We start from the raw sequence: 55,891 nt of genomic DNA on the forward strand, positions 1-55,891 counted from the left end.
CGCTTATCCATCACTCAGACAGAGGCGCGCAATACTGTTCAGGTTTATATCAACAAGAGTTGAAACGACATGGTATCCAGACATCGATGACAGACGGCTATGACTGCTACCAGAATGCCCTTGCTGAACGGGTCAACGGGATCTTAAAACAGGAATTTTTACTCTATCGCTGCAAGACCTTTAAGGAGCTGAAGGCCTTGGTGGCGGAGTCGGTGGAGCTCTACAATCGAATGAGGCCGCACTTGAGCCTGGGGATGCAAACGCCAGACGAAGCGCATAGAAAAGCCATCTCCGCACTGGAGATGGCTTAATCAAAAACCGTCAACGTATTTTAGGACGTGACAATGCACAGAAGCCGAATTGTGCAGCTAGTTCATCCTGCCTTCGATACGACTCACTGCACATCCTTATCAAAGCTGCCCAGCTTTGACAGTAGCTTGCCGTTCTCACCTACTATCATCGTCCGATGAGCTTCCGAAAACTCAGGCCACTGTAACCTGTCAATCTGATCGGAGATTACGTCTCGCCCCACTGAACGCGAGCGCTCACTATCCCTTTTAATCAGGATGCTTTCAGCAAGCTGAAAAACGACCATAGTGACCAGGGCGCCGTAGTTCCGCCCATAATCACACACTACCTTTCTGAAATCCCGGCGAATATTTGTTGCATCCCAAACAACATTTCTCTTTTTCGCCAGCGCAGTCTTCAAACGCTCCTTTGCTAGCTGTAACACTCGTCCCCGGTTCTTTTGGCTTTCCTGGCCGCCATTCAACTCTCGACGAATCTCGTCCAGTGAGATCACTTCAAAGTCCTTCAAATTAGCGGCAATCCAGCTGGATTTGCCGCTGCCACTAACCCCGCACATCACATAGAGGTGGCTATATGAGCTGGACGACTGATAAGTCTTGCTAACAGCCTCCTCAGCCATATGGATATCGTTGTCGATCAGGAGGCGAACGGCATAACTATCCAGATAAATCTGTTCAACCACAGTGGCCTTAACCTGAATGCTTCTAGTTGCAGTTGAGAAAGGGGCGCAGTCCTGCCAGACACCATATTCTTCGGCGAACATCTTGAACTGATCGAGTAAGTCCAATTGCGAGTCTAGATCACTACAGAGGCGTCCACGCATATCGGCGACTTCAAGCCAATACAGCAGCTCAATATCGGCATTCAATGCCAGGTTCAGATACTGACCATACCCCTGGTTTTTCACTACCAGTAGCTTGGGCATGTGATGGTAGCCCACCAAAGCCATAACTTTGTGAATAACATCATATTCCAGAGGCAGGGCGAGTAGCCGGATTGCTAAATAGCTAAGCCCCCGTTCCTCGTGACCAGAAGCGACCACCCTCTCGACTCCAGCAATCTCTTTGCTCCTTGTCGTTATCGGTTTGGCTATATCATGTAATAGCGCGGACAGGATCAGCGCTTGCCGATCCTGTCCCTGAATATGGTTTGCCTCTCGATTTAAAAGGCAGTAAAGCTCATTCAGCACCATATCCGTATGTATCGCCACATTTCCCTCTGCATGCCATTGGGAATCCTGCTCTGTCGACTCATACCTTTCAAGCAGCGGAAAATAGGTAGCCAGCTTATCTCTGCAGACAGAAAAACCGGGACTGCCATCCCGCTGTAACGATGATAACCAGCATTCAAGATTCTTCATCGCTCATCTCCTTCAAGCGATTCGGTACTACCGGCTTATGCATCCAATGCTCATCCGACAGGACATGGTTTTCACGTACCCACTTAGCTACGTTCTGCGAGAATTCACTGAAGGCAAAGCCGTCTGTATTTCTAACAACAAAGCCTTCCTGCTTTTCAGTATCAAGCACAATGGAGCGGACCAAATGTTCATCCCAGGGACCAACATATAGCTCTCGTGGGGTATCCAGTCCCAGCTGTGCAAACAGCAATTTACTCTCATCCCAACTCAAACAGTGGTTTTGCTCATCCCACACCGAAAATGCCAGAAAATAACTGGGTAAACTTTTATAGCCTATTGAATGCTGCGCATAGAGGTTTTCGCCACAGATACGCCAGCCTTCAGGTATCTGATAGCCAATTTGCGCCTGCAGAGACTTCACCCAGCTTCGCGATGGGTGGAAACGGCTGTCTATAGAGCGAGCATGCAGATAGTCCGAGTAGATAGTGGTATTTTCACCATCCATCTTCTCAGTAATAACGATATTTTTGCCTTCAAAGCACTTCAGGCTGATATGACGAACATCGTCAATAGTCGCACCGGGCGACCAGGGTAAATGAGGGGTACGAGGATATTTATATCTCATCACGTAACTCCAAAATCCTAATAAAAAAGAAAACTATCAGGCACAGCCAAGCAGTCTCGAATGTAAGGCATTGAGACTTGACCAAAGCTGTGAGGAGGTGGAATTACATGGCTCTATTCCGCTATTTGAATCTACGTGATTCGATTTAAGGTTGGCACTAAGGTGACAATCGTAATGAAATGATAGTTAATATCCAGCGTTTTTAAAACAATGGCCGCACTTTCTCGATTTCTAATACGATTAAGTTACTGCCCCATATCCACTACCGGAACAAAGTTAGCTTCAATTCGGTCAACGATCGCTGCAGCTGTTTGCGTTCAGGCGGAAGGATGACCGAGCACAACGTAGCCGCTTTTGCGGCTACAGCTCAGCCGGATTAGTTCTCATAGGGACAGCTAACTCATTTTTGACTGCAGGTAGTTCTGGATTCCCACCTTGTCGATCAGCCCCAGCTGTTTTTCCAGCCAGTAGGCGTGGTCTTCCTCGGTATCTTCCAGCAGTTTTTCCAGGATCTCACGGGTCTGGTAGTCCTGCTCTTTCTCACAGGTTTTGATCGCTTCCTTCAATGCCTTGTCGGTGGCGTATTCCAGCTGGCGGTCATTCTCCAGCATCTCCGGCACATCCTTGCCGACATTGATGTCCGGCCTGCGCGTCATATCGGGAGTGCCTTCAAGAAACAGGATACGCTCGATCAGCCGTGAGGCGTGACCGCGTTCATCGTCTGATTCATGGGAGATTCGCTCGTGCAGCTCTCCCAGCCCCCAGTCGTCATACATCCGTGAGTGGATAAAATATTGGTCCATCGCTGTCAGTTCACCGCCCAGCAATTCGTTGAGGACGCCGAGTACTTTTTTATTACCTTTCATGTTTGCCTCCTCAGCCTACATCTGGGACTGCAGATAGTTCTGGGTTCCAACCTTACGCAGCAGGTCCTGCTGGGTTTCAAGCCAATCCAGATATTCCTCTTCCTCTTCGAGGATATCCTCCAGCAGGTCACGGGAAACAAAGTCCTCGTGGGTCTCGCAAAAGGCGATCGCTTCGCGCAGCTGCGCCAGCTGTTCCATCTCCAGATCCAGGTCACACTGCAGCATCTCTTCGGTGTGTTCACCGATCCGCAGCCGATTGAGGTTCTGTAGATTTGGCAGGCCTTCCAGAAACAGAATACGTTCGATCAGGTCGTCGGCCTGTTTCATATCCTTGATCGATTTCTTGTACTCCTTCTCATTGAGATCATCCAGGCCCCAGTTCTTAAACATCCTGGCATGAAGAAAGTACTGATTGATGGAGGTGAGTTCGATGGTTAGGGCTTCGTTGAGGTACTTGATGACTTTTTTGTCGCCTTTCATGGGAGCCTCCATTGGCAACATTCAGGGTTATTATTGTTCTGCCCGCTGCAATTCTAGCCCTGATTAAAACAGGCTGACGGAGTCTAAATACTAACGACTCTTATTTGCCCCTGAGTAATTTTCCCATCTGTGTAATCCAGCCCTAATACGCTGATTTAAAAGACTTTACCCACGCAAAAGCAGACAGACTTTCTACATCAGTTTTAAAAAATATAAGTTATAGCAAAAGGTTCGTAACAGGCGTTACAGAACAGGGTTGCCCGGACCGTCTGCAGAGGGAGTCGGGGCATACTTGTGCCGTGCCGGAGGTCCGGGACACGCAACACAAAAAGGCGTGCCAGCGGGTCTGGCACTCCTTTTCAGGGGGAAAATGAATTATCTGGCGCTGAAACTCATGCCAGAAACTCAAGCCACCGGGGTGAGCTGCTGCAGCTCAAACCCGGTGATGCCATCCGCGGCACCGGCGTTAAAGTCCGCCACCGCCGCACCTTCCATATGCTGGCGCCACAGGGCATGACTGTGCCAGCTTTCAGTGAATATAAAGCGTTCCGGTTGCTGGTTATCCTGATGCAGCTGATAGAGGATGCAGCCCGGTTCCTGCCGGGTAGCGGCGACCAGTTCAGTCATGGCCTGTTTCATGGCCTCAATACGGGCCGGATCGACACTGATCCGGGCGACGATGGTTAACATGGTCCCCTCCTGTGAATAACTCTGCTCAATAGCCCTGCAGTACGACCTTACCGATCGCACGGCCGGTTTCGATCAGGCTGTGGGCCTGACGCAACGTTTCGGCATCGATACGGCCCAGCTCCTCACCGACGGTGGTGATCAGTTCACCGCTGTCGATCAGCTCAGCCACCCGGTTCAGCAGCTGGCGCTGCTGGTCCATATCGGCGGTGCCGAACATGGAGCGGGTGTACATAAACTCCCAGTGCAGCGAGATCGACTTCATCTTCAGCTGCATAATATCCAGCGCTTCAGCCGGATCATCGATCAGCGCCAGCTTACCCTGGGGAGCCAGCACATCGACGATGTTGGCAAAGTGCAGGTCGGTATGGTTGAGGCTGATCACATGGCTGACATCATCCAGTCCCTGTGCCTTCAGCTGCTCTGCGAAGCTCTGCCCTGCCGCATGGCTGATCACATGGTCGGCGCCCAGTTTCTTCACCCAGGCTTCGGTTTCCGGACGCGAGGCGGTGCCGATCACCGTGGCTCCGGTCAGTTTAGCTGCCAGCTGGGTCAGGATGGAACCGACACCGCCGGCAGCACCGATAATCAGGATACGCTTGTCGGCATCCGCTGCAGCATTCAGCTCGGCACTGAATCCAAGACGGTCAAACAGCAGTTCCCAGGCGGTGATGGCCGTCAGTGGCAGCGCGGCGGCCTGAGTCTCGCTCAGCGTCTGCGGCTGACGGCCGGTAATACGCTCATCCACCAGCTGATATTCGGCGTTGCTGCCGGGGCGGGTCAGGTCTCCGGCATACCAGACCTTATCGCCCGGCTTGTAGTGTTCGACCTGATCGCCGATGGCGACAACCTCGCCCACGGCATCCCAGCCCAGTACCTTGTACTGCCCCGCTTCAGGCTCAGCCCGCTGACGCACCTTGGTATCCACCGGATTGACCGAGATGGCGGCGACTTTCACCAGCAGGTCGCGTCCTGTGGTCTCAGGCATCGGCAACTCAATATCTTCCAGCGCCTGCGGATCGGTAATCGGAAGGGACTGACGGTAACCTACTGCTTTCATTTTATGACTCTCCTACGTTGCGAATAGGATTATCTTAGGCGAGCATTAATCAATGAAAAACCATGCAATCATTTAAGCTTTATCAAAGGATTTTTGATAATGAACACTGCTGATCTGGCACTTTTTGTCCGTACCGCCGACAGTGGCAGCATCTCCGCCTCGGCGCGCCAGCTGGATATATCCCCGGCGGCGGCCAGCGCGGCACTGAAGCGGCTGGAAAAGCAGCTGGGGGCCGCGCTGTTTATCCGCTCCACCCGCCAGTTGCGACTCAGCGCTGAGGGCGAACGCTTCCTGCATCACTGCCGTCAGGCACTGCAGGCACTGGACAGTGGCCGCGCAGCCCTGAGCGCCCATCAGGGCCAGATCGGCGGCGAGATGCGTCTGTCGGTCTCCTCCGATCTGGGTCGCAACCTGATCCTGCCCTGGCTGGATGAGTTGATGCAGCAGCATCCCCGGCTGTCGATCCTGCTCAGCATCGGTGACTCGCTGGCGGACTTCTATCTCGACCGGGTGGATGTGGCGATCCGCTACGGAGAGCCTGAAGACTCATCGCTGGTCGCCTTTAAGATCGCCGATGTGGAGCGGATACTCTGCGCCTCTCCGGACTATCTGCAACGACAGGGTTATCCACAGACACCGGAGGAGCTGCGTCAACATAACTGTCTGCTGTTCCGGCTGAATAACCAGGTCTACGACCGCTGGGTCTTCAGTGATGCCCACGGACGCTACGAGGTGGAGGTTAACAGTAACCGCATCTGTAACGACGGGGACGTGGTGCGGCGCTGGGCGGTGGCCGGTCGTGGTATTGCCTTCAAGTCCCAGCTCGATATGGCTGAGGACATCCGGGCCGGACGGGTGGTACCGCTGCTGCAGGGCTATCAGACCGATCAGACCAGCCTGTGGCTGATCTGTCCGGACCGCAATCAGGTTTCTCCCGGCGTGCTGCTGTTACGCGACCGGCTGCGTGAGAAGTGTGCCACTGTTCTCGCCGGACTGGCATAGCAGCCCTTAGCGGCTGCGCAGCAGGAATTCATCTGCCATCAGCTGATGATAGAGCCAGTTGGCAAAGTGGATCACTTTACTGTCCGAGCGGTGACTGGCCGACTGCACCAGATACCAGGCACCGATCTCCGGTACGGTCAGGTCGATAGGGATCACCAGCCGGTTATTCTCCAGGTCACCGCAGGCAAAAAACGACTGCACTATGGCGACGCCCTTGCCGGCGATCGCCGCTTCCAGCGTCAGCTGATGGTTATCGTGCTGGCTGCCAATCCGGACCTGCCCCTCATGCAGCCCCATGCCGCGGATCCACTCCGGCAGGTTGCGCGGCGATTCGGTGATATCGAGAAACGGCTGCTGCAACAGTTGCTGCAGCGATTCAGCCCGGCCATTCTCAAACAGATCCGGACTGCAGACCGGAATCAGGGTGCCCTTGAACAACGGTTGATAGACCAGCCCCGGCCGGGTCTGCTCGCTGTAGATAATACCGATATCCGCCACATGGGGTTCAAACGCCCAGTCCAGGTAGGAGCTGAACAGCTCGATATGGATACCCGGGTAACGCTGGCGGAAGTCACCGATACGCTGCACCAGCCAGCGCGAGGCGATTCCCAGGTAAGCCTGGACGATCAGGTCGCCCTGATCCGGTTCACCAAATATCGCCTGGGTACTGGTCTCTATCTGCTGTAATGCGGCGTGAATTTCGCCGAAATAACGCTGCCCGGCATCCGTCAGGGCGATGCTGCGGCCCAGCCGGTGAAACAATGCCTGGCCCAGCTCCTGCTCCAGTTTCTTGATCTGGTGGCTGACCGCCGAGTGGGTCACGTTCAGCTCCTGGGCCGCCTGCTGGAAACTGAGCAGGCGGGCGGTGGCCTCGAAAGCCCGCAGGGCATTCAGCGGGGGAAAGCGCCGTTTCATGATCTGTCATTCCCTGCTGCTTCCGGGCTTAGCTCGCCCAGCAACCAGTCTTTAAATACCCGCGACGCGGTGGACAGGGAGCGCCCGCCCTGATGACAGAGGTAATAGTTCCCCTCGGTTACGACCGAATCGACAAAGGGCGCCACCAGCTGCCTGGCCAGCACCCCGCCCTGTTGCATCAGGTCGTCGTACATCAGGCAGACGCCGAAGCCGTTGGCCGCCATGGTCACCGCGGTAGCATGGCTGTCCATATACTGCCGGGGCTGATCGGCCAGCTGGTGTAGTTTCATTTTTTTCAGCCAGCTGTCCCAGCCGGTAGGCGTACCGATCACATCCAGCAACGGCAATCCCTCCAGGTCTTCCGGGCGGCGGATACGGCGGGCCGTGGCCGCGGTGCAGTAGGGCCTGAGTTGCGGCGTCACCAGCGCATGCGACTCGAACCCCGGCCAGTCGCCACTGCCGTAGCGGATCTCCAGCTCGGCGGTCGAGATATCAAAGTCCGTCGCCCAGTTGGTGCCCAGCTGGCGGATCGAGATCTGTGGATAAATCGCGTTAAAACGCTGCAGGTGAGGCGCCAGCCAGAGCACGCTGAAGGCAGTATTGGCGTTCACTTCCACCACCGCCGCATTCAGCGGGCTGAAGATCTGGGCCGCACCGGCATTCAGCTGCGCCAGGGTGTCCTGCACCAGCGGCAGAAAGGCCCGGCCGGCATCGGTCAGCTGGATGGTGCGATTAGCACGTACAAATAATTGCTGGTCGAGATGATGCTCCAGCAGCTGTATCTGCTGGCTCACCGCCGACTGGCTCATACTCAGCTCCTGCGCCGCCAGGGTAAAGCTGAGGCAACGTCCGGCCGCCTCAAAGGTGCGCAGCCAGTTGAGCTGGATATTACTGGTGAGACCTCTCTCCATATTCATAAGCCTTACTTATCTTTTAGACGTTTTTTTATCGTTTGAGCGATCCTTATTAACTTCATACCATCGAAATACAAGGTTTTGCAAGGCGTCTGCTGCGGCGCTCTATACAGGAAAATAAAAATGAAAAACAAAACTGATGTATTGATCATTGGTGGCGGCATCGCAGGTGTCAGCACCCTCTACCATCTGACCAAGCTGGGTTGGAAGGACGTTATGCTGACTGAGAAACTGGAGCTGACCTCCGGCTCAACCTGGCATGCGGCGGGCAACCTGCCCCACTTCAGCAACAGCTACAACATTATGAAGCTGCAGCAGTACAGCATCGCGCTCTACGCCCGCCTGCAGGAAGAGACCGGTCATCCGGTGGACCATCATCCGACCGGAGCCGTACGCCTGGCACACACCCAGGAGCGCATGGATGAATTCCAGCGCGTTGCGGCCATGGGCGAGATGGCCGGGCTGGACCTGGAGATCATCGACAACGATCGCCTCAAGGAACTCTACCCGCATCTGGATACGACCGGCCTGATCGGTGGCCTGTGGGATCCGGACGATGGCCATATCGATCCTACCAGTGCCACCAATGCCATGGCCGCCGGTGCCCGTCAGGGCGGTGCCACCATCGTGCGTAATAACCCGGTAGAGAAGATCGAACAGCAGCCGGACGGCCGCTGGCAGGTCACCACTGCCAAGGGCGTGATTGATGCCGGCATTATCGTCAACGCCGCCGGCTTCCGGGCCAACGAAGTGGCGGCGATGGTTGGCCACCAGCTGCCCATCGCCTCGATGGAGCATCAGTTTGTCGTCACCGATAACGTACCGGAGCTGGAAGCGCGCGATACCATGCTGCCGATGCTGCGTGACCCCGACGTTTCCTACTACCTGCGCCAGGAGGGCAAGGGCCTGATCCTCGGTCCTTACGAGAAAGGCGGCATCCCCTGGGCGACCGATGGCGTACCGGCGGCCTTTGGTCAGGAACTGCTGCAGCCGGACCTCGACCGTATCGAAGAGATCATGTGCACCGCGATGGAGCAGGTCGACATTATCGGCCATGCCGGTATCAAGACCGTGGTGAATGGCCCGATCACCTATACCCCGGACGGCCACCCGCTGATCGGTCCGGTACATGGCTACGATAACTACTTCGTCTGCAGCGGCTTTAACTTCGGCATTGTGCAGGGCGGCGGTGCCGGTCACTTTATGGCGCAGTGGATTGTTAACGGCCATCCGGAACTGGACCTGTTCGAGCTGGACCCGCGTCGCTTCGGCGACTATGCCGATCACGATTACACCGTGGCCAAGGCCACCGAGGTCTATGCCAACGAGTACCAGCTGGGCTTCCCCAACGAATACGCCATGCGTCCGGCCAAGCGCGGTAACAAGCAGTCGCCGGTTTATCCACGTCATGCCGGTAAGGGTGCCGTCTTCGGGGCTTATTTTGGCTGGGAACGGCCAAGCTGGTTTGCGCCACAGGGATCAGACCCGCGCGAAGAACACAGCTTCCGCCGCAGCAACTGGTTTGATGCCGTAGCCGCCGAGTGCGAACTGGTGCGGGACAAGGTGGGTGTACTGGACCTGTCACCCTTCACCAAGTTTGAGATCAGCGGTGAGGGCGCCTATGACTATCTGGATGCTATTTCACCGAACCGCATTCCGGTCGAAGCCGGCGGTATCGCCCTGGCACACCCACTGACCGCTCAGGGCGGTGTCGCCTGGGAGTTCTCCGTCACCCGGCTCCAGGACGGCCGCTACTATATGATGGCACCGGCCGCGGCCGAGCTGATGGTCGAAGACTGGTTGCGCACCCGCCTGCCTGCCGATGGCTCTGTCAGCCTGACCAATATCACCCGTGACTACGGCACCCTGGTACTGGCCGGCCCCGATGCGCGTAAGGTACTGAGCCAGCTGACCGACAGCGATCTCAGCAACGCGGGCTTCCCCTGGTTCAGCGGTCAGGAGATCGAGATCGCCGGTGTGCCGGTCCGGGCACTGCGTATGAACTTCGTCGGCGAACTGGGCTGGGAGCTGCACCATCCGATCAAACACCAGCTGGCACTCTACGACGCCCTGATGGAAGTCGGCCAGGCATACGGTATCGGCGACTTCGGCCTGCGGGCGATGGACTCCATGCGACTGGAGAAGGCTTACCCGATCTGGGGCCATGACCTGACCACCGAATTCAGCGCGCTGGAAGCCAGCCTCGGCTACTTCGTCAAGCTGGATAAGGGTGAGTTTGAAGGCAAGGCCGCGTTGCAGGCGCAGAAAGCAGACGGCGTGCCGCACCAGCTGGTACTGCTGGAACTGGCGGATACCGAAGTGGATGCGTCGGTGGGCATGGAGCCGGTCTATGGCGATGGCGCACTCGTCGGCCAGATCAGCTCCGGCGGCTACGGCCACCGCACCGGTAAGAGCCTGGCGCTGGCCTATATCCGCAGCGACGCCCTGGACACTGCGCTCAGCGTTAAAGTCCTGGGTGAGGTTTATCCGGCGACGATCGCCCGCCACGGTGTCTATGACAACAAAGGCGCACGCCTGAAAGCGGATGACTGAGTCATTCTGATCCGGGTTCGCCCGGATCAACAGGGTTTACCTTCTTAGCCTGAGTATCTCCGACTTTTGGCTACCTGCCACGCCCGTCACTGTTGTGGGACAAGCCCTCGCAACAGGGGTGTGGTGGGATCTTTTAAACCGCAGTATTCAAAGTAGCGCTTAATACCCGGCCGGCGTCATCATCCAGATCACCACGGCATCCTCATCAGCCGAGGGATTGCGGGCAAAGTGTGGTTCGTCACCCGTAATCGAGAAGCTGTCGCCCTGCTGCAACAGGAAGGTCTTATCGCCAATGCTCAGTTCAAGCGTCCCCGACTGGACAAAACCACCCTCCTCCCCCTTGCGCTTACGCGACTCCTTGCCGGTTTCGGCACCGGGCGCAAAGGTGGTCATGATCATCTGTAACTGGCCGCTGAGGCGCGGCGACAACAGCTCCTCACTGATGCCGGTACCGGCGAAGTCGAGGCGGCGGCGGTTGTCGGCCCGCACCACATGGTTCAGTTCAGCCATCGGTGCCTGCTGGTCGGTATGGAAGAACCAGCTGATCTGCACCCCCAGTACTTCACTGATCGCCTGCAGCACCGGGATCGGCAGCGAGGAAACACCACGTTCGACCTGGCTGACATAACCCACCGATTTGCCGATCGCTTCTGCCATCGATACCAGCGTTATCCCCTTGGCCTTACGCAGGTCACGGATTTGGCGGCCGATACGCAGGTTTTCACTGTCGATACTTTCTTTCCGGGCCTTGCCCGTTGTGGCGCTGCTGCTCATGCGGATCGCTCTTTCAGTGACATTTTCGAGCGATCATAGCAAACTAAATCACTCTGATGAATTTATCCCTGTTTTTTTCATAACCGACCGATAGCCCGTTGGCTGCATCGGTCAGCCCTAACTGGCCCATTCCAGCCCCGCTGCCAGCCCCTACAATCGGGGTAATCAGGGGCACTGCGTCCGTCATCTCTCTTTGCAGCAGTTTTAGAAAAGGTAGCTCTATGTCTGATATTCAGGTCAACCAACCCGATATGATGGTCTCAGTGCGTGAAGTTTTCGGCATCGACACCAATCTGGAAGTCCCGGCGTTCAGCGAGCGCGATGACCATGTGCCTGAAATCGATCCGGCCTACCACTTTAACCCGGAAGTCACGCTGGCGATTCTGGCCGGCTTTACCCGCGACCGTCGCGTGATGGTGCAGGGCCTGCACGGCACCGGCAAATCCACCCATATCGAGCAGGTGGCGGCACGCCTTAACTGGCCCTGCCTGCGTATCAACCTGGATGGCCATATCAGCCGCCTCGATCTGGTCGGTAAGGACACGATTGTGCTGGAGGATGGCAAGCAGGTAACTCAGTTCCAGGAGGGGATCGTGCCCTGGGCCCTGAAGCGTCCGGTGGCGCTGATCTTCGATGAGTTCGATGCCGGCCGGCCCGATGTAATGTTCGTGATCCAGCGTATCCTCGAACGCGACGGCAAGTTTACCCTGCTGGACCAGAACGAGGTGATCCACCCTCACCCCCATTTCCGTCTGTTTGCCACCTCCAACACCGTCGGACTGGGCAACCTGAACGGCCTTTACCACGGCACCCAGATGATCAACCAGGCCCAGATGGACCGCTGGAATATCGTCGCCACCCTCAACTACCTGCCACGGGAAGACGAGATCAAGATCATCCAGGCCCGGGTCCCTTCCTTTGCCGATGCGCGGGGTCATGATGTGGTCGACTCGATGATCGCCCTGGCCGACCTGACCCGTCAGGGCTTTGCGGCCGGAGATCTGTCCACCCTGATGTCCCCCCGCACCGTAATCGCCTGGGCGGAAAATACCGAGATATTCCGTGACCCGGCCGTCGCCTTCCGCCTCTCCTACCTGAACAAGTGTGACGAAGCCGAACGTCCGCTGATCGCCGAGTACTACCAGCGCTGCTTCGATCAGGAGCTGGAAGAGTCCTATATGCGTCACGGGGAGGTCATGTCGGATGGCCAGAGCTGAGAAGCTACAACAGCAGGCGGAGGAACTCTGCGGCGCGCTGATCCGGGCGCTGTCCGGCGAAAAGCAGCTGCGCTACCGTGGCCGCAGCCTGGAACTGAACGGCCGTCCTTATGCCGTGCGTACGCCACACCTGCGCACCGATGTGGAAAAGGACGATTTCCGCTCCTTCCGCGGTGCTGCCGACGGTATAGCCCTGCGCCTGAAGCACAGCGATCCGGTGCTGCATCGCAGCCTGATGCCGGACGATGATATCGGTGCCATGATCTTCGAGATGCTGGAGCAGCTGCGGGTCGAGTCGCTGGTCAGCGCAGCCCATCCCGGCGCACGGCAGAATATGGTCCACCGCTTTCGTGCCTGGACCCAGGAGTTTCATCACTCCGGCACCACCGAATCCCATGTCGGCCTGCTGATCTACAGCATCGCCCAGATCTGCTGGTCACGTATGACCGGCCTGCCCGCCGACGAGTCCACCGAGGGGCTGGTCGAACCACAGCGGATGATGCTGGCGCCTCATATCGGCACTTACCTGGCGGGCATGCGCCGTAGCAAGACGGATCAGTCGGCCTACGCCGAAAACGCCCTGGGAATCGTGGCGGTGGTGGCGGAGATTATCGACAACCTCAACAATGCGCTGAAAAAGGACGGCGACGATGACCAGGAAGAGCTGAAACTGCCGGAAAACCTCGCCAGCTTCAGCCTGTTGCTGGAGCCGGAAGATGGCAGCGGCGAACAGGGCGGCAGCCATGGCTCACGGCTGCGCAGCGCCCGCGAACTGGCCGAGCAGCTGGAAAGCTATCAGGTGTTCAGCCGGGCCTGGGACCGCGAGGTCGCCTCCACCGCTCTGGTGCGCAAAGACCTGCTGCTCGAGCTGCGAGAACAGCTGGATAAGCGCATCGCCGGCCAGGGCATCAACATCCCGCGCCTGGCACGCGAACTGAGCCGGCTGCTGGCCGCGCCGCGGCTGGACGACTGGAACTTCGGCGAGGAAGAGGGCTACCTGGATGGCCGCCGCCTCAGCTCACTGGTGACCTCACCGGAGAACCGCAAGCTGTTCCGCCAGGAACGCTACCAGCCGCACAGTAACTGCCAGGTCACCTTCCTGCTGGATAACTCCGGTTCGATGCGCGAGCATATCGAATCGATCGCCATGATGGTGGATGTGTTTGCCCGGGCACTGGAACAGGCTGGCGCCAAATCTGAGGTGCTGGGCTTTACCACGGGTGCCTGGCAGGGCGGCCGCGCCTATAAGGAGTGGCAGCGTAAACGCCGGCCACAAAACCCCGGCCGACTGGCCGAACTGTGCCATATCGTTTACAAAGACGCTGACCTGCCCTGGCGTCAGTCGCGCCGTGGCATGGCTGCACTGCTGAAGCCCGACCTGTTCCGGGAGGGAATCGACGGTGAAGCCGTGCTCTGGGCAGCCAACCGCATGGCGGCACGCCCGGAACAGCGCAAGATCCTGATTGTGGTTTCAGATGGCTGTCCGATGGAGTCCGCGACCCACCAGACCAACTCGGAGGACTTTCTTGACAACCACCTGAAGCAGGTCGCCGCGATGCTGGAGCTACGCGGTGATATCGAGCTGTACGGACTGGGTGTCGGGCTCGATCTGGGCCTCTATTACCGCCATCATCTGGCGATGGACACCAGTGTCCCGCTGGACAATGCGATGTTTCGTGAAATCATGCAGATGATCAGGCGCCGGCACTGATCACTGCCGCTTTTAATACCTTAAACATCTTAAAAAGCACAGAATAAATAACCAAAAACGATTAAAAGAGATAGGTCCAGACTGGCACCAAAAAAGTGCATTCTCTGGTTCTATTCCCCCCATAGTCTGATCCATAATATGGCCGCCGAAAGCTGCCACCGCACTGTTTTTCCGGCCCTCAGGCGGAAACTCAGGGTATAGCGGGTAACCAATGAAAAGTCATTGGTTGCACCACACTGGTGCAAACCGTGGTACTAATAACTGCTGCCGGCGTCCTGTTGAACATCGACAGACATCGCAGGTAATAGCATCTTTATCAGAGACATGGTCTTAAGCTGATCCTCCGGCGACACTTGCCCCATCACACAAGTTCGCCGGGAGCCCCGACCACGACAATAATTACAATACTCTTCAGATGAGATTACTCGCTACACGGCCCTGAAGCTGTGGCTTTCTGGTTGCCTCATCCCGCCGCTACCAAAATGGCGGAGAGGACGCATCAACGACTGACTAACTTTGCTATGGGAAACTGACAAGACCATGTCTGACTATCCAACGCTTGACCAGATGGGCGTTAAGTCCGTCGAGAATGTTGTGAAATACAGCCTGCGCCAGGAAGGCGATACTGATGTGCTGAAAATTTACTACAAGCGCCCGAAAGGCAGCTTCCTGTCCCGCAGCAAGAAGTTTACCTTTGTGCGCCCTAACCGTGTGGTCTCGGCTTATTCCTCCACCAGCGAGCGCGATAACCCGAACAAACTCAGCCCGATGCTGCTGGATGCCCTGCGCGAGCTGAAGAAGCTGCTGTCTGAAACCGAAGAGCAGAATCCGGTTGATCCGAAAGAGAAGTTCCTGGCCGACCTGGATCATCTTGAGCGCGTTATGAATGCCAAGATTAATGAGATCCGCCAGCAGATTCAGGATCTGGAAAAATAAGATCCTCCCGGGCAGGTGCAAGCACCTGCCCACTGTTCAAACCACCAGCAACAAACGATCCAAAAACGACATATAAGACACAAAAGCGACATCCAATTCCGGATTTTTCGCTCCCCTCCCCCCAAGTCATAGCTTAGCTGTTAGGTTTATATGACTTTTCAAACCTGTAGCTAACCGCCTCAGAACGCAGTAGGGACGCGGCCTGCCAACCAGATAGAGTCAATGGAACGATACTGGTACTACCCACTCAACATAGCTGGCCCTAAAAATGGTCATAGCGTTCAGACGAAACTAGAAGCGTTGTCGAAGTGACCTGATCGACGGGTTAACAGAACCTATCTGAGACCCGGGACAGGTAAACCGGACTGCAGAGTCATTGTCCTAGACACCCACAAGAGGTATCAGGACGGGGCTTACAGACAGCTTATATTAGTCCATCGGAAGCATGGACATCCCAAACCAGGAGATACTTATGAAACATAAGAATAAGATCGTAAAAGTACTTTCCCTGACTGCTGGCCTGCTCTTTGCGAGCAGCCCATTTGCTGCAACCTGGAACGTTGCGGTTGGTGATGGCGGCGGCAGTGCCCAGGAAGCTTTAGGTCTTAAGTTTTCGGAATTGCTGGAACAGAAAACCGGTGGTAAGCATAAAGCCAAGCTATTCCTTAACGGACAGCTGGGTTCAGAGCAGGATACGGTAAACGATGCTGCACTGGGCACCCTGGACTTCTCCATCCTGGCCAGTAATAACCTCGCACCATTCTCTCCTACCGTTGGCATCCTCTCTCTCCCCTACATCTTCGAAAACCTGGAACAGGCAGAAAAAACCGTTAAGGGTTCTGTTGCCGAGGAACTGACCAAGAACACCATCCGCGATGCCGGCGTGCGTATTCTGGGCTGGACCTTCTCCGGGTTCCGTGTACTGAGTAACTCCAAGAAGCCAATCCAGAAACTGGATGACCTGCAGGGCGTCGTGGTTCGTGTGCCTAAAAACGAAATCATGATCGACACCTACAAGTCCTGGGGCAACAACCCGACCCCGATGGCCTGGTCTGAAACCTTTACCGCCCTGCAGCAGGGTGTGGTAGACGGTCAGGACACGCCGTACACCACCATCTACGCGATGAAGTTCGGTGAAGTACAGAAGTACATCACTGACCTGCACTACCTGTTCCTGCTGGAGCCGCTGATCATCTCTGAATCCTTGTTCCAGGACCAGAATGAAGCGACCCAGAAAGCGATCCTGGCTGCGGGTAACGAAGCGACCGAATACAGCCTGCAGTGGCTGAAAGAGAAAGAAGCCACCATCAAGAAGTCTCTGGTATCCGACTACGGCATGCAGATCGATGCCCTGCAGGATGAAGCTGAGTGGGCTAAACGCGCTCAGCAGGCAGTATGGCCGAAGTTCTACGAGTCTGTAGGCGGCAAAGCCAAAGTCAACGAACTGCTGCGCTCTCTGGGCCGTGATGAAGTCTGAAGACTGATTCCTTCCTGATAGCTACAGCCATCCAGATCAGCCACGGGCCTCGCCCGCTGGCTGATCTGTGTTCGCTGCGGGCTGATTTCCTTCTGCAACAGTTCTACCGGAGACCATGCAATGGGCAGAAAGATCTACAACTTCCTCGACAATATTGAAAGTTATATCTGTCGTACGCTGCTGGCCGCCTTTGTTACCCTGCTTTTCGCACAGATCGTTTCACGTCAGATTTTCGGCTACTCCTTTTCGTGGAGTGAAGAACTCTCTGTCTATATGTTCGTCTGGTTTGTGTTTTTCGGTGCAAGCTACGCTGCCAAACTGGCTGCTCACAACCGGGTTACCTTTCAGTACAAGATTATGCCGGGCAAGATGCCGCAAGTACTGGAAGCCCTCTCCGACCTGATCTGGGTTGGGTTTAACTGCTACTTTGTCTACCTGAGCTATGACTTCGTCTTCAACAAGATGAACCTGTTCTGGAAGTCACAGACCCTGGGTGTACCGATGAAGTACATCTACATGATTCTGCCGATCGCTTTCACCCTGATGACAATCCGTATCCTCCAGGTGAACTACTACAAGCTGATCAAAGGCATCGACATCCGCGACCCTGAATCCAAAGAACTGGATGAGCTGATCGACGTGGATAGTCACGATAACAAAAATAAAGAAGTCGCTTAATTCGGGAGCCACATCATGGCCGAATCCTCTATCGTCCTTATTCTTTTCGGGTCCTTCCTGGTACTGCTGGTGATGGGTGCCCCGGTGACCGTGTCCCTGGGGGTCGCGGCACTGGCCTCGTTCCTGTACCTCGATCAGAATCCGATTAAATTCGTGCAGATCGCCTTTACCTCGGTGGGTTCCTTCCCGCTGATGGCCCTGCCGGCCTTTATACTCGCCGGCGCGCTGATGGAGGCAGCCGGGATATCGAAACGACTGGTCCATCTGGCCGAAAGTTTTGCCGGCCCGGTAACCGGCGGTATGTCCGCTGCGGCCGTCCTGGCCTGCCTGTTCTTCGGTGCTATTTCCGGCTCAGGCCCGGCAACCACTGCTGCCGTAGGCATGCTGATGATCCCGGCAATGGTGAAGCGCGGCTACGATAAGGGATATGCCTCTGCCGTCACCGCTTCGGCCGGTGGCCTGGGGATCGTTATTCCCCCCTCCATCCCTATGGTTATTTTCGGTATTTCCGCCATCGGTATGCAGGTTCCGGCTGAGGCGATCGCCCGCCACGGCACCTTCCAGAGTGTCTCCATCACCAAACTGTTTATTGCCGGCTTTATTCCGGGCATGGTGCTGGCAGGCTCGCTGATGACGCTGAACTATATCCGTTGTAAACGTGCCGGCTACAAAGGCAGCGGTGAAGGCTGGTCGTTCAGCCAGATCATGCAGGCCTTTAAGCACGGTTTCTGGTCGGTAATGGCGCCACTGGTAATCCTCGGCGGTATCTACTCCGGTTTCTTTACCCCGACCGAGTCTGCAATTGTCGCGATCTTCTACACCCTGTTTGTCGGTATCTTTATTCATAAAGAGCTGAAGTGGAAAGATGTGGTGCACTCGCTGGAGACCACCACCTGGCTGTCGGGCCGCGTACTGCTGATCCTCTTTACCGCGACCGTCTTCGGACGCCTGCTGGTTGAAAACCAGATCCCGGCGATCGTGGCGGAATCCATGCTCAGCCTGACCGATAACGTCTACTTCATCTGGCTGCTGATTATCGGCTTCCTGCTGTTTGTCGGTATGTTTATGGAGACGCTGGCGGCGATCATGATCCTGACCCCGGTATTGCTGCCGGTCACCTACAACCTGGGTATCGATCCGATCCACTTCGGTATCGTCATGGTATGTAGTCTGTCGATCGGCTTCGCGACGCCACCGCTGGGGGAGAACCTGTTCGTTGCCTCGGGGATATCGGATACCTCACTGGAAGAGGTAACCGCCAAGGCGATCCCGTTCGCTCTGGTGTCAGCCATGGCGGTGATACTGATCGCCTTCGTGCCGGAGATCTCATTGTTCCTGCCCAACCTGCTGAGTTAGGCCCGATCCCGTGCAGCCCCGGCTGGGACTGCACGGGATCAGTCAGTTAGCGATCCAGCCAAAAGGACTATCCCATGCTTCCTGAAGTAAAAAAGATTCTTTACAGCACTGACCTGTCCCGCGGGGCCACCGCCGCTTTTGAGCATGCGGCCTACCTGGCGAAGAAAACCGGTGCCGAGATCCATATCATGCACGTGGTGGAAAAGCTCTCCAGCGACGCCAAGATCACCCTGAAGACCTATGTATTGGATGCCGGTAATCGCCGTGAGTTTCTCAACGAACGCGTGCACCATGCAGAGGATAAGTTGCAGCAGCGCCAGGAGGAATTCTGGTCGGCGCAGAGCGAGGAAGACCAGCAGGTACGTAACCAGATCAAGTCGATCAAGGTGATTGAGTCCTACCCGGCCGAAGCGATTCTGAAGACATCAACCGAGCTGGGCGTCGACCTGATTGTGATGGGAACTCATGAGAAGGGACTGGTGCACACTTTCCTCGGCAGCGTTGCTAAAAACGTGCTGGGGCGGTCCCGCATCCCGATGATGATCGTGCCGCTACCCGAAGCGAACTTCGACTAACCTCCGGGAAATCAGCGATAAAAAAGCCGGAGTCTGGTCTCAGACTCCGGCTTTTTTATCGCTGTCGGATTGCGGCTGACTGCAACTTAACCGGCAATGCCCACGAAATCGTACACCACCTCTTCAACGCGCGCTTCCGGCTGGTTGGCCGCGCTCATGGCAGGCACATTGCTGTCAGTGTCGATCGCTTTCATCATCGCAGCGGCCTGAATCTCAACCTGATTCTGATGCTGTTCTGTATCAACCTTACGCTGTGCCTGCATGGTAAACCCCTTGTGCCTGTTGCAGCTCCGTTAAATTGGAGCCAGTTTGTCTAAGCAAGTGAGGCCAGTATAGTGATACACCTTTAGCTTGTAATGTAATAAAAAATCAAAAGCTAATTCTTTTTTGAAATATAAAACAATATCAAAAGGTTAGCCGCGCTTTTACGGAAAATTTTTTTTAACAGGCTGTTCAGATTTTCTTAAACAGGCTATTCAGCGACCACAAAGGCCACCACATATTCCTGCTCATCACTGTAGGAGAGGTGTAACGAAGAGATATTCAGTTGCTGTGCCCGCTGCAGGGCGCCGCCGGAGATCTCCAGCATCGGCTTGCCCCACTCATCATGGCTGACAGTCAGGTGTTGCCAGCTGACTCCCCGGCCGATGCCGGTGCCCAGCGCCTTGACGGCGGCTTCCTTGGCGGCAAAGCGTTTGGCCAGAAACAGCGCTTTGCGGGTCTTGGTTTCGAACTGAGAGAGTTCCTGCGGCGTCAGGATACGCGCCGCCAGACGGGGAGAACGGGCCAGCGCCTTGCTGACCCGGCTGATCTGGATGATATCAGTGCCGATACCCTTGATCATTTATTGCTTAACCCTTGTTCCAGACCGCATCACGCAGCGGCTGAACCCGTGCCTGGGTTTCCATCATCAGCTCACGCATCTCGGAAACCGCCTGCTTCAGGCCGACAAAAACGGCGCGCGCAATCAGGCCATGACCGATATTCAGTTCATTCAGCTGCGGGATCTCGGCGATCTGCTCGACGTTGTGGTAATGCAGGCCATGACCGGCATTCACCACCAGGCCCTTATCGAAGGCGTAGGCGGCGGCACGCCTGATCCGTTCCAGCTCTTCCGCCTGTTCGGCAGCACTTTCCGCATCGGCATAGGCCCCGGTGTGCAGCTCGATCACCGGTGCTCCACAGCGGATGGTGGCATCAATCTGGGCCTCATCGGCATCGATAAACAGCGAGACTTCGACACCGGCAGCCGCCAGGCGGTCACAGGCTTCCTTGATACGGGCTTCCTGGCCAACCACATCCAGACCGCCTTCGGTGGTCAGTTCTTCACGCTTTTCCGGCACCAGGCAGCTGTGTCCCGGCTTGACCTTCTCGGCAATCGCGATCATCTCGTCGGTCACCGCCATCTCGAAGTTCATCCGCGTCTGCAGCGTTTCCGCCAGCAGGTAGATATCGCGGTCCTGAATATGACGGCGGTCTTCACGCAGATGCACGGTAATTCCATCGGCACCGGCTTCTTCGCAGAGTGCGGCGGCATGTACCGGATCAGGATAGCGGGTTCCGCGCGCCTGGCGCAGGGTCGCGATATGGTCGATATTTACGCCCAGTAACAAGCGGCTTGGTTCAATCACGTTGAGCTCCTGAATAACTCGGGCAGCATCCGCTGCTCACATCTTCTGAAACAGTTCGCGGCTGCGCAGGGGCTTATCCCCCAGCAGCTGCTCCAGTAAAAGCCGCATCAGACGTTTTGCTGCGCGTCTTGTTGATTCTTCGCTGTAGTCATCCCGGGCGATCGCCTGCAGGTGACGGCCATAAAAACAGCGCATCCGCCCCTCTGAGGGGGCCGCAGTCAGCATACGAAAGCCTGAAGCGGGATTCCACTGATAGATGCCGTCGTCGTCGGTCTCGGCCAGCGCCTGTGCATAACCCAGTTCATCCAGCAGATGATGTTCGAAGGTACGCAGGGCTCCCTCAACGTCACTGCCGCTCAGCAGTTCGTTCAGTACATACTGGTAAAAGACATACAGGCGGGGATGTTCATCGAACGGCTGCAGGGTACGTTCCAGCAATTCGTTGACGTAGAGGCCGCACATCAGCGAGCTGCCCTTGAGAAACAGCGCGGCCGCAACCGGTTCGGCCTGGCCCAGGGTTTTCAGCTCCTGCCGCCCGCGCCAGCTGATCTGCAGCGGCACAAAGGGCTGCAATACCGGACGCAGTCGGGAGTTAGGCCGACGGGCACCGTTAACAACGGCGCTGACCTTGCCATGCTCCAGGGTAAAGAAATCGACCAACAGGCTGGTATCGCGATAGGGGCGGCTATGCAGGACATAAGCCGCCTGGCCATCAACACGGTAGTCCATCAGTCGAAGTCGTTGTATCCCAGGCTGCGCAGGGCACGGTCATCATCAGCCCAGCCACGACGGACTTTTACCCACAGGTTAAGCATCACCTTACAGTCGAAGGTATCCTGCATATCGATACGGGCATCGCGGCCGATGGTCTTCATGCGGGCCCCCTTGTCACCGATCACGATCCGCTTCTGGCCCTCACGTTCGACCAGAATCAGGGCGTTGATATGCAGTACACCGCGCTCATCGTACTGGAACTGCTCCACTTCGACGGTGGTGCCGTAAGGGATCTCTTCGCCCAGGTTACGCATCAGCTTCTCACGTACCAGCTCAGCGGCCATAAAGCGGGAGCTGCGGTCGGTGATCTGATCTTCCGGATAATGGTGTGGTCCCTGAGGCATCAGGGAAGCGATCACCTCTTCCAGAGCATCCACATTGTGACCTTCCTGGGCGGACATCGGCATGATCTGCTCGAATGCCATATGGCCTGCCAGGGTCTCAAGATGCGGCAGCAGCTCTGCCTTGTCCTTCAGCTGGTCGACCTTGTTGACCACCAGAATCACCGGACATTTGGCGAACTTTACCTTATCCAGCACCATCTGGTCCTCTTCGGTCCAGGCAGTACGGTCGATAATGAAGACCACCAGATCCACATGACGCAGGGCTTCGGAAGCGGCCTTGTTCATGTAGCGGTTAAGCGCCTTCTTACCTTCATCTTTGTGCAGCCCGGGCGTGTCCACGTAGATAACCTGCAGGTCATCTTCGGTTTTAATGCCCATAATCTGATGACGCGTGGTCTGCGGCTTACGCGAGGTAATACTCAGCTTCTGGCCGAGGATACGGTTCATCAGGGTCGACTTACCCACATTCGGACGGCCAACAATCGCCACAAAACCACATTTCTGGTCGGGATTGGGGCTTTGCGGCGTTAACAGGTAGGACAGATCTTCAGCCATCAGGATTTCTCCACTTTAAGTGCGATCAGAGCCTGACGGGCTGCTTCCTGCTCCGCCTGACGGCGGCTGCTGCCATGGCCTTCGGTAGGTTGTTCCAGCAGTTCGACGGCACAGCGGATATGGAAGGTTTGCTCATGGGCTTCTCCTTCCACGCTGACCAGTTCGTACTGAGGCAGTGCCGCGCGACGGGACTGCAGGAACTCCTGCAACCGGGTTTTGGAATCTTTCAGGGTTTCGTTCAGATCGAGCCTCTGCAAACGCTCGGCATACCACTGCAGAATAAAGCCCCGCGCTACTTCCAGATCACTGTCCAGATAGATTGCGCCAATGATCGCCTCAACGGCATCGGCAAGGATCGAATCGCGACGGAAACCGCCGCTTTTCAGCTCGCCAGAACCCAGATAGAGATAATCACCGAGGTTAAGTTCGCGGGCGATTTCGGCAAGTGTTTCGCCTTTCACCATCCGCGCACGCAGCCGGCTTAGCTGCCCTTCTCGGGCTTCGGGAAAGCGGATAAACAGGTCTTCCGCAATCACGAAATTAAGGATGGAATCGCCCAGGAACTCCAGACGTTCGTTGTTTTTCTTGCCGCAGCTGCGATGGGTCAGAGCCAGTTCAAACAGGCTGTCATCGTTAAAGCTGTATCCCAGCTTGCGGGCTAATTCTGCAAATGGTTTTATCAAGGTGCTATAGCTTCGTATTTCTTTTCAAACTTCACCAGCGCATCCACGTTATAGAACATCGGGACCCGCACTTCATAATTCAGATTAAAGCGAACCACACCACGCTCACGTTCGAAAACGATCGAATCCTGTTGCGGCAGTTTCACCGCGTTGATCCGGAACTTGCGCTGCAGATCCCGCTTCATCGTACTGTTGGTTTTTTTCAGCTCATCCTGGTCCTGAATAACATCAGTCAGAACCGAATCGATCAGGTAGTAGTCCCAGTAGGCGGGGTATAACTTGAATGCTATCGAAAACAGAAATCCCGCCACGATTAAGACAATCAGAATAGAGAGCGTTGATGCGCCCTTTTCCCGACCTGCATTCTTCTCCATCTCCCCTCTCCTTTTTACGGCTACTGAATGCCCCGGACATTGCTGAATGACGGCAGGCTGAAGAAGGACTCCCAATGCATCCAGACCGCAAAGGCCCGGCCTACCAGGTTCTCTTCAGGAACAAACCCCCAGTAACGGCTGTCGTTACTGTTATCGCGGTTATCTCCCACCACGAAGTACTGTCCTGCGGGCACAACCCATTCACCGACCACGCCGACCCGTTTAGTGTCGCGGAAGATCTGGTGGCTGACACCGTCCAGATTTTCCTGCATCAGCAATTGCAGCGGTCGCTTGGGAGGCAACTGGGCCAGCAGTTCCTGAGGCTGTACCTCGCCGTTGATGAACAGCTGCTTATTGACGTACTGAATCCGGTCCCCCGGCACGCCGACGACCCTTTTAATATAGTTAACACTCGGTTTCTCCGGATAGCGGAAGACAACGACGTCGCCCCGCTCCGGTTCATTGAGCGACACTACTTTGGTGTTGCTGACCGGCAGACGGATACCATAGTGAAACTTATTCACCAGAATGAAATCTCCGATCTGCAGGGTCGGCAGCATAGAGCCGGACGGGATCTGGAACGGCTCCACCAGGAAGGAGCGCAGCACCAGCACCACGAATAGCACAGGAAACATGGAACGACCGGTATCAATCCAGCCCGGCTCACGTAACAGTTCGTCCTGCGCCTCTTCCGGCAGCTCGCCGCCGGCACCGGCCAGCGCTTCGTTCAGCTTTTGCTGCCGCCGTGGTGCCAGAGACACCTTGTCGTATACCCAGATGATGCCACTGATAAGGGTGACCAGAACCAGCAACAGAGCAAAATCGAAGTCCATCGGATTTCCTTAACCGTCTACTTTCAGCACTGCCAGGAAGGCATCCTGTGGAATTTCCACACTGCCGACCTGCTTCATGCGTTTCTTACCTTCTTTCTGCTTCTGCAGCAGTTTCTTCTTACGACTGACGTCACCACCATAACACTTGGCCGTTACGTTTTTACGCAACGCCTTAACGGTGGTACGGGAGATAACCTTACCACCCAGTGCCGCCTGAATGGCCACGTCAAACATCTGGCGCGGAATCACTTCCTTCATCTTTTCACACAGCAGACGTCCCCGGTACATGGAGTTGTCTTTGTGCAGGATAACGGCAAGCGCATCGACCTTATCGCCGTTGATCAGGATATCCATGCGTACCAGTTTGGCAGCCTGGAACCGTACAAAGTTGTACTCCAGCGAGGCAAAACCACGGCTGACCGACTTCAGGCGGTCGAAGAAGTCCATCACCACTTCAGCCATCGGCAACTCCCAGGACACCTGGACCTGGTTACCGACAAACTGCATGTTTTTCTGTACGCCACGTTTCTCGACACAGAGACCGATCACCTGGCCCAGATATTCCTGAGGCACCAGGATATTCGCTTCGACGATCGGCTCACGCATTTCACGGATCGAACCCGGGTCCGGCAGTTTTGACGGACTGTCGATATGAATCGTGTCACCGGTATTCAGCTCGACCTCATAGACTACGGTCGGCGCCGTGGTGATCAGGTCGAGGTTGTATTCGCGCTCCAGACGTTCCTGAATGATCTCCATGTGCAGCATTCCGAGGAAACCACAGCGGAAACCGAAGCCCAGTGCATCCGAGGTTTCAGGCTCGAAGAACAGGGACGCATCGTTCAGCGTCAGCTTGTCCAGCGCTTCACGGAAATCTTCGTAGTCATCGGAACTGGTCGGGAACAGGCCAGCATAAACCTGGGGCTGAACCTTCTGGAAACCCGGCAATACATCAACATCAGGAGTCTTCAGATGGGTCAGGGTATCCCCCACCGGGGCACCGTGGATATCTTTGATACCGGCAACCACAAAGCCGACTTCCCCGGCCTTAAGAACGCCGGTTTCCTTGCGTTTAGGGGTGAAGATACCGACAGAATCGACACCGTGAGACTGACCGGTGGATTTCACCAGAATCTTGTCTTTCTTACGCAGGGTGCCCTGAGTCACACGGACCAGGGAGACAACGCCCAGGTAGTTATCAAACCAGGAGTCAATGATCAGTGCCTGCAGATCAGCGTCCACATCGCCTTCCGGCGGCGGGATATCGGCGATCAGTCGCTCCAGCACATCCTCGACACCCATGCCACTCTTGGCAGAACAGGCAACCGAATCCGTGGCATCGATACCGATCACCTCTTCAATCTCCACCCGCACGCGGTCAGGGTCTGCCTGAGGCAGGTCCATCTTGTTCAGTACCGGAACCACTTCCAGTCCCTGTTCCAGGGCGGTGTAACAGTTGGCTACAGACTGGGCTTCCACCCCCTGAGCAGCATCGACTACCAGCAGCGCACCTTCACAGGCCGCCAGCGAACGCGAGACTTCATAAGAGAAATCCACATGTCCCGGGGTGTCGATAAAGTTCAGCTGATAGGTCTTACCATCCGCTGCGGTGTAATCCAGCGTTACGCTCTGCGCCTTGATCGTAATCCCGCGCTCACGCTCCAGGTCCATAGAATCAAGAACCTGAGCGGCCATTTCACGCTCAGTCAGGCCACCACAAATCTGGATAAAGCGATCGGCCAGAGTGGACTTACCATGGTCAATATGGGCAATGATGGAAAAGTTACGAATGTGATCGAGTTTGCTCACGTAATCTACCGTTGTTGTTCAAAGACGCAGAAAGGCGGGAATTTTACCGTATTTACCGAATCGGAACCATCTTATGAACTACTGATGTGGATAAATCCCCGCCAGAACGAAGAAAGGGGCTGAGCCCCTTCCTGTTGTAGTCCTGTAATTCCCGGCTAAAAGCCGCCTAACCCTCGGCTTTCAGCGGAATAAACAGAGGACTTCCCCGCCGTACAATACGCATCGGTACTGAGCGACCATTCGGCAGTTCCCGCACCACCTGCTCAAAACGACGGGAAGAATCGATCCGCTGACCATTCAGCATCGTGATAACATCACCGACCATCAGTCCCGCATCGGCAGCCGGACCTTTCTTCACCTGCTGAACCACAACACCGCTGCTCAGATTCCACTTGGTACGGCGCTCTTCGTCCAGCTCGGTGACCACTACATTGAGGCGATTGTTATCGCTCTGCTTCGGTTTGGCCGGCGACTGCGCCAGGGCGTCCGTTGTCGGCAGCTCGCCGATTTTCACGCTCAGGCTGCGCTTACGTCCGTCGCGCATCACGCTCAGACGGGCACTCTTACCCGGTTTAACGCCGCCCACCAGATGTGGCAGGTCTGAGGACAGGTTCACGGCCTGACCATTAAACTGCAGGATCACGTCGCCCTCTTTCAGCCCACCTTTTTCCGCCGGGCTTTCCGGCAGTACCTTGGCAACCAGCGCGCCAGCGGGCTTATCCAGTCCAAACGACTCTGCCAGGTCTTTGTTCACATCCTGAATCACCACTCCCAGCCAGCCGCGGGTGACAAACCCCTTCTCCTTCAGCTGGTCGGCAACATTCATCGCGACATCAATCGGAATAGCGAAGGACAAACCCATAAAGCCACCCGAGCGGGTATAGATCTGGCTGTTGATACCCACTACTTCACCATCCAGATTAAACAGCGGCCCGCCGGAGTTACCCGGGTTGATCGCCACGTCGGTCTGGATAAAGGGCACGTAGGTCTCGCTACCCAAGGCACGCTTTTTCGCGCTGACGATACCGGCGGTCACCGTGGAATCAAACCCAAACGGCGAACCGATCGCCAGCACCCATTCGCCCACCTCCAGCCGGTCACTGTCACCCAGATCGACGGTTGGCAGGTCCTCGGCATCGACTTTAAGCAACGCCACATCAGAACGCTTGTCGGAACCGATCACCCTGGCCTCGAGTTCACGCCGGTCAGTGAGACGAACGATCACACGCTCAGCACCGTCCACCACATGGTGATTGGTCAGCACATAACCATCACTGGAGATAATGAAGCCTGAACCTAACGACTGCGGCATGCGTTTTGGCTGATCCCTGTCCATATCAGGCATCCGGAAAAAATGCCGGAAGATTTCCGGGATCTCCTCGCCATTAGGCCCCTGGAACGGCGTCATACCAAAAGCATTATTGCCTTCCTTATCTTTCTGTACCGTACTGATATTAACAACGGCAGGAGAGGCGTCCTTTACCAACTGCTTAAAGTCAGGCAGTGATGCGGCCTGCAGCAGTGGAGTCAGTAACACTAGAATAAAAAACAGAGAGATGCGTTTTGCATTTTGCATGGTCGAAACAACCTCCAGCCCCTGGATAGGTTTCAATCAAATGTGGTTTTACACAACCCGGAGTAATACGGGAAGATAACTACAGGAACGGGCGAGTCGCCGGCTGAGCAGGCGTACCAGCAGGAATCCGCCTCCCAGTCCTGCTGCAGATCCCAGAATCACGACCGGCTCACCCAGACCAAGGCTATCCAGCACCAGTGCGACCAGAATCAGCATCAGCAGAGGCAGTGTATAGAGCAGCAGCGAAGCTTTCATAAAGCTGCCTTCGCTGACACCTATAACAACACTGTCATCCTGCTGTACCTGATGGCCATCCGGGTTATCCACCCGGACAACAAAGCGCTTACCCTGCCCGACGGATGCGAGCAGTTTCTGGCCGCAACTGTTTCGGGCACTGCAGGAGGAGCAGGCACTCTGACGTACCGTCTCCACCCAGATTTCATCGCCGCTGACCTCAATAACGCGGCCGGACTCTTCCAGCATGAGCTCAGTTAATCCCCGTTACAGACGCTGCTATGCGCTCAGCAATCATCATTGGAACATCACCAACAACTGTCACGAAGTGATCGCCGACCCGTTTACCCACCGCGACTATTTGATCGGACTGCGCAGCACCTTCCGGCATACTCTGGCGACCATAGTCTTCGACACAGACCGACACGGCATAACGGCCATCGGAATAGACCATCACCTCGGCCTGAGGCATGACTTCATGGCGCACCGGGCTGAAGCCCTTGGGCATCCAGGCGGTCTGCCACTCCGGTTCAGACTGTCCCAGCATATGCTGGTGCTGTGCAATATAACGATTCAGCCCCTGCGACAGGCGGATAATCTCAGGCTCAGCACCCAATGGTGCAGATATTGATGCCTGTCCGTAACGGGCCCGCATGACATCACTGGAGGCCGCCGCTCCCGGCAGCACATAATCCGGGCGATTGTCAGCCAGCTGTGCTGGTGCGGTTGCCTGAAAGTTCTGTACTCCGAGGATCACCATCGCAGTCACGGAGGCCGCTACAGCCATACTGGACAGTGGTTTCCAAAAACTGTAACGCTCTTTCACTTCTGTTGCTGCCGCCGGAGCCGGGCTTTCAGTATTCCAGCCAGCCGGTTTAGCTTCAGTTGCTTCATCATCCAGTGCGGTCATGACGGCGGCACTGATGTCCAGTCCAGCGCCACTGGTATCTTCACGGCGCAAAGCAGAGCTTGCTACCTGGTATCGACGCCATTTCTGCGCCAGTTCCGGATCTTCCGCTACTCGGTCCAGTGTGCGCCTGAACTCAAAATCATTTACCTCACCGTCCATCAGCGCCGACAAGGACTCAACGGATTGATCAGACATAACCCTACCTCAACTTTCCCAGTCATCCCCCAAACACAATTTAACTTGCCAGCAACGGCATGATCTCTTTATCGATCGCCTCGCGGGCCCTGAAGATACGCGATCTTACAGTCCCCACCGGGCAATCCATCACATGTGCAATGTCTTCATAGCTGAGCCCCTCAAACTCACGCAGTGTCAACGCAACACGAAGATCTTCCGGTAACCGGTCAAGTGCCTTTTTCACCACAGCTTCCAACTCGTCCCTGTACAACTGATTTTCAGGGTTTTCAATCTCCTTCAAATCATTATCTCCCTCGAAGTGGTGCGCATCATCCACATCCACATCGACATCCGGTGGCCGCCGTCCGCGGGCAACCAGATGATTCTTAGCGGTATTAATCGCAATACGATACAACCAGGTATAAAACGCACTTTCCCCACGAAAGTTTGGCAATGCGCGATAGGCTTTAATGAACGCCTCCTGCGCAACATCCAGCGCCTCATGATGGTCATACACATATCGTCCGATCAGCCCGATAATTTTGTGTTGATACTTCTTAACCAGCAGGTCAAATGCCCTCTTATCTCCGGCCTGAACCCTGGCTACCAGTTGCTGGTCTATAGAAGCCTGACTCTCGTTAGACACTCTGTTTCCTTAATATGATCCGTGGAAGGTGACGACGTAATCCGGACAGACTACAGTCCACAAAAAGTATCACTTCAGCCGCTACGTCATTTCAACCTCTTTTCAGAGCATTTAAGAACTACAGGCTATGAGCCTGCTGTTGCAGATAAGTTCCAAAAAGAAACTAAAAATCACCCTGATATGACACTGTGGTTAAAAACGGTTTCAGGCATAATACTCAAAATTCGTCATCGGTGACCTTATAGAGTTCCGGATTGCATTTTTAGAGGACTGTTTCTGAGCATGGCCAAATCCCATCAGTATGACGTGCTTATCATCGGCAGCGGCGCTGCCGGCCTGACACTGGCACTTAATCTGGATAGAAATACCCGGGTAGCTGTCCTGAGCAAGGGACAGATGAAAGACGGCTCCACCTGGCTGGCTCAGGGAGGTATTGCTGCCGTACTGGATGACAGTGATACCGAACAGGCGCATGTCGAAGATACGCTGAATGCCGGCGTGTATCTCAGCCATGAAGATGCAGTGCGTTTCACAGTCGAGCACGGTCGTGAAAGCATCGACTGGCTGATCGATCAGGGCGTGCCATTCACCCGTGAAGCCGACGACAGCGACTACCACCTGACCAAGGAAGGCGGCCACTCTCACCGGCGCATTATCCATGCAGCCGATGCAACCGGAAAGGCCGTACTGAGAACCCTGATTCAGCGTGCCGAAGAAGCCGGCAATATTGACCTGTTCGAGCACTATGTCGCCGTCGATCTGATCACCCGCAGTAAACTGCGACTGGCAGATAACTGCTGCGTCGGTGCCTATGCGCTGAATATTAAAAGCGGTCACGTAGAAGCTTTTAAGGCCCCGCAGGTTGTACTGGCCACCGGGGGGGCTTCTAAAGTCTACCTCTATACCAGCAACCCCGACGGTGCCAGTGGCGACGGGATTGCAATGGCCTGGCGTGCGGGCTGCCGGGTCGCGAACCTGGAGTTCAACCAGTTTCACCCGACCTGCCTCTATCATCCCCAGGCGAAATCGTTTCTGGTCACAGAAGCGGTGCGCGGCGAAGGCGGCAAGCTATTGCTGCCCGACGGCAGTCGCTTTATGGATCGATTTGACCCGCGCGGTGAACTGGCTCCCCGCGACATCGTGGCACGGGCCATCGACCACGAAATGAAACGGCTGGGGGCCGATTGCCTGTTCCTGGATATCTCCCATAAGCCGGAAGAGTTTATCAGGAACCACTTTCCGACCATCTATAAGCGCTGCATGAAGTACGGTATCGATATAACCCGCGAGCCTATCCCGGTGGTTCCGGCTGCCCACTACACCTGTGGCGGCGTAATCACCGATGACCTGGCGCGGACCGATGTCAAAGGCCTCTATGCCATCGGCGAAACTGCCTTTACCGGACTGCACGGCGCAAACCGGCTGGCCAGCAACTCGCTGCTGGAATGTGTTGTCTACGCCCGCTCGGCTGCCAGCCATATCCAGCAACAGCTGCAGAATAAAATCGAGTTGCCTGAGATCCCCTGCTGGGACGAATCACAGGTCACCGACTCTGACGAAGACGTGATCATCTCTCATAACTGGGGTGAGTTACGACAGTTTATGTGGGATTACGTCGGCATTGTCCGCACCAGCAAACGACTACAGCGGGCCAAGCATCGCATTGAGCTGTTACAGCAGGAAATTTCCGAGTACTACAGCAACTACAAAATCAGCTGCGACCTGCTGGAGCTGCGAAATCTGGCGGTGGTTGCCGACCTGATCGTGCGATCAGCGATGCTCCGACAGGAAAGCCGTGGCCTGCACTACACGCTGGATTTCCCCGATGCAGGTCCTGAAGCGCTGGATACTATCCTGACCCCGGTAAACTTCCAGTGGCAGAATCATCAGGCGGGGCCAGATAGTCGCCGAAGCTAGCCAGCACCCGAAGGCGGCGGAAGCTGTTGGCGTCCGTCGCATCCCTCATCACCACCAGCGACTGGATGAAATAGCGCTGTTTCATACGTAGACGCAGTACCACCACCCAGGGTAATGCCACTGCAGTTTCGATCTGCTCCACCTGCAGCCAGCCGCTATCACGCAAAAACAGAAACATCTGTTTCCGGTTTGCATCCCAGCGTACCGCAAGCACAGCATCGGCATAGCTCAGCCGGCAACGATTGAGCTGCCACAACAGCGAAAGCAGAGACAGGGTCAGTAGTAGGCAGAAGTATTCGACGCTCAGGTCGCTCAGAAACAGAGCGATAAGCGCCAACAGGTGACAGACCGCCACGATTCCCTTAAGGAGCCGGGACGGCCGGATTCCGGTTTCAAGCGGGCTGAACACGGTCCAGAATAATCCGCACCATCCGCTTCAGATCCGGATCTGCAGGCTCTTCACGCTGCATAAACCAGACAAACAGATCCTGGTCTTCACATTCCAGCAACTTAACAAATCGGTCCTGATCCTCTTTCTCCAGATCACGAAACGCCTCGTTAACAAAGGGCACAAACAACACGTCCAGCTCCAGCATGCCACGGCGGCTCTGCCAGGCAAGGCGGCGAATATCTTCTTCGGTATACATCAACACACTACCTAAACTCGGTTAGATGATGGAAGAGGCTGTTCTAACAGCTTCAAATCAGGCTGAAAAGCCTTTTAACAGGATCTACGACTAAGGAACCTGCACAGTTTACCAGAATATTCAGCTCATTCAGTCTCCTTCCCTTGACGCCTCGACCCGGATATCTCCGTCAGGTTCAGGCTGTACCGTCAGAACCATAGGCGCGCAGCATACCGGACAATCCTCGACATACTGCTGCCCCAGATCACAGCAATCGATCAGCAGGGAGATCCCTTCGCCACACGCGGGACAGCTGATTTCCACTTCTTCAAGAGTATTCATAGCGCCTCCGGATATCGCCTGATCATAGAGTAAAGCGCCTGCCCAAAAATTGATTAATATCGAAAATTGAGAATTTTTCCTATATCAATATTTTCAGGAAAAACCATAATAAGTCTCGTGGATCTCCTGTTCATGGAATGAATACTCAGGACGGCCAAGACACGCGGAATGGAGAGAAGGAACTCGGGCAGGATGCCCAACAGGGATTAACCGCAGGGAAAATGGATGCCAATGAAGAGGGTGCTACCAGGACGGTACAGCGCCCTCTTTGCTTTTTACCCCCCTCTTTCAGCCCGCGCTGACTGATCATATTTTATACTACACCTCAATATCTCTGGCCCTTATTCCCGGCTGAAAGGGAAAATTAAGAATTTTTCTTATATCTAATCTCAGATATCCGGCCATAATAAGTCACGTGGATCTCCTGTTCATGGAACGAATACCGAGGACGGCCTTGATAAGCGGAAAGGAGAGAGGGAACTCGGCAGGACGCCAAACAGGGATTAGCCGCACGGAATACGGATGCCAATAAAGGGGGTGCTGTCAGGATGACGGCACCCTTTTTTCTTGCCTGTTTAATGGCATTTGATCTGGATCAACTGAGATCACCCAGCTGGGCCGCAGCCATAAAATTAAGAATTTTTCCTATATACGAAAAATCCTCAGCATCCATAATGACACACGTGGATCTCCTGTTCATGGAACGAATAGACACAGGATGGCCTGGACACGCGGAACGGAGAAAAGGATATCGGGCAGGATGCCCAACAGGGATTAGCCGCAGGGAAAATGGAAGCCATATCGAGAGGATGTCTTAACGGAAAAAGACGTCCTCTTTTTGTATCTGCACCTCAGCACCAGGCCTCAACCGGGCCTTGATAGCGACATACACTCCACTTAGCCGCAGCCGCGATTCGCAGCAACCAAGCGGTACAACAGCATTACAGCATCTCAAGCCTGGCCCGCAGGCCCAGTTCGCTACTGTATCCCATATTCCGGCTGACAATCCGGCTGTCGTCCCCTATCAGATAATAAGTGGGGTAAGCTTTGATATGCCAGCGCTTCGCCAGCCCCGCATCGCCCATCAAGACCGGAAATGACAGCTTTTGCCCATCAATAAAGGCCAGAACCTCTGCACGGCTGCTGTAGTCGAGAGCGACCAGTCTGATTTCCAGTTCGGGATTGTCTTTCTGAAGCGATTGCAGGTTACCGATGCTGAGTTTACAGACGCTGCACCAGGGCGCGAAGAAGTAGACCAGTACAGGCTGACCAGGCGGCACCAGCTCCGCAACCTGCTGATCGAGTGTGACCAGGCGCTCCGGCCCAACCCGATCACCACTCTCCAGCAGGTCACGTGAACGCCACTGATCGATCGCTATAAACAGCGCAATCACGACGATTAATTCCAGCCCCCAGCGTTGCCAGCGTCTCATTGATACTCCTCAGCCAGGACAGGGCCCGGTACGGGCCCTGAATCCTGCAACTATAGTATCTTGCAGCGAGGCACTGAAATAGAGGTACCGACAGGTAGCGCGGTATCAGCGACTTTCAGACTGCGGGATTTCGGTTTCAACAGCGCAGGGATCCTGGCCCCAGATTCCCTGCGCCAACCCTTCCGCCGTTTCCCGGCACCCGGCCGCTATCCAGGCGGCCAGCACCGAGGCCACATCCGGCCAGCGCTGCGCTGTGGGTTCAGGCATCTCCAGCCACTGCTTCAGGCAGTCGGCACTGTACTCCGGCATCACGGTACCGCGGCCCAGAAACTCCAGGCAGCGGGCATTGGAGAACTGTTCCGTCTGATTTTTAAGCGGTGTGGAAAGGATTTTCTTACCGTACTGCATCGCCTCACTGCAGAGGCCAAACCCGCTATTTGTTATAACGCCGCTGCAACTGGCCAGGTCACGCTGAAAGCCTTCACGACTGAACGGACGGAAATGCAGATGACCTTCATCAATGGGGCTTTCTATCCCCGCATAGATGTAAAAGCGATTGCTTTGAAACGGCTGAAGCCGCTCTCGCAGCAGCTCCAGTGTGTCAGTGGGCAGGTAAACCAGTACTTTATCGTTCTGGTATTCGGGCACAAACAACGGCGGCTGTATCAATGGCGGCAGAATCGCCTGATCAAAATGATGCCAGTGAACACCGATAGCCGTTTTGACCGGGGCAAATAACTGTATCAGCGCCGCCATCAGACGATGGCTGTGATTGCCCGGCAGACGATGCATCAGCGCATATTGATGGGCAATGCCGACACTGGGCACACCTCTGTGCTTTGCCGCCCAGGCGGTGACCGGCTCGAAATCGGTGATTACCAGATCATACCCACTCAGATTCAGCTTCATGGCATCGGCGATGCAGCGAGGCAGGTTGTTGCTGCGCAGAGTCTCCCACAGCTGCACTCGCCCGCCCTGCTGCACAAACGTCAGCCCCTGGCGGGTCTGATAGTGACCAAAGGGCTCCATATTGAACAGCTGATCCGGATTGCGTCCACTGAACAGGTAGTCGACTTCTATGCCCTGCGCCGCCAGTGCCGGCGCCATCACCCGCGCACGGGTGATATGGCCGTTCCCTGTCGCCTGTACGCCGTACAAGATCCGCATCAGATCACTCCGTAAAGATTCAGCGCGACGGTCGCACTGGCAAGCCCCAACACCGCCCCGGCAACGATATCAGTCGGGTAATGAACCCCCAGCATCACCCGGGCCGATCCGATCATTGCCGCCAGTCCGAAACTGAGATAGCTCAGAGACGGATAGAAGTGACTGATCAGGGTAGCAAACACGAAGGCGGCTGCGGCATGACCCGAGGGAAAGCTGAACTTGTCGGAAGGCACGATAAAAGCATCAAAGTGATCGAAACGATCACAGGGCCGGTCCCGCTTGATCAGGTTTTTCAAAACCAGATAGAGCGGCAGTTCGATAGCGAAGGCCGTCAGGCCGGTCAGGAAAAACCTCTGACCATCCTCGGCTTCGAAAAGTGCCAGGGAGATTCCCAGTAGAAGATAGAAGCCACCGTCTCCAAAGCGAGACATCAAGCGGCTCCAGGAAGAAAGCGATGTGCGTGTAGAGTACCCCAGGCACAGGTTAAAGGCGTAGGTATCCAAGCGTGTAATTTTCTGCTGCAGTACGTTCATCCCGGCCACCCTTTTCAGGCAGATTGACTACCTGTAATGGTGTTTTTTTTACGTGACAGGCGGGTGAACCGGCTCTTAAGCTTTAATTACAATCTGCGAACGCGCTCTGCAACCACTGGTCTGCAATATCCACCATACACTCTGGCCGCAGCCAGGGCGTCATATGACCCGCCCGGGGAATCGACATCAGTTTAAACGGATGCCGCAGCGAGGCCACTAAGCGCTGGCTGTAGCTGAACGGCAATACCTCGTCCCTGCCACCGTGCAATATTGCCGCCTGAAATCCAAGCGACGTTGTCACCACCTGACTGTGGTAGGTGAATACGCTCGACAATGTACTGAGCGGGTAATCAAATACGATCAGCGGATCGCGATTAATCTCATCCCCCGCCGGGTGGCCGCTCAGCAAGCGATCAAAATCAACCAGGGTTCTTAACGGTACTTTCAGCCCCGGAAAGAACAACGAGCCCGACCAGGTCCAGCTCCACCCCATCTGATGGATCAGGTCGGGAGGAATATCGGGTAATAGAAGAGTACCGCAAAGCAGTACTTTCAGGCGCGCATCGTTCTCGGCAGCAGCCAGCGCCTGTGTCGCGCCAATCGAAAAGCCAAATATTCCGAAAGGCCCCTGATAACGAGGCTCCAGGCGATCGATGACCGCTGATACAGCCGCCTGAACAGATTCGATAGTGTAGTAACCGCGGGGACCGCCAGAGTAGCCATGTCCGGGTGGATCAATCGCCACCAGATTAAAGCCTCGCTGGCTCAGTCGCGCCAACAACTCCGCGTATAGCTCACTGTAAGTTCCAATCCCCGGCAGAAACAGCAGCGTCGGAGCATCATCATCAAAGTGATAGAGTTCACAGTGGATGCTGTCCTCCATTACAGTCATACACTGGCGTTGCTGCAGATAAGTCTCGATACCGAGCTTCTTACGCAAGCGTTGCCGCTGCTCCGGTTCTGCGTTAATTCGTCCTGATAACGCCTGATTCATTGTGCTACCTTTGGCAGTGGCTACAGAAAACGGTTGAGCGTTGCCCCAGCCGGATTTCTTTAAGAGGCTCCAAGCATTGCACACATGGCGCGCGCCCGCGACCGTAAACCTGCAACTTTTGCGCAAAATAGCCGGGTTTACCATCTCCGCCGACAAAATCCTTCAGCGTGGTCCCGCCCTGCTCTATCGCAGCCGCAAGTACCCGCTTAATCTCTTCGACCAGGATGCTCAGGCGCTCCAGCGAGATATTGCCGGCACGTCGCTTAGGATGAATCCCTGCGGCGAACAGAGCTTCATTGGCATAGATATTTCCCACTCCCACAACCACCTTGCTATCCATTACCAGCTGCTTGATTGCCGTCCGGCGTCCTTCACAGCAGGCTTTCAGATAGGTGGCATTGAAGTCGTCAGTCAGGGGTTCCGGTCCCAGATGACTTAACAGCGCATGCTGCTCACCAGCAGGTTGCCAGAGCACGGCGCCAAAGCGACGGGGATCTGTCAGACGCAATGCCCGCCCGTCATTCAGACAGATATCGAGGTGGTCGTGCTTGCCCGGCTCTTTGAGCTGATCGACGATACGCAGGCTGCCGGACATACCCAGATGAATCATCAGATCGCCGCCCGCCACGCTCAGCAGCAGATACTTGCCCCGACGACTGACCGCCGCAACCGCACAACCGGGAAGAATCTCCCCCAGCTCCAACGGAACCGGCCAGCGTAAGCGCGGCTGCCGCACCTTCAAGCGGGTGATTGTGCGATTTACAACATGAGGCTCAATACCCCGCCGGGTGGTTTCTACTTCAGGTAACTCAGGCATTGTCAGTCTTCAGAGCAAAGATAATGGCGAACGATAGTGACTATAGTACCGCAATTACCGGTCAGCAGATCACCACGCTAGTGCCGTCGTGGTCGCAGCACCATATATACACCGGCGACGGTGATGGCTACCCCCAGCAACGCCTGCAGGCTGAACGTTTCATCGAACAGCAACCAGGCCTCAATCGCCGTGGCCGGTGGCACCAGATAGAAGTAGGCCGCCACCCGGGATGACTCTCCTTCGCGAATCATATAGAGCAGCAACAGTATTGCCGCCACAGAGAGACCGAATACCAACCAGGCCAGGGAAAGGATCAGCGGCACCTGCCAGTCTACATCACCAGTTTCAAACCCGTAGCTGACAAGCCCCATCACCACCGCCGTCGACAGATACTGGTAGAAAGAGCCGGTGAGGAGGTCACTGCCGGCACCAAAACGTTTCTGGTACAGCGTGCCGATTGAGATAGCAAACAACGCCACCATCGCGGCGGAAAAAGCATAGCCATTAAACTCAAACAGCCCCAGCTTGCCATTGCCGTGCAACACCGCCACCACCCCCACAATCCCCAGCAGCATGCCGAACCACTGCAGTGACCGCAGCCGCTCAGAGAATGCCCTCCAGGCGATCAGCGCTGTCAGCAATGGCTGCAGCCCAACCAGCAGGGCGGCTATCCCGGCAGGCATATCAAGCTTGATGGCGGCAAACACGCCGCCAAGATAGCCGGCATGCACCAGCAGCCCCACGACCATCTGATGCATCGCCTGGGCAGGCGAAAGCGAGCGCGCCCGAAAGATTCTGATCAGCAGCGCAAACACGGCCAGATTGGCGAGCATCCGGATAAATAGCAGGTTAAATGGCTCGATATAGGGCAACGCATATTTAGCCCCGATAAAGCCGGTACTCCACAACAACACAAATATAAAAGGTACCAGCGCCACCAGCCGGGATTGAGTCACCACCATAGCCATCTCCTGAGTCAGGTTTAAAACCTGAAAGACTGATTCACAGAAGCTCTAGGCTAGGACGAAACATAATGCCTAAAAAGATACAAAACCGGGGTAAAAAACAGGGTACAGAAAGTTTTACTTTGACCAAAATGGTGAAAAAACACTAGCCTGTACCCATGAAGAAATATCAGCAGCTCGCCCAGTCGATCCAGCAACAGATAGAGAAACAGCAGCTCAGGCCTGGAGACGCCCTGCCTTCCATCCGCCTGCTCAGCGAATCCCGCCAGGTTAGCCGAAATACGGCAATCCGTGCCTATAACCTGCTGGAGGACCTGGGACTGATTGAGCCGCGCCTGCGCCGGGGCTACTTTGTCCGTCGCCGCATAACGAACGGAAGCAATCTGAAGCCGCGCAGCGTCAAGCTCGGCTCTCTGCCTCTGAGAATTATCCACGATGCCAGCCTGCCTGAGCTGATCCCCCTGGGCAGTGCAAACCCGGCCGGCAGCTTTCCTGCCCGGGCCCGCTTCTATAATGAGCTGGCCAGGCAGGCCCGGCGGGAAGCAGCCCGCAGCTGTCGCCTCAGCCCCTATATCGCGACGCCGGGCGATGCAGGGTTGCGGCAACAGCTGGCACGACGCTATAGCGATTACATGAAACTTGAGGCCGATGACGTGATCGTTACCAGCGGTGCCCAGGAAGCGGTCAGCCTGGCTCTGCGAGCGGTCGCTCAGCCCGGTGATACCGTCATCGTCGAATCGCCCAGTTTCTATGGCACCCTGCAGTGCATCGAAGCGCTGGGCCTCAAGGCACTGGAGATCCCTTCAGACCCGGGCAGCGGGATCAGCCTGCCGCTGCTGCAACAGGCATTGGAGAGCTGGCCGGTCAGCGCCATCATGCTTAATCCCGGCTTTAATAATCCACTCGGCTTCTGCATGCCGGAAGAGAACAGGCGTAAGTTGCTGGAGATCACCGCCACCTACGACCTGCCGGTGATTGAAGATGATGTTTTCGGCGACCTGCAACATCAGGGAACCCGGGTCCTTCCCATCAAAGCCTTTGACTCGGATGGACGGGTGATACTCTGCAGCTCGCTTTCAAAAACACTGGATGCAGCCACCAGGCTGGGATGGACATTACCGGGGCGCTATTACGAGAAGATCAACTACCTGAAGTATGTCACCAGCATGGCCTCCAACGGTACCGCGCAGTTGGCGGCCGCCGAATTTCTATCTGGCAGGCACTATGAAAGGCACCTGCGCTCAATACGCAGAACCTACCGCCAGAGGCGGGAGCTTATGTTAGAGCAACTGGACAAGTGCTGGCCCAGGGAGTCTGTGATTTATAGCGGAGAGGGAGGCTATTTATGCTGGATTCAGCTGCCTTATCACCTGGATGGCGAGGTACTGTTTCACCAAGCCCGCCAGGCGGGTATCAGCATAACGCCGGGAAGCCTGTTCTCCAGCAGCGGCCAGTACCAGAACTATATCCGGCTCAACTACGCGAGTTACGCGGAAGACGCGCTTTTTCCCGCGGCAGTTTCGACCCTGGCGGGGCTGATTTCGGGCTGAGCCCGGCAGTGGCCATCACGGATTGGCGCTCCCCGCCCCGCAGCCAGAATGCAGCCTGATAGACCAGGTACTGCCAGCGCGCAGGCCGCAGCAACGCCTGATCGATCAGGTGATGCACAGCCACAGCCACCAGCTGAGCCAGCAACAGCGACAGCACTACGAAGGCAACCGCAGCCAGCAGGCCGTCCCCCAGAAGCGGCGGTAGCAGTTTTGCGCAGACACCCAGCACGAAGAGGTGACTGAGGTACAGCGAATAGGAACAATCGCCAAGGTGCTGCACCAGACGACTCTCCGGCAACCTGAGGTTCAGTACCGACCAGAACAAGGCAGCTGCCGGGACACCCCAGCCAATGACTCTTGGCAGCTCATTGGGGATCAGCAGTAGTAATAATGAGACTCCCATCAGGGGCCACGCAAACATCTGGCCAGTCCGGACACCACTCAGATAGATCCAGGCGATTCCCATTCCCAGCAGGAACTCGAAAACAATGCTGTTACCCAGAAACCCGGCCCAGGCGTAGGATGCAGGCATCAGGTTTGCCAGCAGCCAGATCACACTCAGAGCCGCACTCATCCAGAGCCAGATCAGTTGGCGGGGCAACAGCAAGCCAATAGCGAACAGCAGATAAAAATAGACTTCGTAATGCAGTGACCAGCCCGGTATAAGTACCGGCCAGACCTGATTGGTAAATACCGGGTGGTAGGCAGGAATGAATAGCAAACTTTCAACCAGGGCCACCGGATCAAGTACCGCATTCTTAAAGGCATCAGGTAACAACCAAAGCGCGGCGGCCATGACCACAGTAAAGAACCAGTAAAGGGGCACAACCCGGCGGATGCGGTCTTTCAGGAATGTTACAGGCGAAGTCGGCCGGGATGTAACCAGCACCATAATAAAGCCGGAGATCACAAAGAACAGATCAACACCCTGCTCGCCGATATTCGGCAAATACAGATCATAGGCTGCAACCTGATTCGCGCTGTGGAAATAGACTACCAACAGAGCTGCAAAGGCCCTGAGAAACTGTATTCCCCCGATCCTTTTCTGAATCACAGACGACCCCCTATCCATACAGGGGACTTATCACTCCCTGTGCCGCTGCCACTCCTACCGTACTGCGCCTTATCCTTAGCACAGCATTCTGAAACCTCACACTGACAGTATATAGTTTCAATTAACAAATAAGTCACTAATTTTACTTATATTTTTTGAAACATCCGTTTTAAAAAATATCCAGACTTTAGCCTTAGTCCGTTTGCACCATGGCATACCCGGCACGCCACTCCCGCACTGATACTATCGGATAAGCGACCTCTTGCTAGCGCTGTGCGCACTGGCTCTTCAGATCCACACCGGGAAGCTTTAACGTAAGCATTTTGGAGTATTCGATGAGCCGCGCTTTCGTCAAAGAGGATTCGGGAGATCAACCGGAGCAGTTGCCGGAACGTCCTGTAAGCCCTCACCCCAACTACATGACCGCCACAGGCTACCGGACAATGGTGCAGCAGGTCGCTGCGCTGGATCATGAGTTGCACACACTTAAAGCCGATCTATCGCTGACATCCCTGACACGACAGGCAGTGATCCAGCGAGACCTGAACTACTACCGGTCCCGGGTTGCCAGCGCCATTCAGGTCGAACCGGCAACATCAGCACCGAGCCGGGTGATATTTGGCTGCGAGATCAGTTTTATCGATGAGCAGGATCAGCAGCACAGCTATCGCATCGTCGGCGAAGATGAAGCCGATATCGCAAACAAGCGGATAAGCTGGCGTTCACCGCTGGCGAATGCACTGCTGGGGAAGCAGGCCGGTGACCAGGTGCTATGGCAGAAGCCACACCACAGCGAAGAGATCGAGATCACGGAAATCCGGCCCTAGGAATGCCGGCAGCCACTGAGGTAGGCAATGCCCGCCATAAAATCCCCCGGATGCCAGATCATAGCAACGATTAGCAGGCAGACAGTTACCTTACGCAAAATATCTGCAGCCAGCCTAAACTGGGGGGATGGAAAACCGCTATCTCGAACAGCTCAGCTGGCCCGAAGCAGCCAATGCCCTGACTGAATCGGCCTGCGTGGTGATACCACTGGGCGCGCAACTGAAAGAGCACGGTCATCACCTGCCTCTCAATACCGACTGGCTACTGGCCGACTACCTCACAGGGCAGTTATCAGCGCTGCAAAACCTGTTGATCACCCCACCCATCGGCCTCAGCTTCTTCCCCGCCTTTACCGATTATCCCGGCACCGTCAGCCTGAGTAAGCATTGCGCCGGCCTGATGCTGGAAGAGTATCTGCAGGCACTGAGCACTCACGGCGCCCGGCGCTTCTATTTCCTGAACACCGGTATCAGCACCAACTGGGTATTAGAGCCACTGCGCCTGAAATTGCAGCAACAGCATATCGAGATACTTTACAGCGACCTGCTGGAGCTGCTGCCGGATATTGAGGCCCCGATTGCGGAACAACGTTGCGGCAGCCATGCCGATGAGATCGAAACCTCGATGATGCTCTATATAGCACCGGAACGGGTCAGGATGGAACTGGCCTGTTGTGAATATGGCCGGGACGGTAAACAGAGCGGTCCTTTCAGACGCCAGCCGGAGCAGAACGGCTTCTACTCGCCCAGCGGGATCTTCGGTGACGCCACGCTGGCAACGGCGGAAAAGGGCCGTGTGGTGTTGCTGCAGCTTGCCGAGCGAATCCGCCGCCAGCTCAGGGCGTTCAGCCAGCCCGGCTGGCATCCGGCACCACCGGCAGAGCGTTACCTCAGCTGACTTTCTTTGCGTAACTGGCCCGATCCATATCACTCACCTCAACCGAACAACTGGCAATCAGGTCACCGAGGAACGAAACCGCCGCACCGAGCACCCGTTGACTTAGCTGCTGCTTCTGCTCAGCACTGCGGCCACTGAGGATCTTCAGATTAATATGAACAAACTCAGCATGTCCGCTGCCGGTCAGATAGTGGTCCACTGCCAGGGCACGGGTTTTGATATCTTCCAGACCGAACAGACCACTATCGAAGGCAGCCTGATGCACGCGCCTCAGCAACTCACTCAGATCACACTTGTCAGCCAGCGAGCGGGCATATTCGATAACACAATGAGGCATGTTGCTAACTTCCTGTCTCTTTCCTAAAACATTCAGGCACAAAAAAACCCGGACAATGCCGGGTTTTTCTTAAGCCAGAACCAATTACTTGATTTTAGCTTCTTTGTACTCCACGTGCTTACGCACTACTGGGTCATACTTTTTGAAGACCAGTTTGTCTGGAGTGTTACGCTTGTTCTTGTCTGTGGTGTAGAAGTGACCAGTACCAGCAGAAGAAACCAGTTTGATTTTATCGCGTGCGCCTTTAGCCATGATCTAGCTCCTTATACCTTGATACCGTTGGCACGAACTTCAGTCAGAACTGAGTCGATACCTTTTTTGTCGATGATACGCATACCTTTAGAAGATACACGCAGACGAACGAACTTCTGCTCGCTCTCTACCCAGAAACGGTGCCAGTGCAGGTTAGGCAGGAAACGACGACGAGTCTTGCGGTTAGAGTGGGAAACGTTGTTCCCGGTTACCGGACGCTTGCCGGTTACCATGCAAACTTTAGACATAGTAAAAACCTTTTATGTAAGGGTTACGTTTACTTCTATCCATCGTATTTATAGATGCAGCCATTTGTCGCCCTGCACTCTCAGGCCGTTAGCTGCACGTCAGGCGGAGCGTCCCAAACAAATAATGGACAGGATACCATACCGGAGTGCGGATAGAAGGTGCGAGATCATACAGACTCAGGCCGGGAAACTCAAGTTTAAACCAGCCACAAAATGCTGTTTATGGTTCGCGCCTTGTCCGGTTCAGATCCATCCCCTTTCGGCAAACGAGATCACCTCGGCATCCCCTACCACCATATGGTCCAGCACCCTGATATCCACCGTCTGCAGGGCCTTCATCAGGCGATCGGTAATCTGCCGGTCTGCCCGGCTGGGTTCGGCCACCCCGGAGGGATGGTTATGGGCCAGGATCAGCGCGGCGGCATTCTGCTCCAGGGCTTTTTTCACCACTTCCCGGGGATAGACGCTGGCAGCGTCGATGGTGCCGAAAAACAGCTCTTCATAGCTGATCACACGATGGCGGTTATCCAGCAACAGGCAGGCAAACACCTCCCGCTGACGATGCCTGAGTCGGGTACTCAGGTACTGACGCACCGCATCGGGGCTCTCCAGCGCACCGCCCCGTTCCAGCGTGGCCTGCAGATGGCGCCGCCCCATCTCCAGCACGGCCTGTAGCTGAGTGAATTTGGCATCGCCCAGGCCATGCCCTGCACAAAATGTCTGGCGGTCACTCTCCAGCAACTCGCGCAGCCCTCCGAAACTCTGTAATAGCTCCCGGGCAAGATCCACCGCACTTTTGCCACTGACACCGGTGCGCAGGAAGATCGCCAACAGCTCGGCATCCGACAGGCTCTGAGGCCCCATCAGCAGCAGTTTCTCCCGGGGCCTCTCCCCCTCCGGCCAGTCTCGTATCGCCATATCACTCTCCCTGTTCCTATCCGTCCGGCTAATCCGTAGCCTTATTTAATGCTGTCACTAATCTACGACAAAAAAGCACTGAGATGGTATCTTATGCCACCCGGCAGGTGCTGTCCTGATACAGATCATTCTGTACTTCGGTGACCATAGCCCCGCCCTCTCAGATCAACAGCCATCGTGACTTTAGGGTATGCAGCGACTTACTAACCGTCAGATTATTCTCGGCATCACCGGCGGCATTGCCGCTTACAAATGTGCTGAGCTTACCCGCCTGCTAAAAGGCGCCGGCGCCGATGTACGGGTCGTGATGACCCCGGCCGCCACCGAATTCATTACCCCGCTGACCATGCAGGCACTGTCCGGCAACCCGGTACACCATCAGTTGCTGGACCCCGAGGCAGAAGCCGGCATGGGTCATATAGAACTGGCAAAATGGGCCGACCTGATCCTGATTGCCCCGGCCAGCGCCGACTTTATGGCGCGCCTGGAATCAGGACAGGGCAATGATCTGCTGACCACCCTCTGCCTGGCAACCGATGCACCGATCTGTCTGGCACCGGCAATGAACCAGGCGATGTGGCGCGACATCGCAACCCAGGCCAATGCTGACAAACTGCAGCAGCGCGGTATTAAACTGTTTGGCCCGGGTACTGGCGAACAGGCCTGCGGCGACACCGGTCCGGGGCGGATGCTGGAACCGGCAGAGCTGGCACAGCTGTGCGCCGAGCAGTTTTCCAGTGGCGCCCTGAGCGGCAAGACTGTCTTTATTACCGCTGGCCCCACCCGCGAGCCGCTTGACCCGGTGCGCTATATCTCCAACCACAGCTCCGGAAAGATGGGCTATTCACTGGCCCAGGCCGCCGTCGATGCCGGTGCCCGGGTGAAACTGATCAGCGGCCCGGTCAACCTTGCCGCTCCGGAGCGGTTGCAAAGGGTCATGGTACAAACCGCCCGGGATATGCTCGACGCCTCCCTGGACGGCATCGAACAGTGCGACATCTTTATCGCCTCCGCCGCGGTGGCCGACTACCGTCCTACTGCGGTAGCCGAACACAAGATGAAGAAGGGCAAAGAGGAGGTGATGGAGCTGCATCTGGTAAAAAATCCGGATATCGTCGCCACCGTTGCCGCCCGGCCCGATAAGCCCTTTACCGTTGGGTTTGCCGCAGAGACGCAGGACGTTCTGGCCTACGCCCGCGATAAACTGCAACGCAAAAACCTTAACCTGATCGTTGCCAATGATGTTTCGCGCAGTGACATTGGCTTTAACAGCGACGAAAACGCTGTGACCGTCATCAGTGCCGATCAGGACCAGCCCCTGCCTCAGACATCGAAACGCCAGCTGGCCAATCAGCTGATCGAACTGATCGCCAGTGAATACAACCGGAATAGCCAATGAAGAAATTACAGGTAAAACTGCTGGATTCACGCATCGGCCGTGAATTCCCGCTACCTGAATATGCTACAGCCGGCTCTGCCGGGCTGGACCTGCGCGCCTGCCTTGACCAGCCCCTGACACTGGAGCCGGGCCAGACCGAACTGATCCCGACCGGCATGGCAATCCATATTGAAGATCCAGCCCTGTGCGCCATGATCCTGCCCCGTTCCGGGCTCGGTCACAAGCATGGCATCGTACTGGGTAATCTGGTTGGCCTGATCGATTCCGATTACCAGGGACAGCTTTTTGTATCCTGCTGGAACCGCGGACAGAGCACATTTAGCGTAGAGCCGGGCGAACGGATTGCCCAGCTGGTGCTGGTGCCCGTGGTTCAGGCAGATTTTGAAGTCGTCAGCGAATTCAGCGACAGCGATCGCGGCGACGGCGGCTTTGGCTCCTCCGGACGTCATTAAACACGTTTTATATTTAAGGACATTGATTATGCGTTATCCACTGACAAATCTGGACCAGGCGATCTTCCGCGCCTATGACATCCGCGGCATTGTGGGCGAAGCCCTGACCGACGACACCGTATACCATCTGGGCCGTGCTTTTGCCGCCCAGGCTAAAAGCCAGGGCGTCAGCCGTGTCAATGTCGGTGCCGATGGCCGCCTGTCCAGCCCGCGCATGAAGCGCTTCCTCAGCGAAGGCCTGCAGGATGGCGGTTGCGATGTGAACGATATCGGCGCGGTATCCACCCCGATCCTCTATTTCGCCGCCAACCACGACCAGCAATGCACCGGCGTGATGATCACCGGCAGTCACAACCCCGCCAACTACAACGGCTTTAAGATGATGATCGCCGGCCACACCCTTTCGGGTGATGATATCCAGCAGCTGAAGCAACGCATCATTGATCAGGATTACACTGAAGGTAAAGGCAAGCGCAGCTCCGCCGATATCCGCGCCCAGTATGTCGAGCACATCAGTGGTGATATCCAGCTGGCACGTCCGCTGAAAGTAGTGGTGGACTGCGGTAATGGCATTCCGGGCGATGTAGCACCGGGCCTGCTTGAGAAACTGGGCTGCGAAGTGATTCCGCTGTATTGCGATGTGGATGGCACTTTCCCCAACCACCATCCTGATCCGGGTAAACCCAAAAACCTGGTCGATGCGATCGCCAAAGTTAAGGAAACCGGTGCGGATCTGGGCCTGGCCTTTGACGGCGATGGCGACCGCGTCGGCGTGATCACTCCTCAGGGCAAGATGATCTATCCGGACCGGGTCATGATGCTGTTTGCCGAAGATATCATTGAACGCAACCCGGGCGCCGAAATCATCTTCGACGTGAAATGTTCCCGCCTGCTGGCCCAGGTGATCCGCAATGCCGGTGGCACCGCCACCATGTGGAAAACCGGCCACTCCCTGATTAAACACAAGATGAAAGAGTGTGGTGCCCTGCTGGCAGGCGAGATGAGCGGCCATATCTTTTTCAAAGAGCGCTGGTTCGGCTTTGACGACGGCATGTACGCCGCAGCCCGGCTGCTGGAAATTCTGGCCAAGCGTGACGAAGACGCTGACGCCCTGTTCAGCAAGTATCCGGAAGATGTCAGCACGCCTGAACTGAATATCGAAGTTACCGAAGAGAACAAGTTCGGCATCATCGAAGCCCTGCAACAGCAGGAGTTCAGCGGCGGCGAAGTCAACCGAATCGACGGCGTGCGTGTCGACTACCCGGATGGCTGGGGACTGGTACGCGCCTCGAATACCACACCGGTACTGGTACTGCGCTTTGAAGCGGAATCGGCACCAGTACTGGAGCGTATCCGCAGTGACTTCCAGCAGAAGCTGCATGCCGTGGATGCCAACCTGAACATCCCGCACGAATAAATAACGACAGAAGGCAGGCCCTGTCACCACGGGGCCTGATATAAGAAAAAATAAGGATTAGAGATGCCTCTGACTCGCAAACAGGCGATGACTACCGCTGAAGTTCTCAGCGAAGCAATGCCCTATATCCAGCAGTTCCAGGATAAAACCATCGTCATCAAGTATGGCGGCAACGCCATGATCGACGAGAAGCTGAAAAACAGCTTTGCCCGTGACATCGTGATGATGAAGCTGATCGGCCTGAACCCCATCGTGGTACACGGTGGCGGCCCGCAGATCGGTGACCTGCTGGAAAAACTCAGCATCGAATCCCACTTTATCAATGGCATGCGCGTCACGGATGAGAAGACCATGGATGTGGTCGAGATGGTGCTGGGCGGCATGGTCAACAAGGATATCGTCGGCCTGATCAACCGCAACGGCGGTAATGCAATTGGCCTGACGGGTAAAGACGGTCCGCTGCTGCGAGCCAAAAAGCTCAAAGTCCGTCACAAAACCCCGGAAATGGAAGCGCCCGAGATCATCGATATCGGCCACGTGGGCGAAGTCGAGAGTGTCAACGTTTCAGTACTGAACATGCTGGAAAAATCTGACTTTATCCCGGTGATCGCGCCAATCGGGGTCGATAAGGAAGGCGTCTCCTACAACATCAATGCCGACCTGGTAGCCGGCAAGATCGCTGAAGTGATGCAGGCCGAAAAACTGATCCTGCTGACCAACATCACCGGCCTGATGGATAAGGATGGCAATGTCCTCACCGGCCTGTCCACCGAGCAGGTTGATGGCCTGATCGAAGACGGCACTATCTATGGCGGCATGCTGCCGAAGATCGGTTGCGCCCTGAGTGCGGTGAAATCCGGGGTCAACAGTGCCCATATCATCGACGGCCGGGTTGCCCACTCCTGCATGCTGGAGATCTTTACCGACGAAGGCGTCGGTACCCTGATCACCAATCGCGGTTAGCAGCAACAGTCGACGGGGCCAGGCCGGAGTCGCCAGGTCCCTCAAGAAAACCGCTGGCAAGCCGTTAGCCTGACCTTATTCAGTTAACGGCTTGCCGGAAAGCAACCGACTTTCCAACACAGCAGTAACATCGCCAGTCCACAAGGCGGTGTCGGCCAGCCTATGGCCTCGTAAATGGAGCACCAATGAGCGAACAGAAGATTTCCCGCCGCGATCAGATCCTGCAGTCGCTGGCAGCAATGCTGCAGAATAACCCGGGCCAGCGTATTACGACCGCGGCCCTGGCCAGGCAGGTCGGTGTATCAGAAGCTGCCCTTTACCGGCACTTCCCCAGTAAGGCCCGCATGTTTGAAGGCCTGATCAGCTTTATCGAAGAGACAATCTTCTCCCGGGTCAGCATTATCACCAAATCGGATGCCGATGCGGTGCGCCAGTGTGAACAGCTACTGACCCTGCTGCTGACCTTTGTGGAAAAGAACCCCGGTATGGCCCGCATACTGACCGGCGATGCTCTCTCCGGTGAAACGGAACGTCTGCGTATGCAGGTCAACCAGGTGTTTGAGCGACTGGAGACCCAGCTTAAGCAGATCCTGCGCGAAGCCGAGATCAAGTCCGGCCTTCGCACCCGCGCCAGCGCCGGTGTCACCGCCAACCTGATGCTTGCGTCCGCAGAGGGTCGTATCCGCCAGTTCGTTCGCAGCGAGTTCAAGCGCAAGCCAACTGCCAGCTGGGCCGACCAGTGGCAGGTACTGGCCGCGTCCTCTTTCCGCGAAGCTGCCGTTCCGGCCTGATCGATTCAGATCCTGCCGGTATCAATCAGGATACCGGCCTCCTCCTCCCGCAATACTGTCCGCTCTCCGGTTACCTTCAGTCGCGCATCAGATAGCCCCGCTCTGGCGGCCACGAATCAACGCAGAATACTCTATTGAATTCAGGCGCTGGCCTGCAGGCAAAAAAAAACCGCTGACACGAGGCCAGCGGCGGAGAGGTTTCAGGCGATAAGGGCACCTACGAATAAGCACCCCGGCCCGAGGGAAGTGTCCCGGGCATGAGCACCCGGCGACAGAAGGTTCAAAGAACAACCACCTCAAGAGCCGCAAGAGGTGGCCGCATCACAGCGATCAGGCGATCTTGACCGACTGCTGTGGATTAAGGCGTTTCTCGACAATGCGGAATACCCAGATGATCACCACGCTCAGCAGCAGGTAGATCACCCCCGCAGAGAGGAAGATCTCAATCGGAGTATAGGTACGGGCGATGATGGTGCGCGCCATACCGGTCAGATCCAGCAGGGTGATAGTGGAGGCCAGCGCACTGCCCTTCAGCATCAGGATAATCTCGTTACCATAGGCTGGCAGCATCACCGCGAAAGCCCTTGGCAGCTTAATGCGGCGGTAGATCAGCGGCTTACGCATCCCCAGCACCTGTGCAGCCTCCACCTCCCCTTTGGGGATCGAATCCAGCGCACCACGCAGGATCTCGGCGGAATAGGCCGCGGTATTCAGGGAGAACGCGATAATGGCACACCAGTAGGGTTCCCGCAGGTAAGGCCAGAGCGCACTCTCACGTACCGCCTCAAACTGCGCCATGCCGTAATAGACCAGAAAGATCTGCACCAGCAGCGGGGTACCGCGGAAAAAGAAGATATAGGCGTAAGGCAGTGCCCGAATCCAGATGTTTTTCTCGTGACGGGCAATCCCCAGCGGGATCGCCAGCAAGGTACCGATCAGGCCAGAGACCAGCACCAGTTCAACAGTCGTTCCCACGCCTTCCAGCAGTTTCGGGAAGTATTGCGCAATAACTGAATAATCCATCAGATTCCCCTCTCCAGACCACGGTTAGCGCGTTTTTCCAGATAGTGAACCAGCACCATAGTGACGATGGTCAGGCTCAGATAGATAAAGGCAGCCAGCAGATAGAACAGGAATGGCTCCTTGGTGAAGCCCACGGCAACATTGGCTTTGCGCATAATGTCTTCAAGGCCGATCACCGACACCAGCGCCGTATCTTTCAGCAGCACCAGAAACAGATTGCCCAGCCCCGGCAGGGCCAGACGCCACATCTGCGGCATAATCAGGCGCAAGAAGATTTGCATGCGGCCCATGCCCAGTGCCTGCCCGGCTTCCCGCTGTCCACCGGGAATCGCCTGAATAGCACCACGGAACACCTCAGTCGCATAAGCACCAAAGGTCAGGCCCAGGGCTGTGACGCCGGCTGCAAAGGGACTAATTTCAATGTACTCGTCATAACCGAACTGGCTGGCAACTGCCATCAGCACAGTAGTAGCACCGAAATAGATAATCAGCACCGTCAACAGTTCGGGGATACCACGAATACAGGTGGTATATGCATTGGCAATACTGCGGGCAATGCGGTTGTCAGAGAGCTTGGCCGATGCCCCGGCAATACCCAGAACCAGGCCCACCAGCAGGCTCGCCAGTGCCAGCTCGATTGTGACCAGAGTACCGGCCAGCAGCTGATCGCCAAAACCTTGGAGTTCAATCATGCGAATACCTCAGGAAGAACAACGAAGGGACCGGTGAGCACCGGCCCCGGGGGCATCAATAGATGGAGAACGGGAAGTACTGGGCGTTGATCACATCATAAGTGCCATCCGCCAGGATCTCCTGCAGCGCCTTGTTCATACGCTGGCGCAGCTCATCACCTTTACGCACAGCGATACCGATTTTGTCATCCTTAGCAAAGGCCGGGCCTTTGTATTCAAATCCCTTAGCCGTATCAGACTTCAGCCACTCGTAGGTTGGCAGCTCGTCAGACAGTGCACCGTCCAGACGGCCGGCTTTCAGGTCCAGGTAAACCGCATCGTTGTTATCGTAGAGCTTGATATCAACCACACCGTCCAGGTTATCTTCCAGATACTGACCGGCAACCGTGGCGCGCTGAGCACCGATCACCTTGCCTTTCAGTGCCGCCCGGGAGGTGTCAAACTTGCTGCCCTTAGCCGCGACGTAACGCAGTCCGCCGGTGTAGTAAGGATCGGTGAAGTCCACCTGTTTCAGGCGATCTTCGGTGATTGACATGGACGCGACGATGGCATCGAACTTTTTAACTTTCAGCCCCGGAATCAGGCCATCCCAGTCCTGAGTGACGATGGTGCACTCGGCCTGCATTTTTTCACACAGGGCATTCGCAATATCCACATCAAAGCCGCGGGGCTTGCCGCTGGCATCGATGAAGTTAAACGGAGCCCAGGCCCCCTCTGTGGCAATGCGCAGCTTATCGCCGGCCTGTGCAAAAGATGCACCTACAGAGGCCGTGGCCACTACCATTGCTGCCGCGAACGCTTTCTTAAAAGTCATTTGATCCACCTGTTTTTGTTATTGACTGGATTTTTTCGAGACGAGTGTGCTGAGGCTCAGAACACCGTGGAGATAAACTCTTTGCAACGCTCGGATGAAGGGTTGCCAAACACCTGGGCCGGCGGGCCATACTCTTCAACCTTGCCCTGATGCAGGAACATCACGTGACTGGATACATCACGTGCGAATGCCATTTCGTGGGTTACGATCAGCATGGTACGGCCTTCGCCGGCCAGATCACGCATAACGCCCAGTACTTCGCCAACCAGCTCCGGGTCCAGCGCGGACGTCGGCTCATCGAACAGCAGTACCTGCGGGTCCATCGCCAATGCCCGGGCGATGGCTACACGCTGCTGCTGACCACCGGAAAGCTGGGCCGGATAGAAATCCTTACGCTGATACAAACCAACCTTATTGAGCAGCTCATGGGCATACTCAGTGGCTTCAGCCTTGCTGCGCCCCAGGACTTTCACCGGTGCTTCAATCACGTTTTCGGTGATCGTCATATGCGGCCAGAGATTGAAGTTCTGGAATACGAACCCCACCTTGGAGCGCAACTGAGCCAGCTGTTTATGGGAAACCGCATCCAACTGACCATCTTTGGCGCGATCCAGATGCAGTTTTTCGCCGGTGATAAATATCTCGCCTTCGGTCGGCCGTTCCAGCAGGTTGATACAGCGCAGGAAGGTACTTTTACCGGAGCCACTGGAACCGATGATCGAGATCACATCATGTTCATGGGCCTGCAGATCGATTCCTTTAAGGACTTCCAGGTCGCCGAAAGACTTGTGGATATCTTTCAGATAGAGTGCGGAATTTTCTGGCATCTTATTATTCTCTCGCCGTTTTTACAGGGTAACCCGCCTGGCTATACAACAGTTTTCAGCCGGTCATCACCCATGGGGTCTGAAGTGATGACCACATTAACAAAATTGATCGAAACAAAATTTCAGTTATCAGACGCTAAGTTCAGCTGAGGCGACCTGCCTGTTTTTCACGCAGCCCCGAGCTCGTCCCCGGCCTTTTATCACCGGCATCCTGCTCAGGCAGCAGATAGATCGGGCATTGCCGAACCCCGCCCGGGGATTAACCGGCCGGTGACTGTTGCGGAAAATGTCAGCCTGTCGAAAAAGCAGGTCGCCTCAGCGATAGTTCCTGTCTGTGCCGACTAAGGGATTTCATCAATAATGAAGTGGTTATAAGTGGCTGGAATCCCGGCCGAATCGCTGAACCCGGCTAAGGAATCTCCATGCTGACAATTCGCCCTCTGGCATTCTCCGATCTGCAGGCGCTGGAACGCCTGGCAGTCATCGCGGGCGGCAATCTGACTACCCTGCCGGCTAACCGCGATCACCTGAGTGAACTGATTAACCGTACCCGCCAGTCGCTGCGACAGACCGTCAGCCGCCCCGGTGACCAGAGCTACCACTTTGTACTGGAAGACAGCGACGGTGAATTGCTGGGTATCGCCGGTATCGAAGCGGCGGTCGGCCTGAACTCTCCTTTCTACAGCTATCGTCTGGATGAAGTGGTTCATGCCTCCAGCGAGTTACGGGTGCATAACCGCATCCCTTCGATGCACCTGTGTCAGGATTTTGACGGTTACAGCCGGCTCTACACCTTTTACCTGATTCCCCAGCATCGCACGGCCAGAAACCTGCAGCTGCTGTCGCGGGCACGACTGCTGTTTATGGCGCAGCATCCGCAACGCTTCGCCCATAAAACCCTGGCGGAACTGCAGGGCCTGGTCGATGAGCAGGGCCAGTCGCCGTTATGGGAATGCCTGGGACGGCACTTTTTCAGCATGGAGCTGGAGCGCGCCAACTATCTGACCGGCATCGATGCCAAAGGCTTTATTGCCGATCTGATGCCGCATTACCCGGTCTACCTGCCGATGCTGCCCGAAGCGGTGCGCAATACACTCGGTCAGCCACGCCCGGACATTGCCGACACCATGCAGCTGCTGACTGACGAAGGCTTCAGGCACCAGGGCTATGTGGATATCTTCGATGCCGGCCCGACACTGGAAGCCCGCACCGGTGGGATTCACAGTATTCGCGACAGCATTTCCTGTCCGCTGCGGCTCTGTGACTCAGCGTCCGGTGTTGAAGTGCTGGTCAGCAATACACGGCTGGAAGCATTCCGCTGTGCGATTACCCGGCTCGATCCTTCCCGCCCGATGCTTAGCGCCGCCACGGCACAACAGCTGGGGCTGGAAGACGGCGACGACTTCCGCTTCATTCCGCTGTATCAGGCAGACTGAACGGGTACAAGAATAACCAAACGGAGCACCCCGGAGGTGCTCTCTTACAGGCATCGACACTCAATAACTATCAGATGCCGATCCGGCGCGTGCCGGTATCAGAGAGGAAAACGGAATTATGATGGTAGTAAGACCCCTGAAAAAAGACGACTGGCAGGCACTGAGGGAACTGGCCCGCCAGACCGGTACCGGTTTCACTTCACTGCAGGACGATGATGATCAGGTAACGGCCCGGTTTGAAGCCGCTATCGAGGCATTTGCCAAGAGCGTTGCCAAGGAGATGGCAAACTACCTGTTTGTAATGGAAGACACCGACAGCGGCGAAGTCGTGGGTATCTGTGGTATCGAAGCGGCCGTGGGCCTGAGCGAACCCTGGTACAACTTCCGTGTCGGCACCCTGGTACACGCGTCTCGCGACCTCAGCATCTACAACCAGATCAGCACCTTGACCAACAGTAATGACCATACCGGCCATTCAGAGGTCTGCACGCTGTTTTTGCGTCCGGACTACCGCCGTGACCGTAACGGTCACCTGTTGTCCAAATCACGCTTCCTGTTTATGGCTGAATTCCCGCACATGTTCCACGAGAACGTGATCGCAGAGATGCGCGGCTATTCGGATGAGAACGGGGTATCTCCATTCTGGGAAGGGCTGGGCCGTCACTTCTTCTCCATCGACTTCGCCGAAGCCGATATGCAGAGCGCCAAAAGCAAGAGCTTTATCGCCGAGCTGATGCCAAAACATACGATCTATGCCAACCTGCTGCCGCCGGCGGCACAGGATGCAATCAGCCAGACCCACAAGAATACCGTACCGGCCCGCAAGCTGCTGGAGGCCGAGGGATTCCGCTACACCGGCTACATCGATATTTTCGATGGAGGCCCGTTGCTGGAGTCACGGGTACAGGATATCCGTGCCGTGCGTGACAGCCGCTACGCCAAGGCGATCGTGGGCGAGCTGGAAAAGGAAGGTCCGATGTATCTGGTCGGCAGCACCTCTTTCGATAACTACCGCTGCTGTATGACACCGATTGAACTTGAAGGCGCAAATGTGGCCCGCATTCCGCCGGCCGTCGCCGATGCGCTGCAGGTCAGCGAGGGCGACACCCTGCGTATCGTGCCGCTGTTCCCGGTACCGCAGTACTAATCCGGCCTGAC

The 55,891-nt window shown here is 55.8% G+C and carries 61 protein-coding genes; 21 read left to right on the top strand and 40 right to left on the bottom strand.

Annotation, left to right across the window (positions count from 1 at the left end):
• A partial coding sequence (locus Q354_RS0112470; protein WP_027857895.1) for an integrase core domain-containing protein occupies positions 1–311 on the top strand: 311 nt, incomplete at its 5' end.
• 83 nt (positions 312–394) lie between these two features.
• On the opposite strand, the gene Q354_RS0112475 is transcribed toward Q354_RS0112470, so the two are convergent.
• The 6 genes from Q354_RS0112475 to Q354_RS0112500 form a co-directional block, all read right to left on the bottom strand.
• On the bottom strand, positions 395–1,669 hold the full coding sequence (locus Q354_RS0112475; protein ID WP_027857896.1) for an AAA family ATPase: 1,275 nt from the start codon (positions 1,667–1,669) through the stop codon (positions 395–397).
• Positions 1,656–2,294, bottom strand: a complete 639-nt coding sequence (locus Q354_RS0112480) for an RNA ligase family protein (protein ID WP_027857897.1) — start codon at positions 2,292–2,294, stop codon at positions 1,656–1,658. Before Q354_RS0112480 ends, Q354_RS0112475 begins: the two co-directional genes overlap by 14 nt.
• A 395-nt stretch (positions 2,295–2,689) precedes the next feature.
• Entirely contained in the window at positions 2,690–3,160 is a 471-nt protein-coding gene (bfr, locus tag Q354_RS0112485) for a bacterioferritin (protein WP_027857898.1), read from the bottom strand.
• Between the two features lie 15 nt (positions 3,161–3,175).
• Entirely contained in the window at positions 3,176–3,640 is a 465-nt protein-coding gene (gene bfr / locus Q354_RS0112490; RefSeq protein ID WP_027857899.1) for a bacterioferritin, read from the bottom strand.
• Between the two features lie 405 nt (positions 3,641–4,045).
• Positions 4,046–4,330, bottom strand: coding sequence for a putative quinol monooxygenase (locus tag Q354_RS0112495; RefSeq protein ID WP_036229679.1), 285 nt, complete (start codon positions 4,328–4,330; stop codon positions 4,046–4,048).
• A gap of 25 nt (positions 4,331–4,355) precedes the next feature.
• Positions 4,356–5,387 (bottom strand): zinc-binding alcohol dehydrogenase family protein, encoded by a 1,032-nt coding sequence (locus Q354_RS0112500; RefSeq protein WP_027857901.1) that lies wholly within the window; start codon positions 5,385–5,387, stop codon positions 4,356–4,358.
• Between the two features lie 99 nt (positions 5,388–5,486).
• Here Q354_RS0112500 and Q354_RS0112505 point away from each other — a divergent pair, with 99 nt between their 5' ends.
• Positions 5,487–6,389 carry a LysR family transcriptional regulator gene (locus tag Q354_RS0112505; protein WP_027857902.1) on the top strand — a complete coding sequence of 301 codons (903 nt, stop codon included), beginning with the start codon at positions 5,487–5,489 and terminating at the stop codon, positions 6,387–6,389.
• 6 nt (positions 6,390–6,395) lie between these two features.
• Here the strand turns inward: Q354_RS0112505 and Q354_RS0112510 are convergent, their stop codons facing one another.
• Positions 6,396–7,304 (bottom strand): LysR substrate-binding domain-containing protein, encoded by a 909-nt coding sequence (locus Q354_RS0112510; RefSeq protein WP_027857903.1) that lies wholly within the window; start codon positions 7,302–7,304, stop codon positions 6,396–6,398.
• Positions 7,301–8,215 (bottom strand): LysR family transcriptional regulator, encoded by a 915-nt coding sequence (locus tag Q354_RS25620; RefSeq protein WP_051560098.1) that lies wholly within the window; start codon positions 8,213–8,215, stop codon positions 7,301–7,303. The genes Q354_RS0112510 and Q354_RS25620 overlap by 4 nt, the downstream gene beginning before the upstream one ends.
• A gap of 126 nt (positions 8,216–8,341) precedes the next feature.
• Here Q354_RS25620 and Q354_RS0112520 point away from each other — a divergent pair, with 126 nt between their 5' ends.
• Positions 8,342–10,771, top strand: coding sequence for a GcvT family protein (locus Q354_RS0112520; protein WP_027857904.1), 2,430 nt, complete (start codon positions 8,342–8,344; stop codon positions 10,769–10,771).
• Between the two features lie 159 nt (positions 10,772–10,930).
• Here Q354_RS0112520 and Q354_RS0112525 read toward each other — a convergent pair whose 3' ends face one another.
• On the bottom strand, positions 10,931–11,545 hold the full coding sequence (locus Q354_RS0112525; RefSeq protein ID WP_036229683.1) for a helix-turn-helix domain-containing protein: 615 nt from the start codon (positions 11,543–11,545) through the stop codon (positions 10,931–10,933).
• Positions 11,546–11,766: 221 nt separating this feature from the next.
• Here Q354_RS0112525 and Q354_RS0112535 point away from each other — a divergent pair, with 221 nt between their 5' ends.
• From Q354_RS0112535 to Q354_RS0112565, 7 genes are all read left to right on the top strand, one after another.
• Entirely contained in the window at positions 11,767–12,762 is a 996-nt protein-coding gene (locus tag Q354_RS0112535; protein ID WP_027857906.1) for an AAA family ATPase, read from the top strand.
• Positions 12,749–14,473 (top strand): cobaltochelatase CobT-related protein, encoded by a 1,725-nt coding sequence (locus Q354_RS0112540; RefSeq protein ID WP_027857907.1) that lies wholly within the window; start codon positions 12,749–12,751, stop codon positions 14,471–14,473. Before Q354_RS0112535 ends, Q354_RS0112540 begins: the two co-directional genes overlap by 14 nt.
• 540 nt (positions 14,474–15,013) lie before the next feature.
• Positions 15,014–15,409, top strand: a complete 396-nt coding sequence (locus Q354_RS0112545) for a DUF3461 family protein (RefSeq protein ID WP_027857908.1) — start codon at positions 15,014–15,016, stop codon at positions 15,407–15,409.
• A gap of 472 nt (positions 15,410–15,881) precedes the next feature.
• Positions 15,882–16,886, top strand: coding sequence for a TRAP transporter substrate-binding protein (locus Q354_RS0112550; RefSeq protein ID WP_027857909.1), 1,005 nt, complete (start codon positions 15,882–15,884; stop codon positions 16,884–16,886).
• A gap of 120 nt (positions 16,887–17,006) precedes the next feature.
• Positions 17,007–17,564: a TRAP transporter small permease gene (locus Q354_RS25625; protein ID WP_036229687.1), complete on the top strand. Its 558-nt coding sequence runs from the start codon at positions 17,007–17,009 to the stop codon at positions 17,562–17,564.
• A gap of 15 nt (positions 17,565–17,579) precedes the next feature.
• Positions 17,580–18,920 (top strand): TRAP transporter large permease, encoded by a 1,341-nt coding sequence (locus tag Q354_RS0112560; RefSeq protein WP_027857910.1) that lies wholly within the window; start codon positions 17,580–17,582, stop codon positions 18,918–18,920.
• 74 nt (positions 18,921–18,994) lie between these two features.
• Positions 18,995–19,495, top strand: coding sequence for a universal stress protein (locus tag Q354_RS0112565; protein ID WP_027857911.1), 501 nt, complete (start codon positions 18,995–18,997; stop codon positions 19,493–19,495).
• A gap of 86 nt (positions 19,496–19,581) precedes the next feature.
• Here Q354_RS0112565 and Q354_RS28265 read toward each other — a convergent pair whose 3' ends face one another.
• The 13 genes from Q354_RS28265 to rpoE all read right to left on the bottom strand — a co-directional run bounded on the left by Q354_RS28265 (position 19,582) and on the right by rpoE (position 30,041).
• Positions 19,582–19,758: a hypothetical protein gene (locus Q354_RS28265; RefSeq protein ID WP_156948319.1), complete on the bottom strand. Its 177-nt coding sequence runs from the start codon at positions 19,756–19,758 to the stop codon at positions 19,582–19,584.
• 209 nt (positions 19,759–19,967) lie between these two features.
• Complete coding sequence (gene acpS / locus Q354_RS0112575; RefSeq protein WP_027857912.1) at positions 19,968–20,339, bottom strand: holo-ACP synthase; 372 nt, start codon at positions 20,337–20,339, stop codon at positions 19,968–19,970.
• 7 nt (positions 20,340–20,346) lie between these two features.
• Positions 20,347–21,123, bottom strand: coding sequence for a pyridoxine 5'-phosphate synthase (gene pdxJ, locus Q354_RS0112580; RefSeq protein ID WP_211252254.1), 777 nt, complete (start codon positions 21,121–21,123; stop codon positions 20,347–20,349).
• 39 nt (positions 21,124–21,162) lie between these two features.
• Positions 21,163–21,855 carry a DNA repair protein RecO gene (gene recO, locus Q354_RS0112585; protein ID WP_027857914.1) on the bottom strand — a complete coding sequence of 231 codons (693 nt, stop codon included), beginning with the start codon at positions 21,853–21,855 and terminating at the stop codon, positions 21,163–21,165.
• Positions 21,855–22,799: a GTPase Era gene (gene era / locus Q354_RS0112590; protein WP_027857915.1), complete on the bottom strand. Its 945-nt coding sequence runs from the start codon at positions 22,797–22,799 to the stop codon at positions 21,855–21,857. The genes recO and era overlap by 1 nt, the downstream gene beginning before the upstream one ends.
• On the bottom strand, positions 22,799–23,482 hold the full coding sequence (gene rnc, locus Q354_RS0112595; protein ID WP_027857916.1) for a ribonuclease III: 684 nt from the start codon (positions 23,480–23,482) through the stop codon (positions 22,799–22,801). The genes era and rnc overlap by 1 nt, the downstream gene beginning before the upstream one ends.
• Positions 23,479–23,856, bottom strand: coding sequence for a DUF4845 domain-containing protein (locus tag Q354_RS0112600; RefSeq protein ID WP_027857917.1), 378 nt, complete (start codon positions 23,854–23,856; stop codon positions 23,479–23,481). The genes rnc and Q354_RS0112600 overlap by 4 nt, the downstream gene beginning before the upstream one ends.
• Positions 23,857–23,876: 20 nt before the next feature.
• Entirely contained in the window at positions 23,877–24,689 is an 813-nt protein-coding gene (lepB, locus tag Q354_RS0112605) for a signal peptidase I (protein WP_027857918.1), read from the bottom strand.
• A gap of 9 nt (positions 24,690–24,698) precedes the next feature.
• Entirely contained in the window at positions 24,699–26,498 is a 1,800-nt protein-coding gene (lepA, locus tag Q354_RS0112610; RefSeq protein WP_027857919.1) for a translation elongation factor 4, read from the bottom strand.
• Positions 26,499–26,664: 166 nt separating this feature from the next.
• Positions 26,665–28,074: a DegQ family serine endoprotease gene (locus Q354_RS0112615; RefSeq protein ID WP_027857920.1), complete on the bottom strand. Its 1,410-nt coding sequence runs from the start codon at positions 28,072–28,074 to the stop codon at positions 26,665–26,667.
• 48 nt (positions 28,075–28,122) lie between these two features.
• Entirely contained in the window at positions 28,123–28,557 is a 435-nt protein-coding gene (locus tag Q354_RS0112620; RefSeq protein ID WP_027857921.1) for a SoxR reducing system RseC family protein, read from the bottom strand.
• A gap of 4 nt (positions 28,558–28,561) precedes the next feature.
• On the bottom strand, positions 28,562–29,413 hold the full coding sequence (locus tag Q354_RS27420; RefSeq protein WP_051560099.1) for a MucB/RseB C-terminal domain-containing protein: 852 nt from the start codon (positions 29,411–29,413) through the stop codon (positions 28,562–28,564).
• A gap of 40 nt (positions 29,414–29,453) precedes the next feature.
• Complete coding sequence (gene rpoE / locus Q354_RS0112635; RefSeq protein ID WP_027857923.1) at positions 29,454–30,041, bottom strand: RNA polymerase sigma factor RpoE; 588 nt, start codon at positions 30,039–30,041, stop codon at positions 29,454–29,456.
• A 282-nt stretch (positions 30,042–30,323) separates the two neighbouring features.
• Here rpoE and nadB point away from each other — a divergent pair, with 282 nt between their 5' ends.
• Positions 30,324–31,958 (top strand): L-aspartate oxidase, encoded by a 1,635-nt coding sequence (gene nadB, locus Q354_RS0112640; protein ID WP_027857924.1) that lies wholly within the window; start codon positions 30,324–30,326, stop codon positions 31,956–31,958.
• Here the strand turns inward: nadB and Q354_RS0112645 are convergent.
• The 9 genes from Q354_RS0112645 to Q354_RS0112685 form a co-directional block, all read right to left on the bottom strand.
• Complete coding sequence (locus Q354_RS0112645) at positions 31,891–32,367, bottom strand: protein YgfX (RefSeq protein WP_027857925.1); 477 nt, start codon at positions 32,365–32,367, stop codon at positions 31,891–31,893. The genes nadB and Q354_RS0112645 overlap by 68 nt on opposite strands.
• The gene (locus Q354_RS0112650) at positions 32,351–32,605 is read right to left on the bottom strand and encodes an FAD assembly factor SdhE (protein ID WP_027857926.1); all 255 of its coding nucleotides are present in this window, start codon (positions 32,603–32,605) and stop codon (positions 32,351–32,353) included. The genes Q354_RS0112645 and Q354_RS0112650 overlap by 17 nt, the downstream gene beginning before the upstream one ends.
• A gap of 129 nt (positions 32,606–32,734) precedes the next feature.
• Entirely contained in the window at positions 32,735–32,926 is a 192-nt protein-coding gene (locus tag Q354_RS0112655; RefSeq protein WP_027857927.1) for a CPXCG motif-containing cysteine-rich protein, read from the bottom strand.
• A 941-nt stretch (positions 32,927–33,867) separates the two neighbouring features.
• Positions 33,868–34,359, bottom strand: a complete 492-nt coding sequence (locus Q354_RS0112660) for a TlpA family protein disulfide reductase (RefSeq protein ID WP_027857928.1) — start codon at positions 34,357–34,359, stop codon at positions 33,868–33,870.
• Between the two features lie 105 nt (positions 34,360–34,464).
• Entirely contained in the window at positions 34,465–35,526 is a 1,062-nt protein-coding gene (locus Q354_RS0112665) for an MJ1255/VC2487 family glycosyltransferase (RefSeq protein WP_027857929.1), read from the bottom strand.
• On the bottom strand, positions 35,526–35,957 hold the full coding sequence (locus Q354_RS0112670) for a phosphatase PAP2 family protein (protein WP_245601040.1): 432 nt from the start codon (positions 35,955–35,957) through the stop codon (positions 35,526–35,528). The genes Q354_RS0112665 and Q354_RS0112670 overlap by 1 nt, the downstream gene beginning before the upstream one ends.
• 184 nt (positions 35,958–36,141) lie before the next feature.
• Entirely contained in the window at positions 36,142–37,053 is a 912-nt protein-coding gene (locus Q354_RS0112675) for an alpha/beta hydrolase (protein ID WP_027857931.1), read from the bottom strand.
• Between the two features lie 4 nt (positions 37,054–37,057).
• Entirely contained in the window at positions 37,058–37,870 is an 813-nt protein-coding gene (gene mutM / locus Q354_RS0112680) for a bifunctional DNA-formamidopyrimidine glycosylase/DNA-(apurinic or apyrimidinic site) lyase (protein WP_027857932.1), read from the bottom strand.
• 77 nt (positions 37,871–37,947) lie between these two features.
• Complete coding sequence (locus Q354_RS0112685) at positions 37,948–38,832, bottom strand: DMT family transporter (RefSeq protein WP_027857933.1); 885 nt, start codon at positions 38,830–38,832, stop codon at positions 37,948–37,950.
• 161 nt (positions 38,833–38,993) lie between these two features.
• Between Q354_RS0112685 and Q354_RS0112690 the strand changes: the two genes are divergently transcribed.
• Positions 38,994–40,385, top strand: coding sequence for an aminotransferase-like domain-containing protein (locus Q354_RS0112690; protein ID WP_027857934.1), 1,392 nt, complete (start codon positions 38,994–38,996; stop codon positions 40,383–40,385).
• On the opposite strand, the gene Q354_RS25635 is transcribed toward Q354_RS0112690, so the two are convergent.
• Complete coding sequence (locus Q354_RS25635; protein WP_169828886.1) at positions 40,309–41,439, bottom strand: acyltransferase family protein; 1,131 nt, start codon at positions 41,437–41,439, stop codon at positions 40,309–40,311. The two genes, Q354_RS0112690 and Q354_RS25635, sit on opposite strands and share 77 nt — an antisense overlap.
• Positions 41,440–41,774: 335 nt before the next feature.
• Between Q354_RS25635 and Q354_RS0112700 the strand changes: the two genes are divergently transcribed.
• Positions 41,775–42,266 carry a GreA/GreB family elongation factor gene (locus Q354_RS0112700; RefSeq protein WP_027857935.1) on the top strand — a complete coding sequence of 164 codons (492 nt, stop codon included), beginning with the start codon at positions 41,775–41,777 and terminating at the stop codon, positions 42,264–42,266.
• Between the two features lie 127 nt (positions 42,267–42,393).
• Positions 42,394–43,164 carry a creatininase family protein gene (locus Q354_RS0112705; protein ID WP_027857936.1) on the top strand — a complete coding sequence of 257 codons (771 nt, stop codon included), beginning with the start codon at positions 42,394–42,396 and terminating at the stop codon, positions 43,162–43,164.
• On the opposite strand, the gene Q354_RS0112710 is transcribed toward Q354_RS0112705, so the two are convergent.
• The 4 genes from Q354_RS0112710 to radC all read right to left on the bottom strand — a co-directional run bounded on the left by Q354_RS0112710 (position 43,157) and on the right by radC (position 44,919).
• The gene (locus Q354_RS0112710; protein WP_027857937.1) at positions 43,157–43,501 is read right to left on the bottom strand and encodes a 5-carboxymethyl-2-hydroxymuconate Delta-isomerase; all 345 of its coding nucleotides are present in this window, start codon (positions 43,499–43,501) and stop codon (positions 43,157–43,159) included. The two genes, Q354_RS0112705 and Q354_RS0112710, sit on opposite strands and share 8 nt — an antisense overlap.
• An 84-nt stretch (positions 43,502–43,585) precedes the next feature.
• Positions 43,586–43,753 (bottom strand): 50S ribosomal protein L33, encoded by a 168-nt coding sequence (gene rpmG / locus Q354_RS0112715; RefSeq protein ID WP_027857938.1) that lies wholly within the window; start codon positions 43,751–43,753, stop codon positions 43,586–43,588.
• Positions 43,754–43,764: 11 nt separating this feature from the next.
• A complete protein-coding gene (gene rpmB, locus Q354_RS0112720; protein ID WP_027857939.1) occupies positions 43,765–44,001 on the bottom strand; it encodes a 50S ribosomal protein L28 in 237 nt (78 codons plus the stop codon).
• 243 nt (positions 44,002–44,244) lie between these two features.
• On the bottom strand, positions 44,245–44,919 hold the full coding sequence (gene radC / locus Q354_RS0112725; protein ID WP_027857940.1) for a RadC family protein: 675 nt from the start codon (positions 44,917–44,919) through the stop codon (positions 44,245–44,247).
• Between the two features lie 190 nt (positions 44,920–45,109).
• On the opposite strand from radC, the gene coaBC reads away from it, so the two are divergent.
• From coaBC to slmA, 5 genes are all read left to right on the top strand, one after another.
• Positions 45,110–46,318 carry a bifunctional phosphopantothenoylcysteine decarboxylase/phosphopantothenate--cysteine ligase CoaBC gene (coaBC, locus tag Q354_RS0112730; protein ID WP_027857941.1) on the top strand — a complete coding sequence of 403 codons (1,209 nt, stop codon included), beginning with the start codon at positions 45,110–45,112 and terminating at the stop codon, positions 46,316–46,318.
• The gene (dut, locus tag Q354_RS0112735; RefSeq protein ID WP_027857942.1) at positions 46,315–46,770 is read left to right on the top strand and encodes a dUTP diphosphatase; all 456 of its coding nucleotides are present in this window, start codon (positions 46,315–46,317) and stop codon (positions 46,768–46,770) included. The genes coaBC and dut overlap by 4 nt, the downstream gene beginning before the upstream one ends.
• 28 nt (positions 46,771–46,798) lie before the next feature.
• Positions 46,799–48,187, top strand: coding sequence for a phosphomannomutase/phosphoglucomutase (locus tag Q354_RS0112740; protein ID WP_027857943.1), 1,389 nt, complete (start codon positions 46,799–46,801; stop codon positions 48,185–48,187).
• Between the two features lie 63 nt (positions 48,188–48,250).
• A complete protein-coding gene (gene argB, locus Q354_RS0112745) occupies positions 48,251–49,150 on the top strand; it encodes an acetylglutamate kinase (protein WP_027857944.1) in 900 nt (299 codons plus the stop codon).
• Positions 49,151–49,335: 185 nt separating this feature from the next.
• Positions 49,336–49,941: a nucleoid occlusion factor SlmA gene (gene slmA, locus Q354_RS0112750; protein ID WP_027857945.1), complete on the top strand. Its 606-nt coding sequence runs from the start codon at positions 49,336–49,338 to the stop codon at positions 49,939–49,941.
• Between the two features lie 330 nt (positions 49,942–50,271).
• Here slmA and Q354_RS0112755 read toward each other — a convergent pair whose 3' ends face one another.
• Genes Q354_RS0112755 through Q354_RS0112770 form a run of 4 tightly spaced genes read right to left on the bottom strand, consistent with a single transcriptional unit; the run spans position 50,272 to position 53,297 of the window.
• On the bottom strand, positions 50,272–50,964 hold the full coding sequence (locus Q354_RS0112755) for an ABC transporter permease (RefSeq protein ID WP_027857946.1): 693 nt from the start codon (positions 50,962–50,964) through the stop codon (positions 50,272–50,274).
• The gene (locus Q354_RS0112760) at positions 50,964–51,656 is read right to left on the bottom strand and encodes an ABC transporter permease (RefSeq protein WP_027857947.1); all 693 of its coding nucleotides are present in this window, start codon (positions 51,654–51,656) and stop codon (positions 50,964–50,966) included. The genes Q354_RS0112755 and Q354_RS0112760 overlap by 1 nt, the downstream gene beginning before the upstream one ends.
• 55 nt (positions 51,657–51,711) lie before the next feature.
• Positions 51,712–52,470: a transporter substrate-binding domain-containing protein gene (locus Q354_RS0112765; protein ID WP_051560102.1), complete on the bottom strand. Its 759-nt coding sequence runs from the start codon at positions 52,468–52,470 to the stop codon at positions 51,712–51,714.
• Positions 52,471–52,526: 56 nt separating this feature from the next.
• Positions 52,527–53,297 (bottom strand): ABC transporter ATP-binding protein, encoded by a 771-nt coding sequence (locus Q354_RS0112770; RefSeq protein WP_027857949.1) that lies wholly within the window; start codon positions 53,295–53,297, stop codon positions 52,527–52,529.
• Between the two features lie 422 nt (positions 53,298–53,719).
• Here Q354_RS0112770 and Q354_RS0112775 point away from each other — a divergent pair, with 422 nt between their 5' ends.
• Complete coding sequence (locus Q354_RS0112775) at positions 53,720–54,733, top strand: arginine N-succinyltransferase (protein ID WP_027857950.1); 1,014 nt, start codon at positions 53,720–53,722, stop codon at positions 54,731–54,733.
• A 118-nt stretch (positions 54,734–54,851) separates the two neighbouring features.
• The gene (gene astA, locus Q354_RS0112780; protein ID WP_027857951.1) at positions 54,852–55,880 is read left to right on the top strand and encodes an arginine N-succinyltransferase; all 1,029 of its coding nucleotides are present in this window, start codon (positions 54,852–54,854) and stop codon (positions 55,878–55,880) included.
• Positions 55,881–55,891 lie beyond the last annotated feature (11 nt).

The organism is Marinobacterium jannaschii DSM 6295 (genome assembly GCF_000620085.1).
GTDB classification, from domain to species: Bacteria; Pseudomonadota; Gammaproteobacteria; order Pseudomonadales; family Balneatricaceae; genus Pontibacterium; species Pontibacterium jannaschii.

Excerpts from the sequence above, each read along its gene's own strand:
- Q354_RS0112475 (WP_027857896.1), bottom strand. The coding sequence starts at position 1,669 with ATGAAGAATCTTGAATGCTGGTTATCATCGTTACAGCGGGATGGCAGT.
- Q354_RS0112480 (WP_027857897.1), bottom strand. The coding sequence starts at position 2,294 with ATGAGATATAAATATCCTCGTACCCCTCATTTACCCTGGTCGCCCGGT.
- bfr (WP_027857898.1), bottom strand. The coding sequence starts at position 3,160 with ATGAAAGGTAATAAAAAAGTACTCGGCGTCCTCAACGAATTGCTGGGC.
- bfr (WP_027857899.1), bottom strand. The coding sequence starts at position 3,640 with ATGAAAGGCGACAAAAAAGTCATCAAGTACCTCAACGAAGCCCTAACC.
- Q354_RS0112495 (WP_036229679.1), bottom strand. The coding sequence starts at position 4,330 with ATGTTAACCATCGTCGCCCGGATCAGTGTCGATCCGGCCCGTATTGAG.
- Q354_RS0112500 (WP_027857901.1), bottom strand. The coding sequence starts at position 5,387 with ATGAAAGCAGTAGGTTACCGTCAGTCCCTTCCGATTACCGATCCGCAG.
- Q354_RS0112505 (WP_027857902.1), top strand. The coding sequence starts at position 5,487 with ATGAACACTGCTGATCTGGCACTTTTTGTCCGTACCGCCGACAGTGGC.
- Q354_RS0112510 (WP_027857903.1), bottom strand. The coding sequence starts at position 7,304 with ATGAAACGGCGCTTTCCCCCGCTGAATGCCCTGCGGGCTTTCGAGGCC.
- Q354_RS25620 (WP_051560098.1), bottom strand. The coding sequence starts at position 8,215 with ATGGAGAGAGGTCTCACCAGTAATATCCAGCTCAACTGGCTGCGCACC.
- Q354_RS0112520 (WP_027857904.1), top strand. The coding sequence starts at position 8,342 with ATGAAAAACAAAACTGATGTATTGATCATTGGTGGCGGCATCGCAGGT.
- Q354_RS0112525 (WP_036229683.1), bottom strand. The coding sequence starts at position 11,545 with ATGAGCAGCAGCGCCACAACGGGCAAGGCCCGGAAAGAAAGTATCGAC.
- Q354_RS0112535 (WP_027857906.1), top strand. The coding sequence starts at position 11,767 with ATGTCTGATATTCAGGTCAACCAACCCGATATGATGGTCTCAGTGCGT.
- Q354_RS0112540 (WP_027857907.1), top strand. The coding sequence starts at position 12,749 with ATGGCCAGAGCTGAGAAGCTACAACAGCAGGCGGAGGAACTCTGCGGC.
- Q354_RS0112545 (WP_027857908.1), top strand. The coding sequence starts at position 15,014 with ATGTCTGACTATCCAACGCTTGACCAGATGGGCGTTAAGTCCGTCGAG.
- Q354_RS0112550 (WP_027857909.1), top strand. The coding sequence starts at position 15,882 with ATGAAACATAAGAATAAGATCGTAAAAGTACTTTCCCTGACTGCTGGC.
- Q354_RS25625 (WP_036229687.1), top strand. The coding sequence starts at position 17,007 with ATGGGCAGAAAGATCTACAACTTCCTCGACAATATTGAAAGTTATATC.
- Q354_RS0112560 (WP_027857910.1), top strand. The coding sequence starts at position 17,580 with ATGGCCGAATCCTCTATCGTCCTTATTCTTTTCGGGTCCTTCCTGGTA.
- Q354_RS0112565 (WP_027857911.1), top strand. The coding sequence starts at position 18,995 with ATGCTTCCTGAAGTAAAAAAGATTCTTTACAGCACTGACCTGTCCCGC.
- Q354_RS28265 (WP_156948319.1), bottom strand. The coding sequence starts at position 19,758 with ATGCAGGCACAGCGTAAGGTTGATACAGAACAGCATCAGAATCAGGTT.
- acpS (WP_027857912.1), bottom strand. The coding sequence starts at position 20,339 with ATGATCAAGGGTATCGGCACTGATATCATCCAGATCAGCCGGGTCAGC.
- recO (WP_027857914.1), bottom strand. The coding sequence starts at position 21,855 with ATGGACTACCGTGTTGATGGCCAGGCGGCTTATGTCCTGCATAGCCGC.
- era (WP_027857915.1), bottom strand. The coding sequence starts at position 22,799 with ATGGCTGAAGATCTGTCCTACCTGTTAACGCCGCAAAGCCCCAATCCC.
- Q354_RS0112600 (WP_027857917.1), bottom strand. The coding sequence starts at position 23,856 with ATGGAGAAGAATGCAGGTCGGGAAAAGGGCGCATCAACGCTCTCTATT.
- lepB (WP_027857918.1), bottom strand. The coding sequence starts at position 24,689 with ATGGACTTCGATTTTGCTCTGTTGCTGGTTCTGGTCACCCTTATCAGT.
- Q354_RS0112615 (WP_027857920.1), bottom strand. The coding sequence starts at position 28,074 with ATGCAAAATGCAAAACGCATCTCTCTGTTTTTTATTCTAGTGTTACTG.
- Q354_RS0112620 (WP_027857921.1), bottom strand. The coding sequence starts at position 28,557 with ATGCTGGAAGAGTCCGGCCGCGTTATTGAGGTCAGCGGCGATGAAATC.
- Q354_RS27420 (WP_051560099.1), bottom strand. The coding sequence starts at position 29,413 with ATGTCTGATCAATCCGTTGAGTCCTTGTCGGCGCTGATGGACGGTGAG.
- nadB (WP_027857924.1), top strand. The coding sequence starts at position 30,324 with ATGGCCAAATCCCATCAGTATGACGTGCTTATCATCGGCAGCGGCGCT.
- Q354_RS0112650 (WP_027857926.1), bottom strand. The coding sequence starts at position 32,605 with ATGTATACCGAAGAAGATATTCGCCGCCTTGCCTGGCAGAGCCGCCGT.
- Q354_RS0112655 (WP_027857927.1), bottom strand. The coding sequence starts at position 32,926 with ATGAATACTCTTGAAGAAGTGGAAATCAGCTGTCCCGCGTGTGGCGAA.
- Q354_RS0112660 (WP_027857928.1), bottom strand. The coding sequence starts at position 34,359 with ATGAGACGCTGGCAACGCTGGGGGCTGGAATTAATCGTCGTGATTGCG.
- Q354_RS0112665 (WP_027857929.1), bottom strand. The coding sequence starts at position 35,526 with ATGCGGATCTTGTACGGCGTACAGGCGACAGGGAACGGCCATATCACC.
- Q354_RS0112670 (WP_245601040.1), bottom strand. The coding sequence starts at position 35,957 with ATGTCTCGCTTTGGAGACGGTGGCTTCTATCTTCTACTGGGAATCTCC.
- Q354_RS0112675 (WP_027857931.1), bottom strand. The coding sequence starts at position 37,053 with ATGAATCAGGCGTTATCAGGACGAATTAACGCAGAACCGGAGCAGCGG.
- mutM (WP_027857932.1), bottom strand. The coding sequence starts at position 37,870 with ATGCCTGAGTTACCTGAAGTAGAAACCACCCGGCGGGGTATTGAGCCT.
- Q354_RS0112685 (WP_027857933.1), bottom strand. The coding sequence starts at position 38,832 with ATGGTGGTGACTCAATCCCGGCTGGTGGCGCTGGTACCTTTTATATTT.
- Q354_RS0112690 (WP_027857934.1), top strand. The coding sequence starts at position 38,994 with ATGAAGAAATATCAGCAGCTCGCCCAGTCGATCCAGCAACAGATAGAG.
- Q354_RS0112700 (WP_027857935.1), top strand. The coding sequence starts at position 41,775 with ATGAGCCGCGCTTTCGTCAAAGAGGATTCGGGAGATCAACCGGAGCAG.
- Q354_RS0112705 (WP_027857936.1), top strand. The coding sequence starts at position 42,394 with ATGGAAAACCGCTATCTCGAACAGCTCAGCTGGCCCGAAGCAGCCAAT.
- Q354_RS0112710 (WP_027857937.1), bottom strand. The coding sequence starts at position 43,501 with ATGCCTCATTGTGTTATCGAATATGCCCGCTCGCTGGCTGACAAGTGT.
- rpmG (WP_027857938.1), bottom strand. The coding sequence starts at position 43,753 with ATGGCTAAAGGCGCACGCGATAAAATCAAACTGGTTTCTTCTGCTGGT.
- rpmB (WP_027857939.1), bottom strand. The coding sequence starts at position 44,001 with ATGTCTAAAGTTTGCATGGTAACCGGCAAGCGTCCGGTAACCGGGAAC.
- radC (WP_027857940.1), bottom strand. The coding sequence starts at position 44,919 with ATGGCGATACGAGACTGGCCGGAGGGGGAGAGGCCCCGGGAGAAACTG.
- coaBC (WP_027857941.1), top strand. The coding sequence starts at position 45,110 with ATGCAGCGACTTACTAACCGTCAGATTATTCTCGGCATCACCGGCGGC.
- dut (WP_027857942.1), top strand. The coding sequence starts at position 46,315 with ATGAAGAAATTACAGGTAAAACTGCTGGATTCACGCATCGGCCGTGAA.
- Q354_RS0112740 (WP_027857943.1), top strand. The coding sequence starts at position 46,799 with ATGCGTTATCCACTGACAAATCTGGACCAGGCGATCTTCCGCGCCTAT.
- argB (WP_027857944.1), top strand. The coding sequence starts at position 48,251 with ATGCCTCTGACTCGCAAACAGGCGATGACTACCGCTGAAGTTCTCAGC.
- slmA (WP_027857945.1), top strand. The coding sequence starts at position 49,336 with ATGAGCGAACAGAAGATTTCCCGCCGCGATCAGATCCTGCAGTCGCTG.
- Q354_RS0112755 (WP_027857946.1), bottom strand. The coding sequence starts at position 50,964 with ATGGATTATTCAGTTATTGCGCAATACTTCCCGAAACTGCTGGAAGGC.
- Q354_RS0112760 (WP_027857947.1), bottom strand. The coding sequence starts at position 51,656 with ATGATTGAACTCCAAGGTTTTGGCGATCAGCTGCTGGCCGGTACTCTG.
- Q354_RS0112765 (WP_051560102.1), bottom strand. The coding sequence starts at position 52,470 with ATGACTTTTAAGAAAGCGTTCGCGGCAGCAATGGTAGTGGCCACGGCC.
- Q354_RS0112770 (WP_027857949.1), bottom strand. The coding sequence starts at position 53,297 with ATGCCAGAAAATTCCGCACTCTATCTGAAAGATATCCACAAGTCTTTC.
- Q354_RS0112775 (WP_027857950.1), top strand. The coding sequence starts at position 53,720 with ATGCTGACAATTCGCCCTCTGGCATTCTCCGATCTGCAGGCGCTGGAA.
- astA (WP_027857951.1), top strand. The coding sequence starts at position 54,852 with ATGATGGTAGTAAGACCCCTGAAAAAAGACGACTGGCAGGCACTGAGG.